48 protein-coding genes (1 of these 48 running past the window's edge) are annotated in these 56,717 nt (G+C 65.8%); 19 read left to right on the forward strand and 29 right to left on the reverse strand.

Features of this window, described 5'->3' with window-relative positions; genetic code table 11:
- Positions 1-144: 144 nt before the first annotated feature.
- The 3 genes from AVMA1855_RS08890 to AVMA1855_RS08900 form a co-directional block, all read right to left on the reverse strand.
- The gene (locus AVMA1855_RS08890) at positions 145-669 is read right to left on the reverse strand and encodes a TetR/AcrR family transcriptional regulator (RefSeq protein WP_284425434.1); all 525 of its coding nucleotides are present in this window, start codon (positions 667-669) and stop codon (positions 145-147) included.
- 154 nt (positions 670-823) lie between these two features.
- Positions 824-2,311, reverse strand: coding sequence for a ribonuclease G (gene rng / locus AVMA1855_RS08895; protein WP_284400347.1), 1,488 nt, complete (start codon positions 2,309-2,311; stop codon positions 824-826).
- 76 nt (positions 2,312-2,387) lie between these two features.
- Entirely contained in the window at positions 2,388-3,005 is a 618-nt protein-coding gene (locus AVMA1855_RS08900) for a Maf family protein (protein ID WP_284425569.1), read from the reverse strand.
- Between the two features lie 116 nt (positions 3,006-3,121).
- Between AVMA1855_RS08900 and AVMA1855_RS08905 the strand changes: the two genes are divergently transcribed.
- Positions 3,122-3,742 carry a GNAT family N-acetyltransferase gene (locus tag AVMA1855_RS08905; protein ID WP_284425435.1) on the forward strand — a complete coding sequence of 207 codons (621 nt, stop codon included), beginning with the start codon at positions 3,122-3,124 and terminating at the stop codon, positions 3,740-3,742.
- A 20-nt stretch (positions 3,743-3,762) separates the two neighbouring features.
- Here AVMA1855_RS08905 and rlmH read toward each other — a convergent pair whose 3' ends face one another.
- The 5 genes from rlmH to AVMA1855_RS08930 all read right to left on the reverse strand — a co-directional run bounded on the left by rlmH (position 3,763) and on the right by AVMA1855_RS08930 (position 8,317).
- Complete coding sequence (gene rlmH, locus AVMA1855_RS08910; protein ID WP_054255308.1) at positions 3,763-4,230, reverse strand: 23S rRNA (pseudouridine(1915)-N(3))-methyltransferase RlmH; 468 nt, start codon at positions 4,228-4,230, stop codon at positions 3,763-3,765.
- A gap of 19 nt (positions 4,231-4,249) precedes the next feature.
- Positions 4,250-5,077, reverse strand: a complete 828-nt coding sequence (rsfS, locus tag AVMA1855_RS08915) for a ribosome silencing factor (protein WP_284425436.1) — start codon at positions 5,075-5,077, stop codon at positions 4,250-4,252.
- A 192-nt stretch (positions 5,078-5,269) separates the two neighbouring features.
- Complete coding sequence (hemF, locus tag AVMA1855_RS08920; RefSeq protein ID WP_284412352.1) at positions 5,270-6,235, reverse strand: oxygen-dependent coproporphyrinogen oxidase; 966 nt, start codon at positions 6,233-6,235, stop codon at positions 5,270-5,272.
- Positions 6,235-7,515 carry a phosphoribosylamine--glycine ligase gene (gene purD / locus AVMA1855_RS08925; RefSeq protein WP_284400358.1) on the reverse strand — a complete coding sequence of 427 codons (1,281 nt, stop codon included), beginning with the start codon at positions 7,513-7,515 and terminating at the stop codon, positions 6,235-6,237. Before purD ends, hemF begins: the two co-directional genes overlap by 1 nt.
- Before the next feature lie 82 nt (positions 7,516-7,597).
- Positions 7,598-8,317: a YebC/PmpR family DNA-binding transcriptional regulator gene (locus AVMA1855_RS08930; protein WP_272563766.1), complete on the reverse strand. Its 720-nt coding sequence runs from the start codon at positions 8,315-8,317 to the stop codon at positions 7,598-7,600.
- A gap of 82 nt (positions 8,318-8,399) precedes the next feature.
- On the opposite strand from AVMA1855_RS08930, the gene AVMA1855_RS08935 reads away from it, so the two are divergent.
- Positions 8,400-9,908 carry a helicase HerA-like domain-containing protein gene (locus tag AVMA1855_RS08935; RefSeq protein ID WP_284425437.1) on the forward strand — a complete coding sequence of 503 codons (1,509 nt, stop codon included), beginning with the start codon at positions 8,400-8,402 and terminating at the stop codon, positions 9,906-9,908.
- A gap of 38 nt (positions 9,909-9,946) precedes the next feature.
- Positions 9,947-10,648 (forward strand): glutathione binding-like protein, encoded by a 702-nt coding sequence (locus tag AVMA1855_RS08940; protein WP_284425438.1) that lies wholly within the window; start codon positions 9,947-9,949, stop codon positions 10,646-10,648.
- 26 nt (positions 10,649-10,674) lie between these two features.
- Here AVMA1855_RS08940 and AVMA1855_RS08945 read toward each other — a convergent pair whose 3' ends face one another.
- Both AVMA1855_RS08945 and AVMA1855_RS08950 read right to left on the reverse strand, forming a co-directional pair.
- Entirely contained in the window at positions 10,675-11,442 is a 768-nt protein-coding gene (locus tag AVMA1855_RS08945; protein ID WP_284425439.1) for an amino acid ABC transporter permease, read from the reverse strand.
- Between the two features lie 102 nt (positions 11,443-11,544).
- Positions 11,545-12,312, reverse strand: coding sequence for a basic amino acid ABC transporter substrate-binding protein (locus AVMA1855_RS08950; RefSeq protein ID WP_284425440.1), 768 nt, complete (start codon positions 12,310-12,312; stop codon positions 11,545-11,547).
- 141 nt (positions 12,313-12,453) lie between these two features.
- On the opposite strand from AVMA1855_RS08950, the gene AVMA1855_RS08955 reads away from it, so the two are divergent.
- The 3 genes from AVMA1855_RS08955 to upp all read left to right on the forward strand — a co-directional run bounded on the left by AVMA1855_RS08955 (position 12,454) and on the right by upp (position 15,196).
- The gene (locus AVMA1855_RS08955) at positions 12,454-13,314 is read left to right on the forward strand and encodes an enoyl-CoA hydratase-related protein (protein ID WP_284425441.1); all 861 of its coding nucleotides are present in this window, start codon (positions 12,454-12,456) and stop codon (positions 13,312-13,314) included.
- A 169-nt stretch (positions 13,315-13,483) separates the two neighbouring features.
- On the forward strand, positions 13,484-14,458 hold the full coding sequence (locus tag AVMA1855_RS08960) for a threo-3-hydroxy-L-aspartate ammonia-lyase (RefSeq protein WP_284425442.1): 975 nt from the start codon (positions 13,484-13,486) through the stop codon (positions 14,456-14,458).
- Positions 14,459-14,566: 108 nt separating this feature from the next.
- Positions 14,567-15,196, forward strand: a complete 630-nt coding sequence (gene upp, locus AVMA1855_RS08965) for a uracil phosphoribosyltransferase (RefSeq protein ID WP_272552393.1) — start codon at positions 14,567-14,569, stop codon at positions 15,194-15,196.
- Between the two features lie 66 nt (positions 15,197-15,262).
- On the opposite strand, the gene AVMA1855_RS08970 is transcribed toward upp, so the two are convergent.
- The 4 genes from AVMA1855_RS08970 to AVMA1855_RS08985 form a co-directional block, all read right to left on the reverse strand.
- Positions 15,263-20,149, reverse strand: coding sequence for a calcium-binding protein (locus tag AVMA1855_RS08970; RefSeq protein WP_502870302.1), 4,887 nt, complete (start codon positions 20,147-20,149; stop codon positions 15,263-15,265).
- Positions 20,150-20,196: 47 nt separating this feature from the next.
- The gene (locus AVMA1855_RS08975; protein WP_284425444.1) at positions 20,197-20,595 is read right to left on the reverse strand and encodes a hypothetical protein; all 399 of its coding nucleotides are present in this window, start codon (positions 20,593-20,595) and stop codon (positions 20,197-20,199) included.
- A 9-nt stretch (positions 20,596-20,604) separates the two neighbouring features.
- Positions 20,605-20,937: a hypothetical protein gene (locus tag AVMA1855_RS08980; RefSeq protein ID WP_284425445.1), complete on the reverse strand. Its 333-nt coding sequence runs from the start codon at positions 20,935-20,937 to the stop codon at positions 20,605-20,607.
- A 495-nt stretch (positions 20,938-21,432) separates the two neighbouring features.
- Positions 21,433-27,234 (reverse strand): putative Ig domain-containing protein, encoded by a 5,802-nt coding sequence (locus AVMA1855_RS08985; protein WP_284425446.1) that lies wholly within the window; start codon positions 27,232-27,234, stop codon positions 21,433-21,435.
- 123 nt (positions 27,235-27,357) lie between these two features.
- On the opposite strand from AVMA1855_RS08985, the gene AVMA1855_RS08990 reads away from it, so the two are divergent.
- Positions 27,358-27,564: a hypothetical protein gene (locus tag AVMA1855_RS08990; protein ID WP_284425447.1), complete on the forward strand. Its 207-nt coding sequence runs from the start codon at positions 27,358-27,360 to the stop codon at positions 27,562-27,564.
- 311 nt (positions 27,565-27,875) lie between these two features.
- Here AVMA1855_RS08990 and AVMA1855_RS08995 read toward each other — a convergent pair whose 3' ends face one another.
- The 7 genes from AVMA1855_RS08995 to AVMA1855_RS09025 all read right to left on the reverse strand — a co-directional run bounded on the left by AVMA1855_RS08995 (position 27,876) and on the right by AVMA1855_RS09025 (position 34,266).
- Positions 27,876-28,382, reverse strand: a complete 507-nt coding sequence (locus tag AVMA1855_RS08995) for a hypothetical protein (RefSeq protein WP_284425448.1) — start codon at positions 28,380-28,382, stop codon at positions 27,876-27,878.
- 15 nt (positions 28,383-28,397) lie between these two features.
- A complete protein-coding gene (locus tag AVMA1855_RS09000; protein ID WP_284425449.1) occupies positions 28,398-28,742 on the reverse strand; it encodes a hypothetical protein in 345 nt (114 codons plus the stop codon).
- 28 nt (positions 28,743-28,770) lie between these two features.
- Positions 28,771-29,277 (reverse strand): hypothetical protein, encoded by a 507-nt coding sequence (locus tag AVMA1855_RS09005; protein WP_284425450.1) that lies wholly within the window; start codon positions 29,275-29,277, stop codon positions 28,771-28,773.
- Positions 29,274-29,501 (reverse strand): hypothetical protein, encoded by a 228-nt coding sequence (locus AVMA1855_RS09010; RefSeq protein ID WP_284425451.1) that lies wholly within the window; start codon positions 29,499-29,501, stop codon positions 29,274-29,276. Before AVMA1855_RS09010 ends, AVMA1855_RS09005 begins: the two co-directional genes overlap by 4 nt.
- Before the next feature lie 101 nt (positions 29,502-29,602).
- Positions 29,603-30,340, reverse strand: a complete 738-nt coding sequence (locus AVMA1855_RS09015) for a hypothetical protein (protein WP_284425452.1) — start codon at positions 30,338-30,340, stop codon at positions 29,603-29,605.
- A 168-nt stretch (positions 30,341-30,508) separates the two neighbouring features.
- Entirely contained in the window at positions 30,509-32,047 is a 1,539-nt protein-coding gene (locus AVMA1855_RS09020) for an HlyD family type I secretion periplasmic adaptor subunit (RefSeq protein ID WP_284425453.1), read from the reverse strand.
- The gene (locus AVMA1855_RS09025) at positions 32,044-34,266 is read right to left on the reverse strand and encodes a type I secretion system permease/ATPase (protein ID WP_284425570.1); all 2,223 of its coding nucleotides are present in this window, start codon (positions 34,264-34,266) and stop codon (positions 32,044-32,046) included. The genes AVMA1855_RS09020 and AVMA1855_RS09025 overlap by 4 nt, the downstream gene beginning before the upstream one ends.
- A gap of 257 nt (positions 34,267-34,523) precedes the next feature.
- Between AVMA1855_RS09025 and AVMA1855_RS09030 the strand changes: the two genes are divergently transcribed.
- From AVMA1855_RS09030 to AVMA1855_RS09055, 6 genes are all read left to right on the forward strand, one after another.
- A complete protein-coding gene (locus AVMA1855_RS09030) occupies positions 34,524-35,534 on the forward strand; it encodes a BMP family protein (protein ID WP_284425454.1) in 1,011 nt (336 codons plus the stop codon).
- 33 nt (positions 35,535-35,567) lie between these two features.
- Positions 35,568-37,220 carry an ABC transporter ATP-binding protein gene (locus tag AVMA1855_RS09035; RefSeq protein WP_284425455.1) on the forward strand — a complete coding sequence of 551 codons (1,653 nt, stop codon included), beginning with the start codon at positions 35,568-35,570 and terminating at the stop codon, positions 37,218-37,220.
- A complete protein-coding gene (locus AVMA1855_RS09040) occupies positions 37,217-38,278 on the forward strand; it encodes an ABC transporter permease (protein ID WP_284425456.1) in 1,062 nt (353 codons plus the stop codon). Before AVMA1855_RS09035 ends, AVMA1855_RS09040 begins: the two co-directional genes overlap by 4 nt.
- A gap of 109 nt (positions 38,279-38,387) precedes the next feature.
- Positions 38,388-39,311 carry an ABC transporter permease gene (locus AVMA1855_RS09045; RefSeq protein ID WP_284425457.1) on the forward strand — a complete coding sequence of 308 codons (924 nt, stop codon included), beginning with the start codon at positions 38,388-38,390 and terminating at the stop codon, positions 39,309-39,311.
- A gap of 47 nt (positions 39,312-39,358) precedes the next feature.
- Positions 39,359-39,973, forward strand: coding sequence for a GNAT family N-acetyltransferase (locus AVMA1855_RS09050; protein ID WP_284425458.1), 615 nt, complete (start codon positions 39,359-39,361; stop codon positions 39,971-39,973).
- A gap of 16 nt (positions 39,974-39,989) precedes the next feature.
- Entirely contained in the window at positions 39,990-40,694 is a 705-nt protein-coding gene (locus AVMA1855_RS09055; RefSeq protein WP_284425459.1) for an AraC family transcriptional regulator, read from the forward strand.
- Between the two features lie 75 nt (positions 40,695-40,769).
- Here AVMA1855_RS09055 and AVMA1855_RS09060 read toward each other — a convergent pair whose 3' ends face one another.
- Positions 40,770-41,159: a VOC family protein gene (locus tag AVMA1855_RS09060; RefSeq protein ID WP_284425460.1), complete on the reverse strand. Its 390-nt coding sequence runs from the start codon at positions 41,157-41,159 to the stop codon at positions 40,770-40,772.
- Between the two features lie 256 nt (positions 41,160-41,415).
- Here AVMA1855_RS09060 and AVMA1855_RS09065 point away from each other — a divergent pair, with 256 nt between their 5' ends.
- Positions 41,416-42,690 (forward strand): amidohydrolase family protein, encoded by a 1,275-nt coding sequence (locus AVMA1855_RS09065; protein WP_284425461.1) that lies wholly within the window; start codon positions 41,416-41,418, stop codon positions 42,688-42,690.
- Positions 42,691-42,750: 60 nt separating this feature from the next.
- On the opposite strand, the gene AVMA1855_RS09070 is transcribed toward AVMA1855_RS09065, so the two are convergent.
- Together AVMA1855_RS09070 and AVMA1855_RS09075 are read right to left on the reverse strand one after the other, a co-directional pair.
- Positions 42,751-44,883, reverse strand: a complete 2,133-nt coding sequence (locus tag AVMA1855_RS09070; protein WP_284425462.1) for an NAD(P)-binding protein — start codon at positions 44,881-44,883, stop codon at positions 42,751-42,753.
- Positions 44,884-44,952: 69 nt separating this feature from the next.
- Positions 44,953-46,491: a winged helix-turn-helix domain-containing protein gene (locus AVMA1855_RS09075; RefSeq protein ID WP_284412316.1), complete on the reverse strand. Its 1,539-nt coding sequence runs from the start codon at positions 46,489-46,491 to the stop codon at positions 44,953-44,955.
- Between the two features lie 145 nt (positions 46,492-46,636).
- Between AVMA1855_RS09075 and AVMA1855_RS09080 the strand changes: the two genes are divergently transcribed.
- Together AVMA1855_RS09080 and AVMA1855_RS09085 are read left to right on the forward strand one after the other, a co-directional pair.
- Positions 46,637-47,170, forward strand: a complete 534-nt coding sequence (locus tag AVMA1855_RS09080; protein ID WP_284425463.1) for a hypothetical protein — start codon at positions 46,637-46,639, stop codon at positions 47,168-47,170.
- Positions 47,171-47,243: 73 nt separating this feature from the next.
- Positions 47,244-47,537 (forward strand): hypothetical protein, encoded by a 294-nt coding sequence (locus AVMA1855_RS09085; RefSeq protein WP_272563793.1) that lies wholly within the window; start codon positions 47,244-47,246, stop codon positions 47,535-47,537.
- A gap of 88 nt (positions 47,538-47,625) precedes the next feature.
- Here the strand turns inward: AVMA1855_RS09085 and AVMA1855_RS09090 are convergent, their stop codons facing one another.
- Together AVMA1855_RS09090 and AVMA1855_RS09095 are read right to left on the reverse strand one after the other, a co-directional pair.
- Positions 47,626-48,339, reverse strand: coding sequence for a YebC/PmpR family DNA-binding transcriptional regulator (locus tag AVMA1855_RS09090; RefSeq protein ID WP_272563794.1), 714 nt, complete (start codon positions 48,337-48,339; stop codon positions 47,626-47,628).
- A 265-nt stretch (positions 48,340-48,604) separates the two neighbouring features.
- On the reverse strand, positions 48,605-48,985 hold the full coding sequence (locus AVMA1855_RS09095; RefSeq protein WP_284425464.1) for a TfoX/Sxy family protein: 381 nt from the start codon (positions 48,983-48,985) through the stop codon (positions 48,605-48,607).
- 312 nt (positions 48,986-49,297) lie between these two features.
- On the opposite strand from AVMA1855_RS09095, the gene adh reads away from it, so the two are divergent.
- The 3 genes from adh to AVMA1855_RS09110 all read left to right on the forward strand — a co-directional run bounded on the left by adh (position 49,298) and on the right by AVMA1855_RS09110 (position 52,405).
- On the forward strand, positions 49,298-50,818 hold the full coding sequence (gene adh / locus AVMA1855_RS09100; RefSeq protein WP_284425465.1) for an aldehyde dehydrogenase: 1,521 nt from the start codon (positions 49,298-49,300) through the stop codon (positions 50,816-50,818).
- 109 nt (positions 50,819-50,927) lie between these two features.
- The gene (gene adhP, locus AVMA1855_RS09105) at positions 50,928-51,962 is read left to right on the forward strand and encodes an alcohol dehydrogenase AdhP (protein ID WP_284425466.1); all 1,035 of its coding nucleotides are present in this window, start codon (positions 50,928-50,930) and stop codon (positions 51,960-51,962) included.
- A 5-nt stretch (positions 51,963-51,967) separates the two neighbouring features.
- The gene (locus AVMA1855_RS09110) at positions 51,968-52,405 is read left to right on the forward strand and encodes a DUF779 domain-containing protein (RefSeq protein WP_272563798.1); all 438 of its coding nucleotides are present in this window, start codon (positions 51,968-51,970) and stop codon (positions 52,403-52,405) included.
- On the opposite strand, the gene AVMA1855_RS09115 is transcribed toward AVMA1855_RS09110, so the two are convergent.
- The 3 genes from AVMA1855_RS09115 to sbcB all read right to left on the reverse strand — a co-directional run.
- Positions 52,365-54,476, reverse strand: coding sequence for a sigma-54-dependent Fis family transcriptional regulator (locus tag AVMA1855_RS09115; protein WP_284425467.1), 2,112 nt, complete (start codon positions 54,474-54,476; stop codon positions 52,365-52,367). The genes AVMA1855_RS09110 and AVMA1855_RS09115 overlap by 41 nt on opposite strands.
- A gap of 174 nt (positions 54,477-54,650) precedes the next feature.
- Positions 54,651-55,511: an NAD-dependent protein deacetylase gene (locus AVMA1855_RS09120; RefSeq protein WP_284425571.1), complete on the reverse strand. Its 861-nt coding sequence runs from the start codon at positions 55,509-55,511 to the stop codon at positions 54,651-54,653.
- 69 nt (positions 55,512-55,580) lie between these two features.
- A protein-coding gene (gene sbcB, locus AVMA1855_RS09125) for an exodeoxyribonuclease I (protein ID WP_284425468.1) crosses the window boundary here: on the reverse strand, positions 55,581-56,717 show its 3' portion. The gene runs 300 nt beyond the window's last position; the window shows 1,137 of its 1,437 coding nt (coding positions 301-1,437); its start codon lies beyond the right edge, outside the window; it ends in the stop codon at positions 55,581-55,583.

Raw genomic sequence — 56,717 nt, forward strand, 5'->3', positions numbered from 1 at the left:
TGGCAAGGCACAAGTGCGCCTGCAAACGGTGAAAGCCTGAGCCACCGGGCCTGCAAGGCCCCTCATGCACCCAGGCGCAGACCGCTGCTGGGCCTCATCACGCTCAAACGGCTACTGGCGCCCACTCATTCCTGTTCGGATTCGTCAAACATGGGGTTGTGAGAGGCTCCCATCCAGCAACTGGTCGAACCAGAAGCCGTCGGCCGCCAGGCGGCACAGGAACAAGCGGTCCGCGGCGGCGGGGTCGGCACGGTCCTCGGCCAGCAGGGCGCGCATCTTGGCGCTCCAGCGCTCGCGGCAGGCCGGCAACGCCAAAGCCAGCAAGGCAATGGCACGCTGCGTGAGGCGCTCTTCGGCAGTCTGGCCGCCTTGGAAACAGGTCTTCAGGTAGGCCCGCGCATGCCGCCCTGGAGCTTCGGGCTCGGATTCGAGTGCCGCGGCGTAGAACACGTCGAATGCATCGAACAACTGATCGCACAGCGCATCCAGCAGCGATTGCTTGGTGCGAAAGTGGTGCTGCAAGCCGCCTTTGGTCACGCCGGCACGGTGCGCGACGGAGTCCAAGGTGACCGCATCCGGGCCATCCTGCACCAGCAGATCGGCTGCCACGGCAAGCAACTGGGTTCGCACCCACTCGGGTTGTTTCAGGCGTTTATGGGCTTCAGACATACATACAAACCATCCAGATGGATTGTTTATTATGGCGTTGGGCTCCACCATGGCGCTACCGATCCCTTGTGTTTTCCGGGGCTGATGCAGGGGCCGCTTGACCGCGCCCCGATAAGGATTGCAAGTTGGCTGGTTGGGGCGGCAAGCCCGTGTCTCAGAGCAGCACGATGTCGTACTGCTCCTGCCCCACCGCCGTTTCCGCCTGCAACGAGATGGGCTTGCCGATGAAGTCCGACAGCCCGGCCAGGTGCTGGCTCTCCTCGTCGAGGAACAACTCCACCACGCGCGGCGAGGCGACCACGCGAAACTCGCGCGGGTTGAACTGGCGCGCCTCGCGCAAGATTTCTCGCAGGATGTCGTAGCACACGCTGCGCGCGGTCTTCACGATGCCTTTGCCCTGGCAATGCTCGCAGGGTTCGCACAGCATGTGGGCCAGGGATTCGCGGGTGCGCTTGCGCGTCATCTCGACCAGGCCCAATTGCGAAAAGCCCCCGGCCATGGTCTTGACCCGGTCGCGAGCAAGCTGCTTCTTGAACTCCGCGAGCACGGCCTGCTGGTGGTCTTCACGCGCCATGTCGATGAAGTCCGCAATCACGATGCCGCCCAGATTGCGCAGCCGCAACTGCCGTGCGATGGCCTGCGCCGCCTCCAGGTTGGTCTTGAAAATGGTGTCGTCGAAATTGCGGGCGCCCACATAGCCGCCCGTGTTCACATCGATGGTGGTCAGTGCTTCGGTCTGGTCCACGATCAGGTAGCCGCCCGACTTCAGATCGACGCGCCGGCCCAGGGCCCGGCCGATTTCCTCGTCGATGCCATACAGGTCGAAGATGGGCCGCTCGCCCTTGTACAGCTGCAGCTTGGGCGCCGCAGCCGGCATGAACTCGTGCCCGAAGGCCTGCAGTGCGGAAAACTGTTCGCGCGAGTCGATGCGGATGGTGGCCGTTTCCTCCCCCACCAGATCGCGCAGCACGCGCTGAAGCAGGCTCAGGTCCTGGTGCAGCAGCGACATGGGTGGCAGACGCAGCGAGGCGTCCTTGATGCGCGCCCAGGTCTTGCGCAGGTAGGCGATGTCTTCGGCCAGTTCGGCGTCGGTGGAATCTTCCCCATTGGTTCGCAGGATGAACCCGCCGCCGCCTCCCGACGCCTTGTCGCCCACCAGTGCCTGCAGCCGCCCGCGCAGGGCATCGCGCTCGTCGGCAGGAATCTTCTGCGACACGCCCACGTGGTCGTCCTGGGGCAGAAACACCAGCAGCCTTCCCGCGATGCTGATCTGCGTGGACAGGCGCGCGCCCTTGGTGCCGATGGGGTCCTTGATGACCTGCACCATGAGCGACTGGCCTTCGAACACCTGTTTCTCGATGGGCACCGGCGGCTCGCCCTTGCGCGCGAACATGGGTGCCTCGCCGCCTTCCTGGCGGTGCCACACGTCCGCCACGTGCAGGAACGCCGCGCGCTCCAGCCCAATGTCGATGAACGCCGACTGCATGCCCGGCAGCACGCGCGAGACCTTGCCCAGATACACGTTGCCCACCAGGCCCCGCTCCAGGGTGCGTTCCACGTGCAGTTCCTGCACCGCGCCGTGCTCGACCACCGCCACGCGGGTTTCTTGGGGGGACCAGTTGATCAGGATGTCTTGTTGCATGGGGTCGGAAAAAAGTGGCCACCCATGATGCCTGAAACCCGCCTGAATGGAGGGCTCACCGAACCCACATCGCCATTCAGTCGCGCAGCATGCCGGCCGAGCGCAGCAGTTGCGCCGTCTCGAACAGGGGCAATCCCATGATGCCGGTATAGCTGCCGGCCAAGTGCGACACGTACTGCGCCGCGGGCCCCTGGATGCCATACGCCCCGGCCTTGCCCATGGGCTCGCCGCTGTCCACATATGCCGCGATCTGGGCGGGCGTGAGAGTAGCAAAGGTCACTTTAGAGACCGACAGCGCGAGCGACCGGGTTTCGCCGTGGTGCAAGGCCACCGCCGTGAGCACGCGGTGCGTGCGCCCCGACAACTCGCCCAGCATGCGGCGCGCATCTGCGGCATCCTCGGGCTTGCCGTAGATCGTGCGGCCGCAGGCCACCGTGGTGTCCGAGCAAAGGATGGGCGCATCCGGCAACCCGCGCCGGGCACGGCGGGCGACGGCCGCATCAAGCTTGAGCCCCGTGACACGCTGCACGTAGCGGGCGGGCGGCTCGCTGGCCAGCGGCACCTCGATGGCCTCTGCATCTTCCGCCACATCGCCATCGGCATTGGGCAGCAGCAGTTCATGGCGAACCCCCAACTGATCGAGCAGTTGGCGGCGGCGCGGGCTTTGGGATGCGAGATAGATGAAGGAAGGAATAGAGGACGGCACGGGGCGCGAGGATAGCCGATCGTTCTCGCTGCGCCGCTTCGGTTCGCCGTCGGCTGCTTCGGGAACCGGCGGCCCTGCGCTGCCAGCCTTTTCAAGAATGGCGCATGATCTTCTTTCCCACACTGGAGACACCGCGGCTCAGGCTGCGCAAGATGGTGGCGGCCGATGCGCCGGCCATGCTCGCCATGCATGCGCATGCGGAGTCAAGGCAGTGGGCCGGCTACAACGCGATCCACGATCTGGAGGGTGCGCTGGATTTCGTGAACTGGGCCGATCAGTTGACGCAGCGGCCCGTCCCGGAGTTCTGCTGGGCCATCGAGCGCAAGGACGCGCCGGGCATGATCGGGCAATGCAACTTCACGCAATGCGACGCCGCCACGCTCAGCGCCGCACTGGGCTATGAACTAGCGGCGCCGTACCAGGGCCAGGGCTTCATGAACGAAGCAATCGGCAGGGTGCTGAACTGGTGCTTCCTCCATCTCCAGCTGATGCGCATCAGCGCCACGGTGCATCCCGACAACCTGCCATCGATCCGCATGCTGCAGCGTTGGATGTTCCAGCGGGAAGGGCTGCTGCGCAGTGCAGGGTTCTGGAGCGGACGGCACCATGATCTGCTGTCCTTCAGCCTGCTGGCCACGGAGTTCGCGCCCGCCTATGCCCTGCAGGCGCCAGCCGCCAACCTCAGCGCAACGGCTGCGCCGTCCGAAGAACTGGCCGAGGCCTGACACCGCCGGGTCGTCAGCGCTCATTCGCGGTGGTAGGGGTGCCCCGCGTTCACCGACCACGCCCGGTAAAGCTGCTCGATCAGCAGCACCCGCACCATGGCGTGCGGCAAGGTCAGGTCGGACAGCCGTATGCGCTCGTGCGCAGCCTGCCGAAAGGCGGGGTCCAGGCCATCGGGTCCGCCGATGACCAGGGCCACGTCGTCGCCCCCCAATTGCCAGCCTTTGAGGCGCTCTGCGAGTGCTTTGGTGGTGAGGGACGTGCCCCGCTCGTCCAGCGCCACCACACGGGTGCCGCGGGGTATGGCGGCCTCGATGCGCTCGCGCTCGGCGGCGTAGAGCGTCTCCAGCGTCTTGGAGCCGCGCGGCTCGGTCTTCACCGCCTTGAGCTCGACCTTCAGTTCCGGAGGAAACCGCTTGGCGTAGTCGTCGTAGGCCGTCTGCGCCCAATCGGGCACCCGCTGGCCCACGGCCACGATCAGCAACTTCATCGATCGCTCAGGCGCTGGCTCAGCCCCTGCGGGTCGGCGACTTCTTGGCGGCGGGGCGCTTGGCCGCCGTCTTCACGATGGCAGCACGGGGCGCTGCCTTGGGGGCCGCAGCGGCGGTGGAGCGGCCCGGAGCCTTCTTGGCTGCGGGCTTGCCCGCCGTCTTCTTGGCGATGGGCTTGACCACCAGGGTTTTGATGGGCGCCTTGGCCACCGGCTTGGCGGTCGTCTTGGCCGCCGTCTTCGCAGTCGTCTTTGCAGGCGCGGCCTGCTTCAGGGCGCCACGGCCGGCCGGCTTTGCGGTCGCCTTGGCTGCGGTCTTGGCCGGGGCTTTCGCAGCAGGTGCCTTGGCGGCGACCTTGCTCACGCCGGGCTTGCGGGCGGGTTGTTCGGGAGCGGCGGCGGCCTTCTTGGCGGCGGGCTTTTTCTTCGCAGTGCCTGCCGCGCCTTCCACGGCCTTGGGTTTAGCAGCGCCGAGCTTCAGGCGCACGGGGGTATCGCCCCAGATCTCTTCCAGGCGGTAGTACTGGCGGATGGCCGGCTGCATGATGTGCGCCACGGCGGCGCCGCAGTCCACGATGATCCACTCGCCGTTGTCCTCACCCTCGATGCGGGGCTTGCCGAAGCCCGCTTCGCGCACCGCATCGCGCACGCTGGCCGCCAGTGCCTTGGTCTGGCGGTTGGAGGTGCCCGAAGCCACGATCACGCGCTCGAACAGCGGCGAGAGGTGCTCGGTGTTGAACACCTGGATGTCTTGCGCTTTGACGTCTTCCAGGCCATCGACGATGGCGCGCTGGAGCTTGGTGACGTCTTTTTTGGCAGCGGATTCCGATTTGGAGGAGGTGGTCATCAGGCGTTTGTCTAAAAAGGATGGGCCAATACTAGCGTGCAACCCGGGCATCGGCCAATGCGGCGGGCCCGGGTGGCGATTCGGCCATCCCGCGCACATCAAGGGTGTTTTTGGCCTTGGGCGCTCATGGGATGAGCGCGGGCAGCTATTGAAATTATAGCTTTCGGCCTTTTTGCGAACGCACGGGCTGGGTCAGAGCCAGTCCCGCCGCACTAGAAAGCGCCGCGTGAGCTCGGCCTCGGGCGAGCCCGGAGCCTCCTGGCGCTGGTACGACCAGCCCGCCATGGGCGGCATCGACAGCAAGATCGATTCGGTGCGCCCGCCCGACTGCAGGCCGAAGTGCGTGCCCCGGTCCCACACCAGGTTGAACTCCACGTAGCGACCGCGCCGGTAGCACTGGAACTCGCGCTGCCGATCACCGAACGGGATCGCCTGGCGCCGATGCACGATGGGCAGGTAGGCGCCCAGGAACGCGTCCCCCACGGACTGCACCATGCCCAGGCTGCGCTCGAAGCCCAGCTCGGAAAAGTCGTCGAAGAAGATACCGCCCACGCCACGCTGCTCGTTGCGGTGCTTGAGATAGAAGTACTCGTCGCACCAGCGCTTGAAACGCAGGTACAGGCCCTCGCCGAAGGGGTTGAGCGCATCGCGGCAGGCGCGGTGAAAGTGCACCGCGTCTTCCTCGAAACCGTAGTAGGGCGTGAGGTCCATGCCACCGCCGAACCAGCACACCGGCGCGCCTTCGGCCGGAGCCGCCACGATCATGCGCACGTTCATGTGCACCGTCGGCACATAGGGGTTGACCGGGTGGAACACCAGCGATACCCCCATGGCCTCGAACGGCGCACCGGCCAGCTCGGGCCGGTGCTGCGTGGCCGATGGCGGCAGCGTAGCGCCCCGCACGTGCGAGAAGCCGCAGCCCGCGCGCTCGAACACGCGGCCGCCCTCCAGGATGCGGGTGATGCCATCGCCCTGCAGCGGTTCGCCCGGCGCCTTGCGCCACGCATCGTTCAGGAACCGGCCACCGCCGCGCGCGGCGGGCCCTTCGATCTCTTCCAGGGCCGAGGTGATGCGCGCCTGCAGCCCTTCCAGGTAGGCCCGCACGCGGGTGGCCGTGTCGGCCGCGTTCAGGGCAGGCGCTGGTGCGGGTGCCGCCATCAGCTCTTCACCGCGCGATGGCCGATGTCTCGGCGGTACTGCGCGCCATCGAAATGGATGCCACGGGCCACGTCGTACACGCGCTGCTGCGCCTGCTTCACGCTGTCGGCCAGCACCGTCACGCACAGCACGCGTCCGCCCGTGGTGTGCGGCACGCCGTCCTTCAGCGCCGTGCCGGCATGGAACACCATGGCTTCGTCGGCGTCCGCAGGCAGGCCCGTGATCGCATCGCCCTTGCGCGGATCTTCCGGGTAGCCGTGCGCGGCCATCACCACGCCCAGCGCGGTGCGGCGGTCCCATTGCAATTCGACCTGGTCGAGCTTGCCGTCCACTGCAGCGCCCAGCACATCGACGAAATCGCTCTTGAGGCGCATGAGGATCGGCTGCGTCTCGGGATCACCCATCCGGCAGTTGAACTCCAGCGTCTTGGGGTGACCGGTCGAATCGATCATCAGGCCGGCGTACAGGAAGCCCGTGTACGGAATGCCATCCTTTTCCATGCCACGGATGGTGGGCAGGATGATCTCGCGCATGGCCCGGGCATGCACGTCGGCAGTCACTACGGGCGCGGGCGAATACGCGCCCATGCCACCGGTGTTGGGGCCCTGGTCGCCGTCCTTCAGGCGCTTGTGGTCCTGGCTGGTCGCCAGGGCGGTGACGTTCTTGCCGTCGCACAGCACGATGAAGCTGGCTTCCTCGCCCTGCAGGAACGCTTCGATCACGACGCGTGCGCCGCCTTCGTTGTGCGTCACGCCGTACTTGTTGTCCACCAGCATGAAATCCACCGCGTCGTGGGCCTCCTGCAGCGACATGGCCACCACCACGCCTTTGCCGGCCGCCAAGCCGTCGGCCTTGATAACGATCGGGGCGCCCAGCCGCTCCACGAAGGCATGGGCCGCCGCCGGGTCGGTGAACGTGTCGTAGTCCGCCGTGGGAATGCCATGGCGGCGCATGAAGGCCTTGGAGAAAGCCTTGGAGCTTTCAAGCTGCGCGGCAGCCTTCGTGGGGCCGAAGATGCGCAGCCCGTGCGCGCGGAATTCGTCCACCACGCCGGCGGCCAGAGGCGCCTCGGGGCCGACCACGGTCAGCGCGATCTTCTGGTCGTGCGCCCAGGCGCGCAGTTCGCGCACATCGGTGATGGCCACGTTCTCGAGCTTGGGGTTCAGGGCCGTGCCGCCGTTGCCCGGCGCCACATAGACCTTCGTGACCTTGGGAGACTGCGAAAGCTTCCAGGCCATGGCGTGTTCACGGCCGCCGCCGCCAATCACAAGGACTTTCATACCGGACTCCGATGGGCCGCTGGCGGCAGGCAGGTGGGCCCTTCGGCGGGCAGGGATCGATTGCAGAGGTTCAGGCTCATGTTCATAAGGCAGCGTTGTGATAGACCTCTTGCACGTCGTCTAGGTCTTCCAGCACGTCGAGGAGTTTTTGCATGCGCGCGGCGTCTTCGCCTTCGAGCTCGATGGTGTTTTCGGCGCGCATGGTGACCTCGGCCACCTCGGGCACCAGGCCGGCGGCCTCCAGCGCGTTCTTCACCGCTTCGAAATCGGCGTAGGCGGTGAGCACTTCGATGGCGCCGTCCTCGCCCGTGACCACATCCTCCGCACCGGCTTCCAGGGCCACTTCCATCACCTGGTCCTCGCTGGTGCCGGGTGCGAAGATCAATTGGCCGCAGTGCTTGAACTGGAAGGCCACGGAGCCTTCGGTGCCCATGTTGCCTCCATGCTTGCTGAAGGCGTGGCGCACTTCGGCCACGGTGCGCACGCGGTTGTCGGTCATGGTGTCCACGATGATGGCCGCACCGCCGATGCCATAGCCTTCGTAGCGGATTTCCTCGTAGCTCACGCCTTCGGCATTGCCGGTGGCCTTGTCGATGTTGTACTTGATGCGGTCGGCCGGCATGTTCGCCGCCTTGGCCTTTTCGATGGCCAGACGCAACCGGGGATTGGCGGAGACATCGCCCCCGCCCGCCCGTGCCGCCACCGTGATCTCTCGAATGATCCGGGTCCAGATCTTGCCGCGCTTTTCATCCTGCCGACCTTTGCGATGCTGGATGTTTGCCCATTTGCTGTGTCCTGCCACAGGAGTCCTTCTGGTATTGATTTAATCTACTGCCCGCGATTTTACTTTTGACGCACCCCACCCCACTCCGCACCCCGACGCCATGGCCGAACCTCTTCTCATTGCCAAGCATGGCACCACCGAATGCCATCTGCTGCCCGGCCTGGCCAACCGCCACGGCCTCATCACCGGTGCCACCGGCACGGGCAAGACGGTCACCCTTCAGACGCTGGCCGAAGGCTTCTCGCGCATCGGTGTGCCGGTGTTCATGGCCGACATCAAGGGTGACCTCACCGGCATCAGCCAACCGGGCAGTATCGGCGACAAGCTGGCGGCCACGCTCAAGGAGCGTGACCTTCCGCTGCCGGAGCCCCTGGCCTGCCCCACCACCCTATGGGACGTGTTCGGCCAGCAAGGCCACCCGGTGCGCGCCACGGTGTCCGACATGGGCCCGCTGCTGCTGGGCCGCATGCTCAACCTGAACGAGATCCAGCTGGGCGTGCTCAACCTGGTTTTCAAGATCGCCGACGACAACGGCCTGCTGCTGCTCGACCTCAAAGACCTGCGGGCCATGCTCCAGTACGTCGGTGACAACGCCAAGGAATTCACGACAGGGTACGGCAATATCAGCGCCGCCAGCGTAGGCGCGATCCAACGGGGCCTGTTGCAGATCGAGCAACAAGGCGGCACCCAGTTCTTCGGCGAGCCCATGCTCGACATCAACGACCTCATGCAGACGGTGGACGGGCGAGGCGTCGTGAATATCCTGGCCGCCGACAAGCTCATGAATTCGCCGCGCCTGTATGCCACCTTCTTGCTGTGGATGCTGTCGGAACTGTTCGAGCAGTTGCCCGAGATCGGCGATCCGGAAGTCCCCAAGCTCGTCTTCTTTTTCGACGAGGCCCACCTGCTGTTCAACGAAGCGCCCAAGGTGCTCGTCGAGCGCATCGAACTGGTGGTGCGGCTGGTGCGGTCCAAGGGCGTGGGCGTGTATTTCGTCACCCAGAACCCGCTCGACATTCCCGACAGCGTCCTGGCCCAGCTGGGCAACCGCGTGCAGCACGCGCTGCGCGCCTTCACACCGCGCGATCAGAAAGCGGTGAAGGCCACGGCCGCCACCATGCGCCAGAAACCGGGCCTGGACATCGAAACCGCCATCACCGAACTGGCGGTGGGCGAGGCGTTGGTGAGCTTCCTGGACGCCAAGGGCCGGCCCAGCGTGACCGAGCGCGTGTTCGTGCTGCCCCCCGCCAGCCAGTTGGGGCCCATCACGCCCGCCCAGCGCCAGGCGTTGCTGGCCGGTTCGCTCGTCGCCGGCGTGTACGAGAAAGCCGTGGACCGTGAATCCGCCTACGAAAAGCTCCAGGGCCGCACCGAAGCCGCCGCCACGGCGCCCGCCGGCTCCAAGGGGGGCACCACCGACGGTGCGGGCGGCGGTGTAATGGGCGGGCTGAACGACGTGCTGTTCGGCTCGACCGGCCCACGCGGCGGCAAGCACGACGGGCTGGTGCAGACCATGGCCAAATCCGCCGTGCGCACCATGGGCACCTCGCTGGGCAAGGAGATCCTGCGCGGCGTGCTGGGCAGCCTGTTCGGCGGCCGCAAGCGCTGATGAATCCGCCCTCGCCAGAAAAACCAAGGAACCCTGCCATGATCGACCTGCACTACTGGACCACGCCCAACGGCCACAAGATCACGATGTTCCTCGAAGAGGCCGCATTGCCTTATCGCGTGCGGCCCGTGAACATCGGCCGGGGCGAGCAGTTCCAGCCCGACTTCCTGCGCATCGCACCCAACAACCGCATTCCCGCCATCGTGGACCATGCGCCCAAGGGCGGCGGCGAGCCCATTTCGGTGTTCGAATCCGGCGCCATCCTGCTGTACCTGGCCGACAAGACGGGAAAGTTCGTTCCCCAGGACCTGCGCGGCCGCACCGAAGCCCTGCAATGGCTGTTCTGGCAGATGGGCGGCCTGGGGCCCATGGCGGGGCAGAACCACCACTTCACGCAATATGCGCCGGAGCCCATCGCCTACGCGATCGACCGCTACGTGAAGGAAACCGGGCGGCTGTATGGCGTGCTGGACAAGCACCTGTCCGATGGGCGCGAGTACATCGCCGGCACGTATTCCATCGCCGACATGGCCTGCTACCCCTGGATCGTGCCACACGAGCGCCAGCGGCAGAATCTCAAGGACTTCCCGCATCTGGCGCAATGGTTCGAACGCATCCGCGAGCGCCCCGCCACCGTCAGGGCGTACGACCTGGTCCAGCGCATCAACACCGCCCCCACCGTGGACGAAGACGCGAAGAAGGTGCTGTTCGGGCAGGACGCCAGCACCGTGCGGCGCTGAACCGCCAGCGCCTTCCAGCAGCGGCTTCAGACCCGGTCGCTGCGCGCCAGGTGGCTTTCCAGCCTGCGCAGCGCGCCGGTCAGCGCGAGCGTCATGATCCAGTAGGCCAGGGCAATCGCCAGATACGGCTCCCAATAGCGCGAATAGGCCCCGGCCACGGTGCGCGCGGCATAGGCCATCTCGGCCAGGCCGATGGCGGAGATCAGCGAGGTGTCTTTCAGCAGCGCAATCGCGTTGTTGCCCAGCGGCGGCAGCATGCGGCGAAAGGCCTGCGGCAGCACCACGTAGCGCATCACCTGCCCGGGCGTGAAGCCCAGCGAGCGCCCCGCATCGGACTGCCCGCGCGCGATCGACTGGATGCCCGCGCGGAACACCTCCGAGATGTACGCGGCGGAATTGAGCGTGAGCGCCACGATCCCCGAGATCAGCGCGCCATGCTCCTGCTTGAGCGTGCGCGCGAAGTCGCCCGTCACCAGCAGGCCCGACGTCGGATGGATGAACAGCGGCAGCACCGCGAAGTGCATCAGCAGGATCTGCACGAACAACGGCGTGCCGCGAAAGAAGCTCACATACACGGTGGATGGCCACCGCAGCAGATAGCGGCACACCCAGCTCAGCGGCGCATGGCGCGCCTGCGCCAGGCGGGCCAGCGCGAGCAACAGACCCCATGTGCCGCCCAGCAGCACGCACACCACCGTCACGCCGATCGTCATCCACGCGCCCTGGATGAACAGGTCCTTGTATTCCACCAGGATGTCCGGCCGGAACCAGCCACACCACTCAACAGGCTCCATGGCCTCTTCCTCTCATTGGTCGCGTCGGGCGCATAGGCGCCCGCAAAAACGGCCGCAGCGCGGCCGTGGTGTCATGCCGAAAAGCGGCGTGCCGATCAGCGATCAGCGTGGCTTGTATTCCTTGCCGAACCACTTCTTGTAGATCTCGTTGTAGCTGCCATCGGCCCGCACGGCGGCCAGGCCGGCGTTGAGCTTGTCCTGCAGCGCCTTGTCGCCCTTCTTGACGACAATGCCGAAGCCCTCGACAGGGAACGCGGGGTCTTCCACCGTCTTCAGCGCGGCGTTCTGCGCCACGCGGTAGGCGATCACGCCGTTGTCGCCGATGGCCGCATCCACGCCGCCGCCCGCCAGTTCGGAAATGATGAGCGGCGTGCTCTCGAAGCGCCGGATGTTCGGGCTGGTCTTGCCGAACTCGCGCGAGGCCACGTCGTCCGCCGTGGAGGCATTCACTACGGCGATCTTCTTGCCTGTCAGGTCCTTCAGCGAGGCCACGGAGCTCGCCTTGGGCACGGCGATCAGCTGCTGCGCGGCAAAGTACGGCTCGGTGAAGTCGTAGCTCTGGCGGCGCTTGTCGTTGATGGTCACGCCGGAGATCACCAGATCCACGTCGCCGTTGTTCAGTGCCGCGAAAATGCCGCTCCAGGGGGTGTTCACCACCTTGATCTTGAGCGACTGCTTCTTCGCGATGGCGTTGATGATGTCGATGTCGAAACCGACGATCTGCTTGTCCTTGTTCTCGAAGGCGAACGGCGCGTAGGTGGCGCTGGAGGCCACGGTCAGCTCGCGGTCCTGCGCGTGGGCAGCCAGCGGAGCGGTCATTGCGGCAGCCAGGCCAAGGCCCAGGGCGAAAAGGCGGCGGGAGATTTGCATGGGGAGATGGGGCGGGAAAGCCCGGAAACAGGACCGGGAAGTATATCGGCCGGCCCCCCGTGCCTTCCTTGCGGTGCCGCCCAACGCCGCCGTCGCACAGGTGACGGCGGCCTTGGCGCCAACCCGCCTAGAGTGCGCCGCATGACCGATACCACCGACCTCCCCGCCCTCACCTGTTTTTCGCTCGCCATCACGGACCAGGTGGCTCATCTGGTGCTGAACCGGCCGGAGGCCCTGAACACCATGCACCCGGCATTCTGGCGCGAGCTGGACACCGTGCTGGCGAGGCTGCACCGGTCGGGCGAGGCGCGCGCGCTGGTCATCAGCAGCACGGGCAAGCACTTTTCGGCCGGCATGGCGCTGGATACGTTCGGTGGCGCCATCGCCATGGACGACCAGAGCCCCGAAGGCCGCGCCGCCCTTTTCGACCTGCTGACCGACATGCAGGCCACGTTCACGCGCATCGAATCGCTGCGCATCCCCGTGATCGCCGCCATCCACGGCGGCTGCATCGGCGGCGCGGTGGACATGGTGACGGCCGCCTGCATCCGCTACGCCACGCAGGACGCATTCTTCTGCATCCAGGAGATCAACATCGGCATGGTGGCCGACGTGGGCACGCTGCAGCGCCTGCCCAAGCTGATTCCGCTGGGCATCGTCAAGGAGCTGGCCTACACCGGCCGGCGCCTGCCCGCACCGCGCGCCCTGGCCTGCGGGCTGGTCAACGAACTGTTCGACACGCAGGCGGCAATGCTGGATGCGGCCCTGGCCTGCGCCCGCGAGATCGCCGCCAAGCCGCCGGTCGCCATCTGGGGCACCAAGCAGGCCGTGCACTATGCGCGCGACCACTCGGTGGACGACAGCCTGCGCCAGATGGGCTGGCTGCAGGGTGCGATCTGGAGCAACCGGCATGTGGGCGAGGCCGTGGACGCGATGCGTGGCAGGCGCGAGGGCGCCTTTCCCGCGCTCGCGCCGCTGCAGCGATTCAGCGATGGAGAGTGAGCGATCGGTCCGCCCGGCCTGCGGGCTGCGACAGGCGGGCCTTTGCTATCAAATTCGATAGCTGCCTGCGCTTGCTGGGCTTACGCTGCAGCCCATTTCGGCGCTCCGCCGCTCGCTGGCGGGCTATGATGCGTGCTCTTTCCGATCCCGTCTACGCGAGGACACTGCCATGCCTACGCACATCCCGGCCCTGCCCACCTACACCGACGTCGCCGACGCGGCCCATCGGCTCCAGGGCGTCGCGCACCGCACGCCCGTGGCGCGCTCCAGCACGGCGGACCAGCAGTGCGGCGCCCAGCTCTTTTTCAAGTGCGAGAACCTGCAGCGCATGGGCGCCTTCAAGTTCCGCGGCGCCTACAACACCCTGGCGCAGTTCGACGCCACCCAGCGCGAAGGCGGCGTGCTGGCTTTTTCTTCCGGCAACCACGCGCAGGCCATCGCCCTCTCGGCCCGCCTGCTGGACATGCCCGCCCTGATCGTCATGCCCGAGGATGCGCCCACCGCCAAGATGGCCGCCACACGCGAGTACGGCGCCCAGGTCGTCACCTACAACCGGTTCACCGAAGACCGCGAAGCCATCAGCCACCGGCTCGCGCAGGAGCGCGGCATGACCCTGGTGCCGCCGTTCGACCATCCGCATGTCATCGCCGGCCAGGGCACCGCCGCCAAGGAGCTGCTCGAAGAAGTGCCCGACCTCGACTACCTGTTCGTGTGCCTGGGCGGCGGCGGATTGCTGTCCGGCAGCCTCCTGGCCGCGAAGACGCTGGCCCCCGACTGCCAGGTGATCGGCGTGGAGCCGGCCGCCGGCAACGACGCCCAGCAATCGCTGCGCGCCGGCCGCATCGTGCGCATCGACACGCCCCATACCATCGCCGACGGCGCGCAGACCCAGGCGCTGGGCAGCATCACCTTTCCCATCATCCAGCGCGACGTGGCCGACATCGTCACCGCCACCGACGAGCAGTTGGTCCAGGCCCTGCGCTTTTTCGCCGAACGCATGAAGATCGTCGTGGAGCCCACCGGCGCCCTCGCCTTCGCGGGCGCCCTGCACGGCGGCGTGGACCTGCACGGCAAGCGCGTGGGCATCGTCGTGAGCGGCGGCAACGTCAACCTGGCGCGGTACGCACGCTTTCTGGCAGACTGATCCGCGCCCCGCGCCGCCCCTGCGCGGCGACGCACGCACCTTTTCTTTCCCCTGCCCCTGCAGACCGGTTTTCCAGCTTTTCACTTTCCCAACAAGAGGCCCCAGCCCATGAGCAATGTCCACGTCATCACCCATCCCCTGGTCCAGCACAAGCTGACCCTGATGCGCAAGAAGGACGCCAGCACCAACAGCTTTCGCCGCCTGCTCGGTGAACTCAGCACCCTGATGGCCTACGAGGTCACGCGCGACATGCCGCTGCAGGACGTGCAGATCGAAACCCCGCTGGAAACCATGACGGGCCAGGTGATCGACGGCAAGAAGCAGGTGCTCGTGTCCATCCTGCGCGCCGGCAACGGATTTCTGGACGGCATGCTCAACGTGATCCCGGGCGCCCGCGTGGGCCACATCGGCCTGTACCGCGACCCGCAAACCCTCCAGCCGGTCGAGTACTACTTCAAGATGCCTTCCGAGATGGAAGAGCGCGACATCATCGTCGTGGACCCCATGCTCGCCACCGGCAACTCCGCCGCGGCCGCGGTGGACCGCCTGAAGAAACTCAACCCCCGCTCGATCAAGTTCGTCTGCCTGCTGGCCGCACCGGAAGGCGTAGCCACCTTGCAAAAGGCCCACCCCGACGTGCCGATCTATACCGCCGCGATCGACCGCGAACTGAACGACCACGGCTACATCCTGCCCGGGCTGGGCGATGCGGGCGACCGGATCTTCGGGACGAAGTAACCCACGCCACCGTCACAAAAACCCTGGGACGTCGCCCCAGGGTTTTTGTTTATGCGCGATTCAGGTTTACTGCCAATGCGCGGCAATGACCTTCCATTGGCCGTCCTGGGCTGCTGCCCAGCCCTTGGCATCGATGCCTGCAGGCGGTGCAAACTGTGCCATCGCGTTCGCCAGCAATCGGGCCTGGCTGTCCAGTGAAGCGGAGGCGCCATCCGCCTCGATCGATTGAAACAACGGCTTCCACTGAACGCCTGCGGATAGCTCCAACGGCGCAATGCCCCAGTCGAGCGGCGTCACCGTGCTGACCGATGCTTCTTTTTCCAGCGGCTTCAGCGCCACGAAGTCGGCATCGTCCAAATCCGTGAACAGATAGGGCTTGTTGGTGCCGGACATGCCGGCAACGCCATCGTCGAACACGTAAGGCCTTTCGCTGTTCAATTCCGTCGAATCGTTGGCAATCATTGCGTCCTTGCCTGCTTGTGATGTGGACGCAGCCGCCAGCTGGTTTTGAATCACTGCCAGATCCCAGGCTGTGCCATCAGCGAACTGGAACCGCTGCACAGAACTCTCAATCGCCACCGGGTCGCCGTTCTGGAAGAACCCGTTGATGACCACCTTATCGGCTGTGCCAGCAATCGATACCTCCAGCGCGCCATTGGATTCATAGCGCTCCTGGTCATAAACCCGGCTCAGCGTCACATCCGAGGCCAGCACGCCATCCTTGAATTGCAGCACACCGATGTTGCCGTCGTTGGCCTTGCGCTCGATCACGTCCTGGCCATCGCCCTTGCCGAACCGGTACGTGTTCGCACCTGCCCCGCCATTGAGCCGGTCGTTACCTGCCCCGCCGTCCAGCGTGTCGTTGCCGCCCGCGCCGTAGAGGGCATCGTCGCCTCCATTGCCCTGGATCGTGTCGTTGCCGGACGTGCCAACGATGGTGTCGGCGGCATTGGTGCCCGTGAGCATCCGTTGCGTCATCGCCGCCAAGTCCCATACCGTGCCGTCGGCGAACTGGATCTGCTGCACCGAGCTGTCCGTCGCCACTGGATCACCGTTCTGCACGTTACCGAAAAACCCGTTGACGACCACCTTGTCTTTCGTGCCGGCGATCGACACCTCCAGCGCGCTGTTGTACAAGGAACGATCGGTGTCATACACGCGACGCAGGATCAGTTCCGAGGCCTGCACCCCTTCCTTGAACTGCAGCACGCCGGTCTTGCCGTCATTGGCCTTGGTTTCGATCACGTCCTGCCCGTCACCCTTGCCGAAGCGGTAGGTGTTGGCACCCGCTCCACCATTGAGCCGGTCGTTGCCTGCCCCGCCGTCCAGCGTGTCGTCGCCCGCCGCGCCGTAGAGGGCATCGTCGCCCCCGTTGCCACGGATCGTGTCGTTGCCGGACGTACCGACGATGAGGTCGGCTCCATCGGTGCCCGTGAGCATCCGTTGCGTCATCGCGGCCAGGTCCCATACCGTGCCGTCGGCGAACTGAATCTGCTGCACCGAACTGTCCGTCGCCACCGGATCACCGTTCTGCACGTTACTGAAAAAACCATTGACGACCACCTTGTCGCTCGTGCCGGCGATGGACACCTCCAGCGCGCTGTTGTACAAGGCCCGTTCCGTGTCATACACACGGCGCAGGATCACCTCCGAGGCCTGCACCCCGTCCTTGAGCTGCAGCACGCCGGTCTTGCCGTCATTGGCCTTGGTTTCGATCACGTCCTGCCCGTCACCCTTGCCGAAGCGGTAGGTGTTGGCCCCCGCTCCACCATTGAGCCGGTCGTTGCCTGCCCCGCCGTCCAGCGTGTCATCGCCCGCCGCGCCATACAGGGCGTCATCGCCTCCATTGCCGTGGATCGTGTCGTTGCCGGACGTGCCAACGATGGTGTCGGCAGCATTGGTGCCTGTGAGCATCCGTTGCGTCATCGCCGCCAGGTCCCATACCGTGCCGTCGGCGAACTGAATCTGCTGCACCGAACTGTCCGTCGCCACTGGATCGCCGTTCTGCACGTTACCGAAAAACCCGTTGATGACCACCTTGTCGTTCGTGCCAGCGATCGATACTTCCAGCGCACTGTTGTACAAAGAACGATCGGTGTCATACACGCGACGCAGGATCAGCTCCGAGGCCTGCAACCCTTCCTTGAACTGCAGCACGCCGGTCTTGCCATCGCTGCCGTCGCGCTTGAACGCGATGGTGTCCTGGCCATCGCCCTTGCCGAAGCGGTAGGTGTTGGCCCCAGCCCCGCCATCGAGCCGGTCATTGCCCGTACCGCCGTCGAGCACATCGTCGCCTGTCGCACCGTCCAGCAGGTCGTCACCCGCACCGCCGTACAGCACGTCATCGCCAGCCGCGCCGTATAAGACGTCGTTGCCTCCATTGCCGTGGAGCGTGTCGTTGCCGGACGTGCCGACGATGGTGTCGGCGGCATCCGTGCCGTTGAGCATCCGCTGCGTCATTGCGGCCAGGTCCCATACCGTGCCGTCGGCGAACTGGATCTGCTGCACTGCGCTATCCGTCGCCACCGGATCACCGTTCGCCACGTTCTGAAAGAACCCGTTGATGACCACCTTGTCGTTCGTGCCGGCGATCGACACCTCCAGCGCGCCGTTGTAGACGGACCGCTCATAGTCATAGACCCGACGCAGAACCAGCTCCGAGGCCTGCACGCCGTCCTTGAACTGCAGCACGCCGATGCTGCCGTCGCTGGCCTTGCGTTCGATCACGTCCTGGCCATCGCCCTTACCGAACCGGTAAGTATCTGCGCCTACTCCGCCGTTCAGCCGATCGTTGCCCGCCCCGCCGTCCAGCGTGTCGTCGCCCGCCGCGCCGTAGAGAACATCGTCGCCCCCGTTGCCACGGATCGTGTCGTTGCCGGACGTACCGACGATGAGGTCGGCTCCATCGGTGCCCATGAGCATCCGCTGCGTCATCGCGGCCAAGTCCCACACCGTGCCGTCGGCGAACTGGAAGCGCTGCACTGAACTGTCGGTCGCCACCGGGTCGCCATTGCCGTTCTGCACGTTATCGAAAAACCCGTTGATGACCACCTTGTCGTTCGTACCAGCGATCGACACCTCCAGCGCGCCGTTGTGCACGGACCGCTCATAGTCATGGACCCGGCGCAGAACCAAGTCCGAAGCCTGCACGCCCTCCTTGAACCGCAGCACACCGATCTTGCCGTAGTTGACCTTGCGCTCGATCAGATCCTGCCCATCCCCCCTGCCAAAGCGATAGGTGTTGGCGCCGGCCCCGCCGTTGAGTCGGTCGTTGCCTGCCCCGCCTTCCAGCATGTCATCGCCCGCACCACCGTACAGCTGGTCATCGCCTGCACCGCCCTTCATCTGATCGTACGCATCCCCGGCCAGGAAGGTGTCATTGCCCGCGCCGCCCAGGTAGAGGTCGTTGTGGGCCGTTCCCGGAGCAGCACCGGACAGGACCATGCCCGCCAATTCGCCGCGCAACGCATCGCCCGCCGGCAGGGCATCGATCCACTGCGCCAGCGTGCCCAGCCCGTCAAAGCCCACGGCGGTGAGCAGGTTTCCCTGGTAACGGGTCAGTTCCACCAGATCGATCAGCCCCTCACGCTCGCTGCCCGCCTTGCGGGCATCCAGCATGGCAGACAGCCCGCTGGTGTCGAAGCCGACGCCTTGGTCGTCAATGGTGATCGCCACACTGTCCAGGTAGGGCTTGAGGCGCGTTTGCACGACCAGCGCGCCATAGACGCTTTCGCGCAGTTCGTCATAGCTTTGGTTGAGCAAGACGGCCTGCGGGGCGGACAGAGTGGCTGCATAGCGACTGACGGGGTCTGCCGCAGCGCCCACGCCACCGCCACTGCCTGGGGCCCCCAAGCCGCCGCCGCCACCGCCACCACCGGAGCTGTTCGTGCTTGAAATCTGAATGAACTTGGTGCCGTTGAAGACCTCCAGCACGTTCAGTTTCCTGAGCACGGCCTGACTCTCTGCCGCCGAAAGCTGTTTGTCATCCGTCGAGATGCTCAACGTAGCCTGCGACGCCCCAAACATCGGGTCCCGAGGTCCCGTCACCAAGCCGCCTTCGCTATACACCAGGTAGTAAAAACCAATGTCGGTCACCCGCTTGCCCGAGGTATCGGCCCATTGCGTCAGCAGATCGTCCACGAGCGCCAACTGGGCATCTCGGGTGGCGCCTGCTGCAAAGGCAGCCACCTGGGTTTGCAGGCTCTGCGCCGCCTCGCCGGGCAAGCTCATGGCCTCGCGCAGATCGCGCACCCAGCCGCTGCCGCCCATCTGGGGCAAGGCACCAGCCGCAGCCGTGACAGCTGGGTCGTCGGAAAACTCGCGGTAGAAATTATTGGAGGCCAGCAACAGGCTGCCGGTGACCTCGGCCACGCCACTGAGGCCGGTGGTGCCGTTGGTGCGGGTGAAACTGCCGCTGAAGGGCTGGGTATTGCCGTTGCCCAGATTCACATTGCTGGCGGTGCCCGCCACGCCGATGCTGGCGATGCCCAAATCGGCCAGGGTGTGCATCTCGCCTGCTTGGGAAATCCCATCCTGGTTGATGTCCTTCCAGATGCGCAGCTGCGAATACACCGCATCGTTGGCGTCGATCACCTTGTCGCCGTTGCCGTCCTCTGCGGCCAGGGCTTCGTAGCCATTGGCGTAGGCGAGCGTTTGGCCGTAGCTGTCCACGGGTTTCAAGGTCTGGTCGCCGAACAGTTCGCGCCCGGAGTCGATGACCCCGTTGCCGTTGCGGTCCAGCACGACGAGGCCGTCGTCGCCCTTGATCCAGCCGGTGGCGTTGCGCGTGCCGTCGCCGTCGTGGTCGAAGAGGATGGGGCGGGCGGGGTCGATGCCGACGGCTTCGATGCCGTCTCCGTCCAGGTCCAGGACCAGCGGGTCTCGGGGAGTCGTCCAGCTTCGGGCTTCGTTGAAGCAGGTATTGACCGCAATGCCGACGTCATAAGGATCAATAAATCTAGGGAACCTCTCAAAACCCCTGTCTCAGCCACTTGGCGCGCTTACAAATCACGAGTTACGGCGTTCAAGCCTTGCAAATTCGGAAGTTTTGAGAGGTTCCCTCTAGTATCTGGCATCTCGGGGAATCTTCTCCTCATTTCCGCATCGAGGGCCTTCCAATCGGCATCGAGCATCATGCCTCGAGCAGTATTGAATTCCAGAACATAAGGATCGTCTAAAAAGCCGTCCGCTCTGCTGATATATCCATTTTTATCGTAGTGATAAACCAAACCAGGCTGGATATCCTTTTTGTAGGAAATGAGATTAAATGCAATATTGGAGCCTTTGAAAAGAAAAGCTCCTTGACTCCAATCCAAGCCCATCCCAGAGTTTCCTACCGCCTCTGCCGCTTGATCAGCGACGAAGCCAAGAGTCTCTCTTATCACCTCAAGATAGTTCATTTCAATCTTTCAGTTAAATCCATCTGGACAATTCTCCCGAACCATAGTCAATTTCGATGAAGTTTTATTTGCTAGAATTTGCTGCAATGGAATAATCATTGAAGGGGTTGATGATGGGCATGCGACCAGTATCATTTTGGCAGGAGGATCATTGATTATTTTTTCAGCAACAAGTAATGGCGATTCAAAAATCATCTCTTTGTACTTGTACCCTGACGATGCGATCCAAACTTTAGACTCATCATTTGATAAATTACATGACACCAGCAAACCGCCTAATCCTATAAAGATTACAGAGCGCAGGAAATTATGCCCATGTTTGCTACAAAGGTTTGAGCTCATTAATATTTTCTAATCCATGATTAAATGATTGAAAGAACTTTCATCGTCTTATCGAAACTGCATTCAGTACTCGAACTCTTTCATGTTGTAAACACCCTGGAAAGATTATTCAAGATCCACCTTCCTTTCCACGTTCTCGAAACCCGATTCAAAACCATGGCTGGTCAACCCGCAAGGCTTTGAAATCGGTTCCCGCTCGCAAGGCGCCTGGATTTTCTACGCTCCGAGAGGCATTTTTGGGGTCTTTTGCATGAAATCCCTCTCATGCCGGTGTATTGATTGCCTGTTTTGCTCTTCTTTTGATAGCAATTTCAGCATGTGCGCTAGCGACGCCGACAGCCCACATCGCCCCAATTTGATGCGCAAGGCATCACCCGGATGCGTCGCATGACGCTGTTCTCCAGCGGCTGCACGAGCTTGGTCCGGTCGCTCACGATGACCCGACCGGGCGCCAGGCGTGAAGGACCGACTAACCCGGGTCGTGTCATTTTTCACTCACTTCCAGTTCGCCGCCAGCACCGACTCCAGCCCACTCTGATAGTTGGCCGGCAGCGTCGTCTGCCCCGCCGCGGGCGGCGAGAACGACGCCATGGCCTGCACCAGGTTTTGCACCTGGCTGTTGGTGAGGCTCTTGCCGTCCCCCGCGTCGAACCGCTCCACCTGGTTCTTGGTACCGGAATACCAGTCGGTCACCATGAATTTGTCGTTCGTGCCGATGACGCTCACCTCCAGGTTGTTTCCTGACTTGCGGAACCACAGTTGGCGCGACGAGATGTCATTGGCGAACTTCGCGATGTCCTGGTTGCCGCTGGTGCTGTCGTTCTCCTGGATCGTGTCGAGGCCGTAGCCTCTGCCGAGCCAGTAGGTGTCGTTGCCCAATCCGCCGACCAGCGTGTCGGCCCCGGCCGCGCCGTCCAGGTAGTCCGCGCCCGCGCCGCCGGTCAGCGTGTTGGCGCCCGCGTTGCCCAGCAGCCGGTTGTTCAGCGCGTTGCCGGTGCCGTTGAGCGCGGACGATCCCGTCAGCGTCAGGTTCTCCACGTCGCTGCCCAGCGTGTAGGCGATGGAGGACTCCACGGTGTCCGTGCCGCCGTTGGCGCCTTCCGTCACGGTGTCGCTGGCGTTGTCCACCACGTAGACGTCGTCGCCTGCGCCGCCGCCCATCGCATCTGCACCTGCGCCACCGTCCAGCCGGTTGGCCCCGCTGTTGCCCGTCAGGGTGTTGGCCAGGGCGTTGCCGGTGCCGTTGATGGCGGCCGTGCCGGTCAGCGTGAGGTTCTCCACGTTCGCCGCGAGGGTGTGGGTGATGGAAGACTCCACGGCATCGGTCCCGCCGTTGGCGGCCTCGATCACCGTGTCGCCCGCGTTGTCCACCACGTACACGTCGTTGCCGGCGCCACCGCTCATCGCGTCCGCACCCGCGCCGCCGTCCAGCCGGTTGGCCCCGCTGTTGCCCGTGAGGGTGTTGGCCAAGGCGTTGCCGGTGCCGTTGATGGCAGCCGTGCCGGTCAGCGTCAGGTTCTCCACGTTCGCCGCGAGGGTGTGGGTGATGGAAGACTCCACGGCATCCGTCCCGCCGTTGGCGGCCTCAATTACCGTATCGCCCGCGTTGTCCACCACGTACACGTCGTTGCCGGCGCCACCGGTCATCGCGTCCGCACCCGTGCCGCCGTCCAGACGGTTCGCACCGGCATTGCCCACGAGTGCGTTGGCAAGCGCATTGCCCGTGCCGTTGATGGCGGCCGTACCGGTGAGGGTCAGGTTCTCCACGTTCGCTGCGAGGGTGTAGGTGACGCTGGACAGCACCGTGTCGATGCCCGCGTTGGCAGCCTCCACCACCTTGTCGGAGGCGTTGTCGACCACGTAGGTGTCGTCACCGCCCAGGCCCGTCATCGTGTCGGCGCCCGCGCCGCCGTCGAGGGTGTCGTTGCCGCTGGTGCCGGTGAGGGTGTCATTGCTTGCGGTGCCCGTGATCGTGCTGGACTGCACGGTCACTGCAAAACGGTGGGTGGCTTTGGCGCCTGCCTTGTCGGTCGCGGTGAGGGCGATATTCACGGTGCCTGCCGGCGTGCTCGTGCCCGTGGTACGAAAGACTTCCTGGACAGGGTCGAAACTCAACCAAGACGGCAAGGCACTGCCATCCGTGAGCGTTGCGGAGTAGGTCAGCACATCGTCATAGTCCTCGTCATAGAACATCGATGGAGGCAACCAGAACTCCCAGGCCGCGCCTTGTTTGAATGTCTGCGCCGCCAGAGTGCCCGTGGCGACCGGAGCATCGTTCACGGCTGCCACCCTCAGCTCGAAATTGATCTGGGCAGAAGCGCCCGCAGGATCTTTGACAACCACCTGCAAGCCGCGCACGCCACTATCGTCGCCGGTCGGCGTGCCGCTGAAAGTGCGGGTGGCCGCATCAAAGCGCATCCACGAAGGCAATGGCCCACCATCCGCAGCCCTGGCGCTCCAGACCATCGCAGCGCCCTCCGGGTCGGCAAAAGTATCCAGGGGCACCGTGAACGACCAGGCAGCATCCTCCGTGGCGTTCTGGGTCGCGATCGCATGCGATATCACTGGTGCCTGATTGGACGCGGCAATCGCCTGTGCGAAGTCGGCCATGGCATATGTCTGGCCATTCCACTCCACGCGGAAATCGCCCGACAGTTGGACCGTATCGGTACGTGAGTAACGCAGCGTCCACCGTCCCTCTTCATCGCTCCAGTTCAACCGCATGTCTGCCAACGCTCCACCCGTCAACCGCACCGTGTTGGTGCCGTTGCGGTCGTCCACCCGGCTGATGACGCCCGCGTCGTCACCCGGTGCAAAGACGTAGACATCGTTTCCAGCGCCACCGGACATCTCGTCCTGGCCCGCGCCGCCGACGATCTGGTCGTCGCCATTTCCACCGTCCAGGCGGTCGTCGCCAGCGTCCCCCATCAAGGTGTCATTGCCATCGTTGCCATAGATCGTGTCATCGCCATCTCCGCCGTGGACCGCATCGTCTCCGGCAAAGGCCCACATCGCATCGGCCCCCGCCGTCGGCAACAGCGCCCGGGCCATGATCTGCTCCTGATTCCATACAGTGCCATCCGCGAAACGGATGAACTCGATGGCATCGCCTTGCCGCAAATTCCCATCGGCATTGAACATGTTGGCCACTTCCAGGGTTTCACCGCTGGATAAGGCCATCGTCAATCGCCGGTTGCCATTCCGGATGGTCACATCGGCAGGCGCAATGCCTGTCCCCAACTCGATCGTGTCGATTCCGCCGCTGTCCTCGATGTAGTCCTGGCCGCTGCCCACGCCAAAGCGGTACGTGGTGTCGCTTTCATAGCCGTAGAGGAAGTCGCGCCCCGCCCCGCCGATCAGCACAGCGGCACCGGTGGCGCCGGCATACAACAGGTCATCTCCGGCCCCGCCATCCAGCAAATCGTCGCCGCCACCGCCACGCAACACGTCGTTGCCAGCCCCTCCCAGCAGAACATCCGCCCACTCGTCGCCGGACAACTTGTCGTTGCCGGCACCGCCGTCCACCCTGGAGCCGGCCACGACCGTCTGCAGTTCATCGTCGCCGGCCGTGGTCTTCACGGCAGCGGCCAGAAGGTCGGCAGAGGTCATCACCGTCCCGTCGGCAAACGCCAGGGATTCGATGGCGCCGCCCTGCAGGCCCACTCCGCCCTGACCGGCGAACGTCACCGCCAGCAAGTCACCAGAACGGCGTACCGTCAGATCGCTGGCCGACAGGCCGGACATGAACTCGATGCGGTCCACGCCCCCCGCATCCACGATGGTTTCGTTGGCCCCCTCGAAATCGCCCGCCGCAAAACGGTACACGTCGTTGCCCAGGCCACCATCCAGCACGTCGAAGCCGGTGCCGCCGACCAGGATGTCGTTGCCATCTCCACCGCTCAGCCGGTCGTTGCCTGCTCCACCCTCCACCGTGTCGTCGCCCCCGTCGGCGAAGATCGTGTCTTCGCCATCGCCCCCGTCGATCAGGTCATTGCCGTGGTACTGCGCGTCGATGGCATACCGGGCCGCATTGCGGTCCCCGCTGTACTGGTCGCCATAGATGGTGTCGTTGCCCCGGCCGCCCAGCAACACGTCCGCACCACCGCCGCCCAGCAGAAAATCATTGCCCTCGCCCCCGTCCAGAAAGTCCGCGGCATGGAACTGTCCGGGAATCCACAGCAGGTTTTCCCCGCTGGATGAGGCATAGCTGTTGGTGTCACCGAACAGTTGGTCGTCCCCATCACCGCCGAACAACTGGTCTTCGCCCACGCCACCCGTGAGGATGTCCTTGCCCGCCTCGCCCATGAGGGTGTCGTTGCCCCGGAACGTGTAGCCCTGGATCATTTCACCCACCACGGTGTCGCCCTGCGTGTACACGCCATCGCCGTACAGGATGTCAGCGCCCTCGCCCCCCATCAGCAGATCGTCCCCCTCCATGCCGCTGATGGTGTCGTTGCCACTGCCCCCAAACAGCACGTCGCCGCCCATGCCCGCACGGATCGTGTCGTTGCCCGCTCCGCCGTCCACGAAGTCGGAACTGCCAGCGTCCGCCGCATCGTGGTTCTGCGAAACCATGCCGTACACGGAATCGAAGGAGCCGCCGCCCAGCACTGCCGAGTACTCGCCCACCTCGGCGGAGAACAGATAGTCATTGCCGTCGCCGCCCTCGATCACGTCGCTGCCGTAGCCGGTAAGCACCACATCGTCGCCCGCGCCCGCGAACACGTGGTCTTCGTCCTCGCCCGCCTTCGGTCCCCAGTTCTGCAGGCCCGGCACCGTGAGCGACTCGTACGGCCGGCCGACGAAGATGCGGTCGTTGCCCGCGCCGGTCGCCACTGTCTGCCCGCCGTTGGAGTCGTCGGCATACACCCACTGGTCGGCACCGCTGGTGGTGGAATATTCCAGCGTGCCGTTGGACTGAGACAGGGGCGGTGTGCTGCGGTCGGCCGCGCGTGTGGGGTCGCCCGGCTGCGCGGCCAGCACCACCAGCGAGGTGTCGGTGCCGCCGGCGGCCTGGGGCTTGTCGGCCGCTTCCGCCAGGGTGAGGCCGAAGGCCCCCGCCCGGTAGTTGCGCACGGTGACCGTGCCCTGCACGGTCTTGTCGGTGGCCGAGGTGTACTTGGTGATGCGCAGGTCGGCGCCGCCCTGCCCGTTCGCCACCCGCGTGAACAGGAACTGCCCGCTGGCGTCCTCCCAGGCATCGTCCGAGCCGTAGCGCTTGACGGTGGCCAGGGGCATGGCCACGCCGTCGAATTCCAGCGTGCCGGAACCGTCCGCGTCCCACACGGTGTCGTTGCCGAACTGGCCGTTGAAGCGGTACACGTCCTTGCCCGCCCCGCCTTCCAGGTAGTCCGCGCCGCCCTTGCCGTCCAGCGTGTCAGCCCCGGCCCCGCCGTACAGGTGGTCGGCAAAGCCTTTGCCCTCCAGCATATCCGGATTGTTTCCGCCAAACAGGTACTGCACACGCTGCTCGTTGCTGGCGCCTGCGCCGACCAGGATGTCTGTACCGCTCTGCACATCGATGTAATGCAGGTTGCGCGATCCGGGCAGGATACCCGCCGCATCGGTCTGATTGCGTTGCATGACCACCATGAGCAACGCCGTGCGGTCAGCGAGCCAGTTATCGGAAAAAGTGGCGGGGTTGCTTGCCGTCCGGTCTGCTTGCCAACCCGCATAGTCGGCAGCGCGGCCGCTCTGCCAGAGGGCAGCCAATTCGTCATTTGCGCTTGCCGTGGTGCCACCAATGTAGAGAGGCGACAGGTCCTGCAAAGCGACCAGCGCCCCAAAATCGGTACGCGCCAAAGAGGCCAGGCTCTGGCTGACGGGCTTGATGCGAAGTTGGCCAGCCAGGTCTTTGAAAATGGGGTTGTCCTGCAAGTCGGCCAGCGTAGCGTGGTAGGTCGTCCGCGAAGCGGCGCTGCTGCTCACGTCGCCGATGGGCAGTCGCTCCACATTGGGGCCGGCCAGGGCACGACGGAGGCCGTCGAATACGCCCTCTATGGAACCCTGCATCTTGTTGTCGCCCGCTTTGAGCAGGGCATTGAGATCGGCAATGGTGAACGCCGGGTCCAGCTTTTCCAACGCGGCGCCCAGGGCCAGCACGTCGGTCTGCTTGTACATGTAGTGGTTGGCGATTCCAACACCTCCCTCTTGGTACAGGTCTATGCGCTGGCCCTGCTGATTGAAGTAGAAACTGTTGGTCGTGACGTTCAGGCCGTTGGCGGCAAAGTAGTTGCTTTGTTCTGTACCATTGGGAAAACGCCCCAGGCCATAGCTCGGGCCGATAAGGCTTTGCAAGTTGTTGAAGGCCCTTTCACTGCCAAGAGCAAAACCCGCACTGTTAAAGGTGCTGGTGTGTCCAACATGGGCCTCGCTCCCAAACAATCGGGTAAATGCAGTGGCCAAATAGCCACCCAAGCTGTGACCATTGACCTCCGTGCCCTGCGCAAGATCTGCGGCCGAGACAAGACCGGCGCCCGGTACGTCACTTGCGGCACTAACGAAGCCGCTGACAGCATCCACGGTGTGGCCAATCTGGCGGGCCATTTGTCCCACCGGCGTGGTGATCTTCAGCCACCAGTTGGCCATGTCGATGACTTGCTGCCCGGCATTACCGGTGAGCGCTAACACCACGTCGGTCAAGAAATCTTGCAATCCAGTGGTGCCCTGCATAGACACATAGATTTTTCCGCTTGCGTTTTCTCGCCATACCGTGGCGTCGAAGCCCGAGGTAACAGCGTCATCATTTTCGATATGAGTCACTACCGTGAAGTTATCGCCTAAGTATTTGGCGAGGGTAGGAGTCATTCGATCTTTAAATCCAACAAGATTTTCAAGACTACTCCCAGTTAATCCATTAATGTTATTTGAATTCAGCGCATACGTTGCATCAGCCAGCAATGCATCAGTAAAAATATTTGATATTTTTGACATGTTTTTCAGTTAACCAAAGTAATATTGTTTTTTGAAAAAATGGAATCTCGATCCAAGTAATCAACGGGACAACCACCTGGGAAAAAAATGGGATGGCGTGAACCCATGTTCAGCGGCGAATACCGCATCAGCCATCCACCAAAAGCGAAATAAGCTTTATGTTGAATCACAATTTCATTGCTATCAACGTCTCTATAAAACCAGTCTTCCACGGTGCCCGGCATAATCATTCCATACAACGGCCGTTTTATTCCGACGTCAAGTCTCACTCGTTTACCTTGCGCTTTTGATACATTTGCGCTCTCAATGCCATTCGCCCTGCACAGCGCTTCAAATTGGTACTTTCCAATGACCTCATCCACTAACGGAGAAGCTAGTAGAAGAAATAATATTACAATCCTTACTGCGCTTCGCAAAGACGGGTTAGGCACTAGGTTGCCTAGATGCTTTGCTAGCCATATACAGCCGCAAAGAAACATCCCAAAAATCACTAAAAATATCAAACCGCTCATGCCATGTTACTCCAGTTAATTATTTGCATTGACCTGCCCCCGGGCTTTGCCGGTCAGGGCCAAGTCGCCATCAATCAGAAAGTCCGTGACTTGTTGGGTGCCCCGCATGGAAACATAAATCTTGCCGCTGGGGTTCGGAGTGCCCTCTTCATTGTTCGCTCGCCAGACGGTCGCATCAAAACTGCTCAGGCCGGATTCGATTTGGGTGACTACGCTGAAGTTTTTGCTGATGCTCTCGGCAAGAGCCGGGGTCATTCGATCTCTGAGCGCGCCATTTAAGTTGATATTCGGATTTAGCCCACCCACATATGAAGCATCAGCCAATACCGCATTCATATATGCATTATTAATTTTTTGCATATTAGATCTCTCTTTTATTTTTGGTAATTTACTGATTAGGTTTTTTTACTTCAATAAAACCAATGGATTCAATAAAATTCTTATCAAAAACTCCATTAGGATGGCATTCCCCTTTGAAAGTAAGGGGTTCATGACCTGAGTCAAATCCGGGAAACAGTCGTCCGCCTTCAGCGTGAAACTGATCGAAACTGACGACAACTTTTCCTGTAGCTACATCTAGAAAACGAAATTCCAATTTCCTGACGCTAACAAATGTCCCTCCTACCTGCATTGAAGGTGTGACTACTTCATAAACTTGCTGTCCTCGTGGAAATCCGCTATTTACATGCACCACATTCGCTTTGCACAATCGCGCAAATTGCCATCCACCCACGATCTCATCGATCAAAGGCAACGGCATCAAAAAAGCAAAAATTAACCATTTGACCCACACACGCCATGGGCGGTCTGGCAACCATCTGGCGATTTTTTCAACAATCCATTTGAGAATAAATAACCACAGCACCACCAACGTAATAAATATCAAAGCACTCATACCACGACCCTCCAGTTAGTATTATTTTCCGCCAGCACAACATGCTGGAACATCTCGCACGCAATGCGCTGGCGTTCCTTCACGGGCTGGTTCGCGGCGGCGCTGCCGGGCGCGGCTTCGAGCGCGTATTCGTTCGCGCATCCGCCCGGGGCCAGCAGCAGGCACAGCAGGCTAGTGCGCAGCGGATTCATTGGTTGTCGAGAGCTCTGGTTCTTCTTGTCCATGGTTTTTTCCTTCCTTGGTTCTTGAATCGAATCGTTCTTACGCTCTAGTACTTATTGCCTTGAATGCTAATTTTCATATCACTAAGATGCCTATCGGCATTTCACGATTGCGTTCCCACCGAGATGGCCTGATCCCACAACACCGCCTGGGTCGCCGAAGCCGTTGCCGCAGTCCCCATCGCCGATGGCGCAAAGCCCGCCATGGCCTGCAGCAATTGCTGTGCGCTGCCTTCCAGTGCCAGCGCGAGGGGCTGCTCCAATGCGCTGCTCATGGAGGGTGACCACTCCAGCGGCTTGGTCGTTCCTGCACCATCCGTCACATCCGCCAGCAGCGCCGGCTTGGTGGACTCGAAGATCGCCAGCGCTTCGCTGTCGGTCGTATAGGGACGGGTGCTTTCCATGCTTGCTTCGCCCGCCGACCACTCCAGCGGCTTGGTGCGCTCTGAGAGCATTGCGTCCTGTGCTGCGTCTACCCCCAACTCGTAGGCGTAGGGGCGCATGCTCTCCACGCTGACGATGGTCTGCGAAGCCACCTCGGAGGCAACCCGTTCGCCCAGCACGCCGTTCTGGCCACGCGAGTGCAACGCCTCCAGGTTCCATTGCACGGTGTCTGCCGCAGTGGCCGTCGCCTGTGCAATGGAGGCATGCGTCAGCCGCGCTTCCTGCACGGCGGCCGAGAGCGCGGGTGCGGCAGCGGTGCCGCCAGCAGGAAGCACCACCGCGCTGGCGAGCTCAGCCGCAAGGGTGGACTCGACATAGTTTTCCTTCCAGGGCGTTGCTCCCTGGGTGCCCTGGAAGCGCCACGAGACGGCGGGGGCGTTCTGGTTGTTGTTGGTCATCAGGATTCCTTTCGTTTTTCAATGGATCTGTCAAACCCACGCCCATCGCCTCACAGCCGCGGCTGTGCGATGGCTCGCAGGAGGTGTTTCGTGGTACGGATACGCTGTGCTGCCTGTGCCACGTTGGAAGATGGCAACCGATGGCAGTCCCGTGCGTCCGTTGTGCCGTCAGCGTTCCCTCAAGCTCTCGCTGCCCGCCCGCTGGATGGGGCTGAGCAGGTATTCGATGACCCGCCGCTGCCCGGTCTTGATCTCCGCCGTCAGGTTCATCCCCGGCGCCAGCCGGATGGGCTTGCCGTCAACGTCGATATGGCTCTGGTTCAAGGTAATGAGCGCCGGGAAGATCGCGCCACGCTTTTCATCGGTGACGGCGTCCTGTGTCACCTTGTCCACCGTGGCCTTCACGGTGCCGTAGCGGGTGAACGGGAAAGTCTCCAGCTTGATGGCGACCTCCTGCCCAGGCGCCACGAAACCGATGTCCTTGTTCTCCAACGTCACCTCGGCGCTCACGCCGGCGCTGTCGGGCACGATCACCATCAGCGCCTGGGCCTGGGTCACCACACCGCCCTCGGTGTGGGCGGCGAGTTGCTGCACGGTGCCGGCAACGGGGGCCGTGAGCGTGGCAAGCCGCTCGCGCTGGGTGGCCTTGGCCAGCTCCTGGCCCGATTGCTGGCGCTTCAAGTCCGCCTGCGCCTGGCGATCGCTCAAAGCGCGGCGGGTTTCGGCCAGGTAAGCGCTGCGGGTTTGCTCGGCCTCGCGCAGCGCGGCCTGGGCCTCTTCCAGCCGGGCCTGCTGGGTGGCCAGGTCCCGCTCCAGTTCGATGCGCTCGCGCGTGCGGTCCTGGTTGGCGTGGCCCGACATGAAGCCCTGGTCCGCCAGGGCCTTGAAGTCCTGCTCGCGCTGGCGCGCGATGGGCACGGTGGCCTCCAGCTTGCCGATCATGGCCCGCACGGTGGCCATCTCCGCCTGGCGGCGCTGGCGCTCGGCGGCCAGCTTGGCCAGCCGCGCGGTGATGTCGCTCCACTCGGCCGCCAGGTAGGCATTGGCCTCAGCGGTTTCTTCCCGGCTCCATTCGGCTGGAAGGTCCTTTGCGGTCAAACGGGCCACCACCGCACTACCAGCAAGGTTTTTTTGCTCCTGATTCGATAGCATCTGCTGCAGTGCCCGGCTGCGCACCCATTCCGAATCTGCGGACCGCCGCGCTTCGTGGAAGCTGGCCTTGTCGGCCCGCGCGGCGGTGGGGTCCAACTCCAGCAAGGGCTGGCCGGCCTGCACGTGGTCGCCGTCCTTGACCAGGATGCGGCGGATGACGCTGTTCTCCAGCGGCTGCACGAGCTTGGTCCGGTCGCTCACGATGACCCGCCCGGGCGCCACGGCCACGATGTCGATCTTGCCGAAGATGGCCCACAGCAACGCGATCACGAACAGTGCCATCAGCACGAAGGCGATGCGCCGGGGCGCCGGGTGGACCGGCGTTTCCTGCAGGCTCAACGCGGCAGGCAAAAAGGCCTGCTCGTCCGCCAGGCGCGAAGGGCCTGCCAGTTCGGCCCGGTGCGCCCAGGCCGCACGAAAGACGGCGCGGTAGCGGCCCAGCAGTTCGATGACGGGGTGTCGCTGCGTTTGGGGTTTGGCGACGTGGGCACTTGCGGGGGCATTCGCAGGGGTATCCGAAGGCACGGCGGCGCTGGCGATCACGGTGTCCGTCATGCGATCGCCCCTTCGGCAGCGGGAGCGGCCTTGCTGCCATCCTGCATGCGCCACAGGTGGGCATACAGGCCTTGCTGGCGCTGGATGAGCGCATCGTGCGGCCCGGCCTCGACGATCTTGCCCTTGTCCATGACGATGATGCGGTTCGCGTGCCGCACGGCGCTCAAGCGGTGGGCGATGATGAGCACGGTGCGCCCTTGGCAGATGTGCGCCATGTTGCGCTGGATGATGGCCTCGCTCTCGTAGTCGAGCGCGCTGGTGGCTTCGTCCAGGATGAGGATGCGGGGGTTGGTGAACAGGGCCCGCGCGATGGCGATGCGCTGGCGCTGGCCGCCCGACAGGCTGCCGCCCTGCTCTCCCACCAGGGTGTCGTAGCCTTCGGGCAGCTCGCTGATGAAGTCGTGCGCGCCGGCCAGGCGGGCGGCGTGCACCACGGCTTCGATGGGCGCAGCGGGGTCGGCGATGGCTATGTTCTCGCGCACGCTGCGGTTGAACAGCAGGTTCTCTTGCAGCACCACGCCCACCTGGCGGCGCAGTTGGGCGGCATCGATGAGGCTGATGTCGATGCCATCGACCAGGATGCGGCCCTGCTCCGGCACGTACAGTCGCTGCACTAATTTTGTGAGGGTGCTCTTGCCGGAGCCCGAACGGCCCACGATGCCGATGACCTCCCCAGGCCGCACGTCCAGGCTCACACCGCCCAGCACGGGCGAGGCTTCGGGCCGGTAGCGAAAGTGCACGCCGTCCAGGGTGATGCGGCCCTGGATGGGGGGCAGCTGCGCGGCGCTGGAGGGCGGTACTTCGGTGCGGGTGTTGAGGATGTCGCCCAGGCGCGCCATGGAGATGCCGGTCTGCTGGAAGTCGGTCCACAGCTGGGCCATGCGCATGATGGGCTGGGCCACGCGCTGCGCGAACATGTTGAAGGCGACGAACTGGCCCACGGTGAGCTGGTTGTCCATGACGAGGTGGGCCCCGTACCAGAGGGTGGCGGCGTTCACCAATTTGCCGATCAGGTTGACGGCCTCGTGCGCCCAGGCGGCGACGTTCTGCGTCTTGAAGCTGGCGCTGACGTAGGCGGCCAGCTGGTTGTCCCAGCGGCGGGCGAACGAAGGCTCCAGCGCGCTGGCCTTGACGGTCTGGATGCCGGTGACGGTTTCCACCAGCATGGCCTGGTTCTCCGCGCCGCGCGCGAACTTGTGGTCCAGCCGGCGACGCAGCACGGGCACGATGGCCAGGCTCAGGCCGAAATACAGCGGCAGGCTGACCAGCACGATCAACGTGAGGGGCACGCTGTAGAACAGCATCACGGCGATGAAGATGACGGAAAACAGCACGTCCAGCACCACGGTGAGGGCGTTGCCGGTCAGGAAGCTGCGGATGTTCTCCAGCTCCCGCACGCGGGCCACCGAATCACCCACGCGGCGCGCCTGGAAGTACGACAGCGGCAGTTGCATGAGGTGGCGAAACAGCCGCGCGCCCAGTTCCACGTCGATGCGGTTGGTGGTGTGGCTGAAGACGTAGCCGCGCAGGCCGTTCAGCAGGCTCTCGAACACCACCACCACGACCAGGCCGATGACCAGCACGTCCAGTGTGGTCACGCCATGGTGGACGAGCACCTTGTCCATCACCACCTGGAAGAACAAGGGGCTGATCAGCGCGAAGAGCTGCAGCATGAAAGAAATCAGCAGCACCTCGCCCAGCAGCTTGCGGTGCTTGACGAGGCTGGGAATGAACCACGAGAAGTCGAACTTGGCCAGCTCGCCCGCCAGGCTGGCGCGGCTGGTGATGAGCAGCAACTCGCCGGTCCACCGCGCGGCGAAGTCTTCCAGGGATTCGATGGTGGGGCGGTTGCCGCCGGGGCCGGCGGAAGGGTCTTGCAGCAGCACACGCTGGCCGTTGCATTGCGCCAGGACGATGGCCCGCACCTCGCCGGCCGCGTTGCGCACCATGGCCAGGGCCGGCAAGGGGCTGAGGGCCAGCCGGTCAGTGGTGGTGACACTGATCTTGGCTTTCAGGCCGATGTGCTTGGCCGCGCGGACCAGATCCTGCAGCGTGGGTACCTCGCTGGGTTGCAAGCCCATTTGATGTGCGAGGGTGCCCGGATCGGCTGCCACATGGTGCATTCGGGCAACGAGGCAAAGGGCGGCGATGCCGCCATGTCCTCCCCTGTCGGTGATGGGATCCGCCGATCGGCGCTCCTCGGTTGATCCACCGGCCATTACCGACACATTAATCGCCACCATCACACACTTCCTGCCTATCGAAAGGCGAGGATGCTATACGACAAAATCTTGCAATGTTTATGTAGGACTAGCACCTATTCTCTTATTTTCCAAAAATAGTCACGCAAACAACAAATTACGCAATCGCATTGACTTTCCATCAATTTCGTTGCACCGCATCCACTTTCAAAAGCCCTGTTGGGCACGTATATTGCGTTACCCCGGCATCGATTCCTCGCATAGAAAGACGCTCCATGACCTCTCGCCGCCTCTTCACCGGCCGCCTGTTCTGCACCTCCCTGGCCATCTCCGCCACCCTGGGCCTGGCGCCCACGCTGGCCTTCGCGCAGGCCAAGCTGAAGGTGGCGGCGATCTACACGGTGCCCTATGAACAGCAATGGGTGAGCCGCATCCACAAGGCGCTCAAAGCGGCGGAAACGCGCGGCGAGATCGAATACAAGAGCAGCGAGAACGTGGCCAATGCCGATTACGAGCGCGTGATGCGCGAGTACGCCACGGGGGGCAACCAGCTGATCTTCGGCGAAGTGTTCGGCGTGGAGGCGGCCGCGCGCAAGGTGGCCAAGGACTTTCCCAAGACGGCCTTCGTGATGGGCTCCTCGGGCAAGCCGCAGGCGCCCAATTTCAGCGTGTTCGACAACTACATCCAGGAGCCGGCCTACCTGTCCGGCATGGTGGCGGGCGGCATGACCCGCACGAACAAGATCGGCATGGTGGGCGGCTTTCCGATTCCGGAGGTCAACCGCCTGATGCACGCCTTCATGGCCGGTGCGAAGGAGGTGAACCCGAAGGCCGAGTTCACCATCACCTTCATCAACAGCTGGTTCGACCCGCCGAAGGCCAAGGAGGCGACCTTCGCCATGATCGACAAGGGCGCCGACGTGCTCTATGCCGAGCGCTTCGGCGTGTCCGATGCCGCCAAGGAAAAGGGCAAGCTGGCCATCGGCAACGTGATCAACACGCAGGCCCAGTACCCGGACACGGTGGTGGCCTCGGCGCTGTGGCACATGGAGCCCAGCGTGGACCGCGCGATTGCGCTGGTCAAGGAAGGCAAGTTCGCCGCCGAGGACTACGGCCCCTATTCGATGATGAAGCACAAGGGCTCCGAACTCGCGCCGCTGGGCACGTTCGAAAAGAAGGTGCCGGCCGAGGTCGTGGCCAAGGTGAAGGCCAGGGAGGCCGACATTCTCGGGGGCAAGTTCACCGTGAAGGTGGACGACAGCCAGCCCAAGTCCACGGCAAAGTGATGCGCGCGCGCTGCGCCGGGCGGAGCACACCGCGTGGGTGAGCCCGCCGCCCGCCCGCCGTCCGCCGAGGCCGCGCCGCCCGTGCTGCGCCTTCGCGGCATCACGAAGCGGTTCGGCCCGCTGGTCGCCAACGACGGCATCGACCTGACCCTCGCCCGGGGCGAGGTGCTGGCGCTGCTGGGCGAGAACGGCGCGGGCAAGTCCACGCTGATGTCGATTCTGTTCGGGCACTACCGGGCCGATGCGGGGCACATCGAGGTCTTCGGCCAGCCGCTGCCGCCGGGCCAGCCCCGGGCGTCGCTCGCGGCCGGCATCGGCATGGTGCACCAGCACTTCACGCTGGCCGACAACCTGAGCGTGCTGGACAACGTGATGCTGGGCAGCGAGCCGCTGTGGCAGCCGTTCTCGCGCCGGGCCGCGGCCCGCGCGCGGCTGCTGGACGTCTCGGCCCGGTTCGGCCTGCCGGTGGCGCCCGATGCCCGCGTGGGCAGCCTTTCGGTGGGCGAGCGGCAGCGCGTGGAAATCCTGAAAGCGCTGTACCGCGGCGCCCGCATCCTGATCCTGGACGAGCCCACCGCGGTGCTCACGCCGCAGGAGAGCGAGGCGCTGTTCCACACCCTGGCCCAGATGGTGGCGCAGGGCCTGTCGATCGTGTTCATCAGCCACAAGCTGGGCGAGGTGCTGCGCGTGTCGCACCGCATCGCCGTGCTGCGGCAGGGCCGACTCGTGGCCGAGGCACCCGCGCGGGGCACCACGCAGGGCCAGCTCGCGCAGTGGATGGTGGGCCACGCGGTGGAGGTGGCGGCGCGCAGCCCGGCCCACGCGGTGGGTGCGCCGGTGTGCACCCTGGACGACGTGCGGACGCAGGCGTCGGCGCGGTCGGCGCACGACGCTCTGCGGGGCGTGAGCCTCACGCTGCATGCGGGCGAGATCGTGGCCATCGCGGGCGTGTCGGGCAATGGCCAGGTGGCGCTGGCCGATGTGCTGTGCGGCGTGCGCGCCCCCACGGGCGGCACCGCCACGCTGCTGGGCGCCCCGCTAGCCGCCCGGCCCACCCGTCTGGTGGCGCAAGGCGTGGCCCGCATTCCTGAAGACCGCCATGCCGTGGGCGTGGTGGGCGATCTGCCGGTGTGGGAGAACGCGGTGTCCGAGCGCCTGTCCAGCCGCTGGTTCTCGCGCAGCGCGTTCGCCGGCTTCTGGATACGGCGCGGCGTGGCGCGCCAGCATGCCCGGCGCGTGGTCGAGACGTTCGACGTGCGCGGCGGCGGGCTGGACGCGCCGGCGCGGTCGCTGTCGGGCGGCAACATGCAAAAACTCATCCTGGGCCGGGCCCTGCTGCCGCCGGGCGACGGAACGCAGCCGGCCCCCCGCCTGATCGTGGCGCACCAGCCCACCTGGGGCCTGGACATCGGCGCGGTCACGTTCGTGCAGCGGCAGCTGGTGGCGGCGCGCGATGCCGGCGCGGCCGTGCTGCTGATCTCCGACGACCTGGACGAGGTGCTGGCGCTGGGCGACCGCGTGGCGGTGATGCACGCCGGGCACCTGAGCGAGGCGCGCCCCGCCGAGGGCTGGACGCGCGAGGCCATCGGCCTGGCCATGGCCGGGGCAGACCCCGGCGGAGCCCGCGGCAGCGCCGACGCCGCACCGGCCACCGTGGCGCCCGCGCCTGAAAGCGACACCCCATGAGACTGGAAAAACGCGAGCGCACTTCGGCGCTGGCCTATGTGGCGGCCCCGATCGGCGCGGTGGCCTTCACCCTGCTGGTGAGCGCCCTGCTGGTGCTGTGGGCCGGCGCCCCCGTGGGGCGCACCTACGCGCTGCTGGCGCAGGGTGCGTTCGGCTCGGTGTTCGCGCTGACCGAGTCCTTGACGCGCGCCACGCCGCTCATCCTGACGGGGCTGTCCGCGGCCGTGGCGTTCCGCGCGCGGCTCTTCAACATCGGCGCGGAGGGCCAGCTGTATGCCGGCGCGATCGTGGCGGTGGCGGTGGGCGGCATGCACGGCGGCACCGGCCTGCAGTGGCCGGTGCCGGTGCTGTTCCCGCTCATGATGCTGGCCGCCGCGCTGGCCGGGGCCGCCCTGCTGCTGGGGCCGGCGCTGATGAAGGCGCGGCTCGGGGTCGACGAGGTGGTGACCACGCTGCTGCTGAACTTCGTGATGCTGCTGCTGGTGTCCGCCCTGCTCGACGGTCCCATGAAAGACCCCCTCGCCCTCGGCTGGCCGCAAAGCGTGGCGCTGCAAGGCGAGCTGGAACTGTCGCGCCTGGTGCCGCAGACGCGGCTGCACACCGGCCTGCTGTGGGCCGTGGGGCTGGCCGTGCTGCTGTGGGCGCTGCTCACGCGCACGGTGCCGGGTTTCGAGATCCGCGCGGCGGGGGCCAATGCCCGCGCGGCGGCGTTCGCCGGCGTGCCCATCACGCGCACGGTGGTGCTGGTGGCCCTGCTCTCGGGCGGCCTGGCAGGGCTGGCAGGCGCCATCGAGGTGGCGGGCCGCACCAGCTACGTGACGCTGGACATGTCGCCAGGCTATGGCTACAGCGGCATCGTGATCGCCATGCTGGCGGGCCTGCACCCGCTGGGCGTGGTGGCCGCGGGCGTCTTCGTGGCGGGGGTGCTGGTGGGGGCGGACAGCATGAGCCGCGCGGTGGGTGTTCCCACCTACATCGCCGACGTGATCGTGGCGGCCTCGCTGATCGCGGTGCTGGTGGCGGGGCTGCTCGCGCAGTACCGGGTGCGCTGGAAGTGATGCGGGAGCATGCCATGACCGGTTTCAAGCCGAATCGCCCCCATGCCCTATTCATAATTGCCCTTGATGCTACCAAATCAATAGCAAATGCATGGAAGGGCTGGGCAGTATGACCGAGCTGATGGACATCCTGGCCAACCCGGCGTTCTGGATCGCCACGCTGCGGGTGGCCACGCCGCTCGTCCTGGGCACGCTGGGCGTGCTGCTGTGCGAGCGCGCAGGCGTTTTGAACCTGGGCATCGAGGGGATCATGGTCGCGGGCGCCTTCACAGGCTGGCTCACGGTGCATGCCGGCCATGGCCTTTGGACCGGCGTGCTGGTGGCCGCGCTCACCGGGGCGGCCTTCGGGCTGCTGCATGCCTGGCTGACCGTGGGGCTCGCGCTGTCGCAGCACGTGTCGGGGCTGGGCATCACGCTGCTGGCCACCTCGCTCAGCTACTACGGCTACCGCGTGGGCTTTCCGAAGGTGACCACGCCGCCCACGGTCGAGCCGTTCGCGCCCATGGCCTGGTTGGGCATTCCCATCCTGTCGGCCCAGACGCCGCTCACGCTGCTGGCCCTGCTGCTGGTGCCGCTGCTGGCCTGGGTGCTGCTGCGCACCCCGCTCGGGCTGGCGGTGCGCATGGTGGGCGAGAACCCCCAGGCGGCCGAGGGCCAGGGCATTCCGGTGGCGGCCACGCGCACCGCTTCGGTGGTGGCGGGCTCGGCCCTGATGGGCGTGGCGGGGGCGTTTCTCACGCTGTCGGCGTTCAATGCGTTCTTCTTCAACATGGTGAACGGGCGCGGATGGATCTGCGTGGCGCTGGTGGTGTTCGCTTCGTGGCGGCCCGGCAAGGCGCTGCTGGGCGCGCTGCTGTTCGCCTTTTTCGATGCGCTGCAGCTGCGGCTGCAACAGGCGGGCGAAGCGTGGCTGCCGTACCAGGTGTACCTGATGCTGCCCTACCTGCTGTCGATCCTGGCGCTGGTGCTGGTGGCCCGCAAGGCGGCGTATCCGCAGGCGCTGATGAAGCCCTACCGCAAGGGCGAGCGGTAGCGAACCTCGGGCGACCGGACCCCTCTCCTCTCCCATAACATCGGCGCATGCCGACACCCCAGCCCCCGGACACCTTCGTCCCCATCGCCCCGGAGTCCCTGGCCACGCCGCGGCTGCGCCTTCGGCCATGGACCGCCGCCGACCGCGCGCCCTTCGCCGCGATGAATGCCGACCCGGCGGTGATGGCGCACTTTTCCGCGCCGCTGGCCCGCGACGCCAGCGATGCCATGGCCGACCGGATCGAGGCGCTGATCGCGCAGCGCGGCTGGGGTTTCTGGGCCGCGGATTGCCTGCAGGGCGACAGCGGCCCGCGCTTCATGGGCTTCGTAGGCCTGCACACGCCCTCGGCCGAACTGCCGTTCGCGCCGTGCGTGGAGATAGGCTGGCGGCTCGCCCGGCCCTTCTGGGGCCAGGGCCTGGCCAGCGAGGCGGCGCGCCTGGCGCTGCGGGCAGGCTTCGAAGACTTGGGCCTGTCGGAGATCGTGTCATTCACCACCCTGGGCAACCAGCGCTCGCGCGCGGTGATGCAGCGCCTGGGCATGCGCGAAAGCCCCACCGAAGCGTTCGACCACCCGGCCGTGCCGGTGGGCCAGCCGGTGCGGCCGCATTGCCTGTACCGGCTCGCCCGCACCGACTGGCACGCCGGCACGCATGGCGGCTGAAGGGCCCCGGTCTCCCATGGAACGCCCCCTGCTGCCCGCCTGCCCCACCGCGGTGTGGCTGCCGCCCACGGTGCTGGAACGCTGGCAGCACCAGGGCACCGAAGCCGGCGTGACCTGCGTGCTGCCCGACGGGTGCCGCGACCTCATCGTGCAGATCGACGCCCACGGTGCCGTGCACTGGATGGTGTCGCATTTGCCGCAGCAGGCCTACGGCGTGCCCGCCCGCGCCGGCGAGGACTGGCTGGGCTTTCGGCTGCATCCCGGCGTGGGGGTGGATGCCGACGCGCTGCTGCAGTCGGTGCAGGCCATCGACCTGACCCGCGATCCGGCCGAGACCGCCGCCCGCGTGCACGCGGCACTGGCCGACTTCACGCGGTGCGACGCGCGCGTGCAGGAGGCACTGGCCGCCCTGGCGCAGGCCCCGACCGTGGGGGACGCCGCGCGGGCGCTGGGCGTGTCGGAACGCACGCTGGAGCGGCTGATGCGCACCGCGACCGGCGAGCCCCCACGCTACTGGCGCGCCCTCGCGCGGGTGCGTCGAGCGGCCCAGGCCCTGGCGGGCGATGGTGGCCCGCCCCTGGCCGCCATCGCGGCGGACCATGGCTACGCCGACCAGGCGCACTTCGGCCGCGAATGCCGGCACTGGCTGGGACAGACGCCCGCCCGGCTGCGGGCATCGAAGGACCTGCTGGCCTCCGTGCAGTCCAGCGGCTACGGCTGAACGCTGCCTTGCCATCGGCCACATCGAACCAGCCGCGTTGAACGGCGCGGCGCCGCCCAAGCGCCGCTCACCCCGTCAGTTGCCCGCGCCCATCGGCGCGCACAGCTCCACCAGAAAGCCGTTGCAGTCGTGCACATAGGCCACCGTCTGGCCCCAGGGCATGGACTCGGCAGCCTGCACCAGGGTGGCGCCGGCCTGGATCGCGCGGTCCACGGCCGCGGTGACCTCGGTGGTGGTGAAGGCGATCTCGCATTGCGGCGCACCGGCCACCGCCCGCTGCGGGTTCTTGCCCAGCTGGGCCATCAGCTGGAGCGACGAGAACGCCAGCGCGGTGGCGCCGGTCTCCATCTCGCCGAAATCGCCCGCCTCGTGCACGAAGCGGCGCGAAAGACCGAACGCGGCCTCGTAGAAAGCGACGGTGCCGGGCACGTCTTCGACATAAAGAATGGTGTAGCCGAACTGCATGGGGTCTCCTTCAGCAAAAGACAGGGTGGATCGAACGTGCCCGCAGCATAGGCGGCCTTTTCCGTGCGGTCTGGAAGAAATCCGACATGGGCCGTCATACCGGCTGGCGCACCCGGCCCGGCCATCAGGCTGCGCAACGACATCCCCCGCGGCCTACACTGGCAGGCCCGGTGGCGCCGCGGGCAAGCCTTTTGCATGCCGGCCTGCACCGCGCTCCCGCCAGCCCCCCTCTCACCCTTGTCCGGCCCCACAAACCATGCTCGACCTGCTCATCCACAACGCCACCCTGCCCGATGGCCGCACGAACGTTTCCGTGGCCGTGCAGGACGGGCGCATTGCCGAAGTGACCGAGGGCCTGCAGGCCCCGGCGCACGAGACCGTTGATGCGGGCGGCCTGCTGCTGAGCCCGCCGTTCGTCGATGCGCACTTCCACATGGATTCGACCTTGAGCTACGGCCAGCCCCGCGTGAACGAGAGCGGCACGCTGCTGGAGGGCATCGCGCTGTGGGGCGAACTGAAGCCCCAGCTCACGCACGAGGCCATCGTGGAGCGGGCGATGCACTACTGCGACTGGGCCGTGGCGCGCGGCCTGCTGGCCATCCGCTCGCACGTGGACACCAGCGACCCACGGCTGCTGCCCGTGCACGCGCTGCTGGACGTGAAGCGCCGCGTGGCGCCCTACCTGGACCTGCAGCTGGTCGCCTTCCCGCAGGACGGCGTGCTGCGCGCCGCGGGCGGCCTGGACAACCTCCAGCGCGCGCTGGACCTGGGCGTGGACGTGGTGGGCGGCATTCCCCATTTCGAACGCACCATGGCGCAGGGAGCGGAAAGCGTGCGCATCCTGTGCGAGCTGGCCGCCGATCGGGGCAAGCGGGTGGACATGCACTGCGACGAGACCGACGACCCGCTCTCGCGCCACGTCGAAACGCTGGCTTTCGAAACCCAGCGCCTGGGCCTGCACGGCCGGGTGACGGGCTCGCACCTCACCTCCATGCACAGCATGGACAACTACTACGTGAGCAAGCTCATCCCCCTGATGGCCGAGGCGCAGCTGGGGGTGGTGGCCAACCCGCTCATCAACATCACCCTCCAGGGCCGCCACGACACCTACCCCAAGCGCCGCGGCATGACCCGTGTGGCCGAGTTGATGGCCGCGGGCCTGACGGTGGCCTTCGGCCACGATTGCGTGATGGACCCGTGGTACGGGGGCGGCAGCGGCGACATGCTGGAGGCCGCCCACATGGGCCTGCACGTGGGGCAGATGACCGGCCAGCAAGCCATGCGCCAGTGCTTCGAGGCAGTGACCACGAACCCGGCCCGGCTGCTGGGCCTGGAGGGCTATGGCCTGCAGCCCGGCTGCCATGCCGACTTCGTGCTGCTGCATGCGCGCGATCCGGCCGAGGCGATCCGGCTGCGCGCCACGCGCCTGGGGGTGTGGCGGCGAGGCCGGCGGGTGGCGGGCAGCCCGGCGCCCGTGGCGGCACTGCATCTGCCCGGCCGGCCCGGCCACGCGGACTTCCTGCGCGGCTGACCGGCCCACGGGCTGCGCCGCCGCAGCCCGGTTTCCCGCTGGCCCTGTCGCCTTATTGCATTATTCAGCGGCGGCGGGCGCCGCAGGCGGTGCGCACGGGGCGTCGGCCGAGACCGGATAGCCCACGATGTCCGTCAGCGCTGGATACCCGCTGATGGCGTGCGACGCGAGCCGGCCGCCCATGGTCGCGCCCTCGGCGCTGCCCACGTTCAGCCCGGTGTAGATCCAGTCGCCCGCCAGCACGAGGTTGCTGAAGCCCGACTCCCACGCCTTGAGCCGCGCGGCGGTACTGCCCGGCGGGCTGATCACGTAGCGCTCGGACGGGTCGATGTTGGCGCGCCAGAACTGCTGGTCGAAGCGCTGCACGCCCAGCCCGGTGTTGGCCGGGTCGTGGTCCTGCAGCAGGCTGAAATCCATGCCCGTCGGGTCGCCCGGCGGCGAGACCACGTTGGTCGTGGATTTCGGCAGCAGCGGCCCCATGCACACCTGCAGGTACTGAATGCACTGGGCCTTCACCCGGGCGTGGGCCCGTGCGGGGTAGCCGGTGTCGGTCAGGGGCGGCGGCGGCTCGTAGTCGGCCATGGCGCCCGAGAAGTACCACAGCGATTTGGGCATCTGGCTGGCCGGCCACGACTCCCACTGCAGCAGGTGGGTGAAATCCACCTGCCCATCCAGCGGGTTCATGTAGGTGGCGCCGATCACCGTATCGGTGGGGTTCTTGAGGGGAATGTCCCAGCCCAGATCGGTGGTGCTGCGGTTCAGCCAGACCTGCATGGTCTGCGTCTGCACGGTGGGCACCTTCTCGACCATCGCGCGCCATTCGGGACGCGCGGCCAGCAGCTCCTTGCACAGGTAGGGCACGGCGCCCACCGCGATGGCCAGCACCACCTGATCGAAGTCTTCGCCGGCCTTCAGGGTCTTCTGGCCCACATTCTTCCAGGGCGTCCAGTACGACTCCAGGTCGATGTCCTGCTCGCGCAGCGCATCGCCTTCCACCAACTGGTCGTAGCAGGGCCCGGACGGCCACGCTGGCAGGCCTTCGATCGGCACGAGCGGTTCGTAGGGCGCATCCGGCTTCACCAGGGTGGCCTGCACGCCCATCTGCACGGCAGCCACCGACTGGCCGTCGGCCGACAGCGCGAGGTTTTCGACCTTGTGGAAGAACTCGAACTGCACGCCGCGCTGGCGCAGCACCAGGTACAGCGGCGCGATCACCGTCTCGCCCGTGCCCGCCGCGAACAGCCAGGCGAATGCACCCATGTACGCATAGCTGCGCAGCGACCAATGCAGGTAGGCGCCTGCCGCCATGGTGGCGGTGCGCGCCGTATCGCCCTGCGGGTACTGGTAGGACAGGTTGACCGTGTTGAGCGCGAGCGGGGACGACACCGTCATCACCGAAGCGCCGTGGCGCGCCAGCCAGTCGCTGAAATTCTCGTTGTCGATCACATCGAAGCCGCGCTCGATGATGCGGTCGGCCAGCACGCCGCGCACGATGGCCATCAGGTATTCGAGCAGGATGTACAGGCGCCGCAGGTCGTCGTTCTCGTCGATCAGGCCTTTGAGCCGCGCGTGCAGCCAGTCCCACACCTCATCGAGCGCGGGGTGGCTGGTGCCCAGCTCGGCGTTCTCGTCGAGGATCGCGGTCTGCAGACGCTCCAGGATGTCCTGGCCGGCGCGCAGCTCCAGCTTGTGGATCTCGCTCAGGCCGGGCGTGGCCTCGGGGTCGATCAGGCCCTGCGTGGTCTCGATCAGCCCGCCGATCCACTGGCGGATGGTCTGCAGCGACGAGGCATCGTCCGGGGTCAGCGAATTGGTCGGCACGGTCATGGGCCAGCGCTTGAAGCCGCCGTTCTCGAACTCCCACATCAGCACGAAGCTCTCGGGAATGAAGGCCTGCTCGAACGTGGCCAGCTTGGCGTCCGCCGGGCGGCCCAGGGCCTTGTAGCAGTCGGCCATGATCGGCAGCGCGTTGTAGTAGCTGCCCAGGAACCCGTGGATGCCGTGCTCCTCGATGCGGTTGTTGGGCCCCCGCTTGGTGGCGCACTTGCCGCCGAGCCGCCAGCCCATCTGGTACACCGTGATGGCGTATTTCTCCTGCCAGCCGGGTTGGCTGGTCAGTTCGTAGGCCGCCGTCAGGGCGGCCAGGCCGCCCCCCAGGATGGCGATTTTCTGGGGTGCATTCGCTTCAGACATACCGTTTCCCTCTCTCTTTTGGATTGCCGATGGTTGGGTTTCTCGTGGACGACCGGATGGATGCGCGCCTCACTCGCTCCAGCCCGCCTGGCGCAGGCAGTCTGTGTAATGGTTGAGATGCTCGTCATGCACGAAGGGATGGCCGGCCTTCAACGCCTGCAGGGAGTACGGGCCGAACTTCTGGGCTTGCCGCAGGGTCTGCTGCCCGTCCTCCGGGCGGCCGGACGCGACCTGGCACGCGGCCAGCAGGTAGTGGTTGAAGAACCAGTCCGGGCGCTTGGACAGCGCCTGCAGGGCGAAGCCCAGCGCGGCCTGGTAATCGCCCTCGATGAAGCTCGCCAGCGCCCGCGTGCGGATCCACAGGCTCAGGTGCGGATCGAGCGGACTGGCCTCGCAGGCCTGCAATGCGTAGCTCGCGGCCTCCTGCGTGCGCCCGCAAAACGCCAGCAGGCGCCCCAGTTCGCCCGCCGCCGCGGCGAACTGCGGATAGATCGACAGGGCGTGCTCCTGCTCGGAAATCGCCTGCGGGAAATTGCGCGAGAACGAAAGCACCGTGCCCAGCGTGAAATGGGCGAAGGCGTCGGTGTCGTCGTGACTCACCGCCTGCAGGGCATGGCGGTTGGCTTCGGCGATGTCCATGCGGGCGGATTCGGACCAGCCGGCCCACACCCGTGACATTAGGATGAATGCCAGCAGGGCCAGGGTCGGGGGATCGTCGGGCTTGGTGTCCAGCGCCTTTTGCGCGAAGTACTCCGCCTTCTCCATGTGGTCGCGCGTGGAGCGCCAGAAATGCCAGCGCGCGCGCATCAGCAGCTCCCAATGCTCGCGGTCGCGGGGCGTGGTCTGGCTGCTGACCCATTCCTCGCGCCGCAGGTACACCGGCTCGATGGCGCTCACGATGGCGGCCGATATCTCGTCCTGCACCTGAAAGAGGTCGTCCACCGGCCGGTCGAAGCTTTGCGCCCAGATGGTTTCATTGCGCGGCCCGTCGATCAGCTCCGCGGTCACGCGCAGCCGGTTGCCGTTGAACCGGATCAGGCCTGACACGAGGTAGCGCACCCCCAGCTCCTGGCTGATGGTGCCGTTGGGCGGCAGCGGATGCCGGTAGCTCACCGAGGAGCTGCGGGCGATCACGTACAGCCACCGCGAGCGGGACAGGCGGTTGATGATGTCCTCGGCCATGCCGTCGGCCAGGTAGCCGTCTTCGGCCAGACCACCCGCCACACCGAACGGCAGCACCGCCACCGAGCGGGAGGCGCTGGACACAACGGCGGCCGGCAGCGGCTCGGGCACCTGGGTGCCAATGGCCACCGGCGCGACGCGCGCGACGAACCGGTAGCCCTGCCCCGGGATGGTCATGATCAAGTCGGAGCCCAGCAGCTTGCGCAGCGAGGAGACATGCACCTGCAGGTTGTTTTCCTCCACCACCATGCCCGGCCAGACGAGGTTGAACAGCTCCGATTTGGTCACCAGCGCGCCGGCTTTGTGGACCAGGGCGCACAGCACGTCGAAAGCGCGGGCTCCCAGCAGGACAGGCTTACCGTGGGCCAGCAACTGGCGCTCGTGGACCCTCAGCGTGAAGTGGGAAAACGTGAATTCAGTGGTCATGGCCCGCAAGTTCTTGTCGCCTCTAACAACCCAGCCTCCCCGGCGGGTCTCTCACTCTACACCAAGATTGTTTCAGAACGCTTCAGGTTTTCCAAGGCCGCTTTAAGGGCAATAAAAGGGGGCGAAGAACAAAATCCGCCCACTCATGAATCGCAACCGAGGGGGATTTTTAAGCGGCGTCAAAAACGCCATTAAAAAAATAATCGAGGGGCGTCATGAGAAAGCAACCGGCCACGCAATCTTGCTGAAGCCGGTATTTTGTTCAGAGAAAACAAACCCTCTAGGAAACATAATGTCCGACTGTAATTGCAACCAAAACGGCGCCCAAGACGACTCGACCCATGTGCCGAACTTCACGGCCGTGGGTTTCGCCGAGGGCAGCAGCCACGCACCTGCACTGCTCAGCAACGCTGCCGCCGGTCCCAACCTGGAAGGCGTGGAAGCCCTGAAGCTGTCCGTCTGCGTGGGCGCCAGCTACAACCCGGCCACCAACCAGATCTGCTTCTCGGTGCCAATCTACGGCAACCTGTGCATTACCTCTCCGATCCGCATTCCCGTCGGTGGCCAACTGAAGGCCTGCGCCCAGACTTGCGGTTCTTTCATCCCCACGGGTCTGAAGGTCACCATTTACCTCAACGGCAATCCCATTTTCAGCGGCACGGTGGTGGGCCGCTGCTGATTTGCCACCAAGGGAGGGGCCGAATCAAAAATCAAACCAATTCGGCCATTTTTCATTGCGCAGGAGAAAAACCATGGCTTCATGCAGCCCTTTCAATGTGAGCTTCACGGGCAGCGCCCAGGACCTGTTCGTCAAGATCGCCGCCCTCATTCACCAGAATGGCGGCGTCATCTCGGGCGGTCCCGCGGGTGGCAGCTTTTCGGTGGGCACGCCATTGGGTACGGTGGCTGGCACGTTTTCGGTGAACGGCCAGACCTGCACCGTGACGATCACCCAGCGGCCGTTCTTCCTGCCCTGCAGCACCATCCAGTCGTTCGTGCAATCGCACATTCCGACCGTGGTGCAGTCCAACATCCTGGACTTCTGAAGCGTCTCCTGGCGCATTGAAAAAGCCGCCCCGGCCTCTCACGGCCGGGGCGGCTTTCTTTTTCGGAAGGCAGGTGTGCCGGAGGCGCTCAGCCCGCCAGCGCCACGAACACGTTCTGCACGTCGTCGTTGCCGTCAATGGCGGCCAGGAACGATTCAACCTCTTCCAGTTGCTCCGCGCTGAGATTGGCCGGGTTCACCGGGTTCTTGGGCCGGTAGCCCAGCTTGGCCGACAGCACCGTGAACCCCTGCGCCGGCAGCGCGCGGCACACCAGGTCCAGGTCGGTGGGATCGGTCCAGAAGGTGGTGTTGCCCTCTTCCTCGCCGGGCTCGAAATCCTGGGCGCCCGCCTCGATGGCGGCCATTTCGGGGTCCGCATCGGCAGACGCCGGCTCGGCCTCGATGATGCCCACATGGTGGAAGTCCCAGGCCACGGAGCCGGACGTGCCCAGTTGGCCCTTGCGAAAGAGCACCCGCATTTCCGGCGCCGTGCGGTTCACGTTGTCGGTGAGGCACTCCACCATCACCGCCACCTGGTGCGGGGCGAAGCCTTCATAGATCACGCGCTCGTAATTGACCGCATCGCCGGACAGGCCCGCACCCTTCTTGATGGCGCGCTCCAGGGTGTCCTTGGGCATCGACACCTTGCGGGCCTGCTCCACCACCAGGCGCAGCCGCGCATTGCCCGCCGGATCGGCGCCGCCGCGCGCCGCGACCATGATTTCCTTGACCAGCTTGCCGAACAGCTTGCCTTTGGCATCCGCGACCTGTGCCTTGCCCTTTGCTTTCCACTGCGCGCCCATCGTGACGATTCCTTGGTTTGCGGCGCTCCAGGCGTCCCGCGTCGTTGATTGATCGATTGGTTGGATGGGCCGGGCGACGGCATGGGGCGAATGCCCCCCGCGCCCGCAAGCGCTGCACGGGCGCCCGACCCGGAGGGCATCGGTTATACACCCGCGACCCGGTGCCGCCACGGTTGCCGCCGCCCTTGAGGCGAAAAAGAGCCCACGCCGGGGTTTTGATTGCCCTGGTAGCTCTCAAATCAATAGCACCGAACGGCGCGGTGGCTCACCGCCCCTTTTTGTCCACCGAACCACCCGGCCTGGAAGCCGACCGCAGGGCGGCCTCCCACGCCCGGCCGGCCCACTCCACCGCTTCGGCCGGGCCTTCGTACATCTCCGCCGGCGCCTGCCGGTACGACAGCGCCACCGGGCGGCCATGGCGCTCGTAGACGAAAGGCTGCAGGCCACGGGCGTCGAACACCGGCGCGGTGAGCGCGTCGGCCTTGAGGTACAGCGCATCGCTCACCACCAGCGCCAGCATGCGGCCTTCGTGAAAAACGCCCCAGCCGCCGAACATGCGCCGCAACAGGACGGAGCCCCAAGGCGCGAAGACACCGGGGAGTTCCTGGGCGAAGGCACTCACGGGAGCGGAAGGCGGCTTTTTCATCGGAGAGGCGTGCAGCGGTCAGGGACGAGGAAATACGCCCATTGTGCGGGGCTCGGCGGTGTTCCACATCGACCCGCAAACTGTTCCGCAACGGAACACCCGTTGCGTCACGGCGCGCAACCACGTTCCATACAGCTTTGAACGAATCGAAGAAAAATCGGCCACCGCCGCTTTCCCCGTTTGGCTTTCTTGCTATCCATTTTGATGAATTACCTGCCCTGACCCGGCTGGCACGTGCATTGCGCCAACAAAGAGGCCCGCGCCGCCCCCGGTGGCGTGGAACACCCCAACCGACCACAGGAGACATGCACCATGAACATGGCAGAAATCGCCAGCCTCGGCATCGCCAACCCTTACAAGAAGCAGTACGGCAACTACATCGGCGGGCAATGGGTGCCGCCCGTCGACGGACAGTATTTCGAAAACACTTCGCCGATCAACGGCCAGGTGTTCACCTCCATCCCCCGCTCCAACGACAAGGACATCAACGCCGCGCTGGATGCTGCCCACAAGGCCAAGACCGCCTGGGGCAAGACCTCCACCACCGACCGGGCGAACGCCCTGCTGAAGATCGCCGACCGCATGGAAGCCAACCTGCTCACCATCGCGGTGGCCGAGACGCTGGACAACGGCAAGCCGCTGCGCGAGACCATGGCCGCCGACATTCCCCTGGCCATCGACCACTTCCGCTACTTCGCGGGCTGCATCCGCGCGCAGGAAGGCGGCATCAGCGAGATCGACCATGAAACCATGGCCTACCACTTCCACGAGCCGCTGGGCGTGGTGGGGCAGATCATTCCGTGGAACTTCCCGATCCTCATGGCGGTATGGAAGCTCGCACCGGCCCTGGCCGCCGGCAACTGCGTGGTGCTCAAGCCCGCCGAGCAGACGCCCGCCTCCATCCTCGTGCTGCTGGAACTGGTGGGCGACCTGCTGCCGCCCGGCGTGGTCAACGTGGTGAATGGGTTTGGCCTCGAAGCCGGCAAACCGCTGGCCAGCAGCCCGCGCATCGCAAAAATAGCCTTCACGGGCGAGACCACCACGGGCCGGCTCATCATGCAGTACGCCAGCCAGAACATCATCCCCGTGACGCTGGAGCTGGGCGGCAAGAGCCCCAACGTGTTCTTCGAAGACGTGATGGCGGCCGACGACGGCTTCTTCGACAAGGCGCTGGAAGGCTTTGCGATGTTCGCGCTCAACCAGGGCGAGGTCTGCACCTGTCCCAGCCGTGCGCTGGTGCAGGAATCGATCTACGACAGGTTCATGGAACGCGCCTTGAAGCGCGTGGCGGCCATCAAGCAGGGACACCCGCTGGACAAGGCCACCATGATCGGCGCGCAGGCCTCGCAGGAGCAGCTCGAAAAGATCCTCTCGTACCTGGACCTGGGCAAGCAGGAAGGCGCGCAGTGCCTGATCGGCGGCGAGCGCAACCACCTGGACGGCGACCTGGCCGGCGGCTACTACGTCAAGCCCACGGTGTTCAAGGGCCACAACAAGATGCGCATCTTCCAGGAGGAGATCTTTGGCCCCGTGCTGTCGGTGACCACCTTCAAGACCGAGGAAGAGGCGCTGGAGATCGCTAACGACACGCTCTACGGCCTGGGCGCCGGCGTGTGGAGCCGCGACGGCGCACGTGCCTTCCGCATGGGCAAGGGCATCCAGGCCGGCCGCGTGTGGACCAACTGCTACCACCAGTACCCCGCGCACGCCGCCTTCGGCGGCTACAAGCAGTCGGGCATAGGCCGCGAGAACCACAAGATGATGCTGGACCACTACCAGCAGACCAAGAACCTGCTGGTGAGCTACTCGCAGGCGCCGCTGGGCTTCTTCTGATCGCTTGATCTGCATCAGCCCAGCCACCGGGTGTCGGGCCTACCGTGAAGGCCCGACACCCCGTTGAACCCGCTGCACATCCGCTGCAGACGAAAGGATTTCCCCACCCATGACCGCCAAGACCATGAAGGCCGCTGTCGTTCGCACATTCGGCCAGCCGCTCACCATCGAGGAAGTGCCCGTGCCCACGCCTTCGGACGACCAGATCCTCGTGAAGATCGAGGCCTCCGGCGTGTGCCACACCGACCTGCACGCCGCGGAAGGCGACTGGCCCGTCAAGCCGAACCCGCCGTTCATCCCGGGCCATGAAGGCGTGGGCTTCGTGGCCGGCGTCGGCAAGAACGTCAAGCACGTGAAGGAAGGCGACCGCGTGGGCGTGCCCTGGCTGCACTCGGCGTGCGGCTACTGCACGCATTGCATGGGCGGCTGGGAGACGCTGTGCGAATCGCAGAGCAACACCGGCTATTCGGTCAACGGGGGCTTTGCCGACTACGCCCTGGCCGACCCGAACTTCGTGGGCCACCTGCCCAAGGACATCGGCTTCGTGGACATCGCGCCGGTGCTGTGCGCCGGCGTCACGGTGTACAAAGGCCTCAAGGTGACCGACACCAAGCCCGGCGACTGGGTCGTCATCTCGGGCATCGGCGGCCTGGGCCACATGGCCGTGCAGTACGCCAAGGCCATGGGCCTGAACGTAGCCGCCGTGGACGTGGAAGACGACAAGCTCGACCTCGCCAGGCAGCTGGGGGCGAGCGTGACGGTGAACGCCAAGACCACCGACCCCGCCGCCTACCTGCAAAAGGAGATCGGCGGCGCCCACGGTGCGCTGGTGACCGCCGTGTCGCCCAAGGCCTTCGAGCAGGCCCTGGGCATGGTGCGGCGCGGCGGCACGGTGGCGCTCAACGGCCTGCCGCCCGGCAACTTCCCCCTGCCGATCTTCGACATGGTGCTGCGCGGCGTGACGGTGCGCGGCTCCATCGTGGGCACGCGGCTCGACCTGCAGGAGTCGCTCGACTTCGCCGCCCGCGGCCAGGTGAAGGCCACCGTGGCCACGGAAAAGCTCGAGAACATCAACGACGTGTTCGAACGCATGCGCCAGGGGCAGATCCAGGGGCGCATCGTGCTGGACATGGCAACGGCCTGATCTCCATGAACACGCCGGCCGCCCCCTCCACCCCGGTACCCGCCCCGGAGACCGGGCCCGTGGGCCGCGTCTCGGCCACGCCGGCGGCGGTGGCGCTCATCGAGCGCCTGGTCGCCCAGCACGGCCCGCTCATGTTCCACCAGTCGGGGGGGTGCTGCGACGGCAGCGCGCCGATGTGCTTCGCGCTGGGGGAGTTTCTGCTGGGCGATTCGGACGTGCTGCTGGGCGAGATCGCGGGCACGCCGTTCTACATGAGCCGCTCGCAGTTCGCCTACTGGGAGCACACGCACCTCATCATCGATGCGGTGCCCGGCAACGGCGGCATGTTCTCGCTGGAACGGCCCACGGGCCTGCGCTTTCTCACACGGTCGCGGCTGTACAGCGACGCGGAATGGGAGGCCGTCAGCGCGCTCGGGCCGCCGACGCAGGGGCCTCGGGCCTGATCGCGGCCTGCGCCGCTCTGAGGTGCCGGTACACGGTGTTGCGCGACACGCCCAACGCACGCGCCGCGGCCGATACGTTGCCGCCATGGGCCGCGAGTGCCTGTTCCAGGGCCGCGGCGGTGGTATCGCCCAGGCGCGGCACGGCGACGGGGCTGCGCGCCACCGGGGGACTGCCCGGCATTGTTGTAGCCGCCGGGACGGTAGCTCCCTTGGCCGCGTTGCCAGTGCCGTTGGCATGGGCCAGCAGCAGGTCGCAATCCTCCAGGAAGTCCTCGGGCAGATGGGCCCGCTGGATCACCCCGGCCTCGCCCCGCGCCATCAGCGCCGCGGTGCGCAGCACGCTGCTCAACTGGCGCAGGTTGCCCGGCCAGGCGTGCGCGGCGAACAGCGCCATCGCCTCGGGCGCGACGCGCGGCACCGCGCTGGCGGGGGCTTCGGCCTGCGCACGCAGGATGCGCTCGACGATCACGGCCAGGTCGGTGCGCTCGCGCAGCGCAGGCAGCCGCACCACGAGCCCGTTCAGCCGGTAATACAGGTCATCGCGGAAAGTGCCCTGCGCCATCATCTCGCGCAGGTTTCGGTGCGTGGCGCAGACCACGGCCACATCCACCGGCACCTGCCGCGCGGCGCCCAGCGGCGAAACGCTGCGCTCCTGCAGCACGCGCAGCAGGCGCGCCTGCATCGACAGCGGCATGTCGCCGATCTCGTCGAGGAACAGCGTGCCGCCATGGGCCTGCACGATCTTGCCGGGATGGCCCTTGCGCCGTGCGCCGGTGAAGGCGCCTTCGTCGTAGCCGAACAGCTCGGACTCGATCAGCGTCTCGGGAATCGACGCGCAATTGACCGCCACGAAAGGGCCGCCCTGCCGCGGCCCGTCCTGGTGGATGGCGCGGGCCAGCAGCTCTTTGCCCGTGCCGGTCTCGCCCAGGATCAGCGTGGACACGTCGCTGCCCAGCAGCCGCGTGACCCGGTCGATCACCTGGGCGAGCTGGGCATCGCCCGTGTCCAGGTAGCGCAGGCTGGACAGCCGGGCCGGCTTGGCCGGGCGCGGCCGGGCGGGCGGCGCGCCCGGTGCATCGCCCTCCCCTGGCCAGGTCGCCGCTGGCGCCCCGGCCTTATCGGGCCGATGTGGCCCGTCGCCCGGATCGACCCAGGGCAGCAGCGTGCCCGCACGCGGCCGACACTCCACCAGTGCCTGCACCGCCACGCCGCCGGGCAGCTGCAGGCGCAGCGGCTCCGGAACGGCCTGGCGGGCATGCGCCAGCAGCGCCGCCATGGGCATGCCGAACAGCGAAGAGAACGTGTGCGCCTGCAACGCGTTGGCCGACATGCCCAGCTGGAACTGCCCGCTGCGATTGGCAGCGAGGAAGCGCCCGTCCGGCGTGAACGCGGCCAGCCCCTCCACCAGCGTGCCGAGGAATTCCGGCCGCGCATGGAAGCGCAGCCGCACGGCGTCTTCGAACACCTTGCCGAACAGGTGGTTCTCCACCATCTTGGCCGACATGCGCACCAGCGCCATGGTGTGCGCGCTCTGGCTGCGGTGGTCGCCGCTCACGTCGAGCGCGCCGATCACATGCCCGTGCGGGTCGAGGATGGGCGCGCAGGAACAGGTCAGGAAATGGTTGGCCTGCAGAAAGTGCTCATTGCCGTTCACCTGCAGCGCCTCGCCCAGCGCCAGGGCCGTGCCGATGGCATTGGTGCCCTTGCTGCGCTCAGACCACGCCGCACCGGGGCGCAGGGCGACCCGGCTCGCCCGGTCCAGGAACTCGTCGTCGCCCAGGGCGTGCAGCACCACGCCCTGGGCATCGGTCAGCAGCACCATGCTCTGGGTGCCGGCGATCTGGGCCGACAGCGTTTCCATCACGGGGCGGGCGTGGGCGAATAGCGCTTCGTTGCGGGCCACCATCCAGGCCAGGGCTTCGGCATCCAGGGGCCGCAGGTCCGCCGATTCGTGCCGCCGCAGGCCGAAGGCGGTGGAGCGCTCGTGCGCCTGCGTGATCCGCTGCGCCGCCGAAGCGGCCACCTCGCCCGGCGTCGGGCCGGGCGCACCGAGGAATGCGTTCGTCTGCATGCTGTCTCCTTGGGGCTCTGTCATCGCCCGGCGCTGCGTGGCGCCAGGGTGTTGCTTGGACGACTGGCACCTTACACCAATGGCAGGGCCAGGATGTTTCCAAAGCCCTGGCGGCGCCCTCGGATCATCCTGACGCCCCAACCCGCGCGCCCCCATGCCGCGCGCAGCCCTTGTTTAAAGCAGACCGGCAGCCCCTCCAGCCAGCGCACGGGCCACCGCGCCCAGCGCCGTTCCGACGTCCTGCTCGACCTTGAGCGACAGCAGCGGATCGGCCCGCGTGCGGCCCCAGTTGACAACCGCCACGGGCTTGCCCGCGTCCACCGCCATCTGCACGAAGCGAAAGCCCGAATACACCATGAGCGACGAACCGGCCACCAGCATGGCGTCGGCGCGCAGCAGCGCATCGCGGGCGGCCTGCACGCGATCGCGCGGCACGCTTTCGCCGAAGAACACCACATCGGGCTTGAGCGGGCCGGCGCCGCAGCGCGGGCACGGCGGCACATCGAACGCGCTGAAATCCTGGCCTTCCAGGTCCGCATCGCCATCGGGCGCCGCATGCGCATGCAGCGCGGCCCAATCGGGATTGCGGCGCAGCAACTCGTCCTGCAGCTCGGCCCGTGGCAAACGGGCTTCGCAGGCCATGCAGCGCACGGTGTCGATGCGCCCGTGCAGATCGATGGTGCGAAGGCTCCCCGCAGCCGTGTGCAGGCCGTCCACGTTCTGCGTGAGCAGCAGTTCCACCCGGCCGGCCGCTTCCAGCGCGGTGAGTGCATGGTGCGCTGGTGCAGGGCGCGCCCGCCCCATCACGCGCCAGCCGATGAAGCTGCGCGCCCAGTAGCGCCGGCGCGTGGCCTCGTCGCCCATGAAGGCCTGGAAAGTGAGGGGCGGCGGCCGCTTCCAGTCGCCATTGCCATCGCGGTAATCGGGAATGCCCGCCGCCGTGCTGCAGCCCGCCCCGGTGAGCACGAACACCCGAGGGTGCGCCGCCATGAACTCCGCCAGCGCCTGCACGCCGGCCTCGGCGGTGGCGGCCATGGCCTCGGCCGGGTTTGGCGTGGTGGTGCGACTCAAAGGGGACGGAGTCGTGGACATCGAAGCCTCCCGCTACATCGCGGGCGCGATGCTTTCCGCGTAGTCGTACAGCGCGCCCAGGATTTCCTCGCCCCGCTCATCCGCCTCGGCGCCCAGCTCGTCCAGCTTGGCGAACAATTCGTCGAAGGTGAGCGCGCCGCCCGCCCCTTCCATCAGGCAGGCCACGCGGTGGCCCTCCCAGCGCTCCTGGCCGGCCTCGTCCAACGTATGCGGGAAATTGCGCGCACGGTAGCGCCACACCAGCTCTTCGAGCCGCTCGTCGTCGAAGCCCGTCTTGGCCAAGGCGAGTTCCTGGGGCGGCAGCGCACGCAGGCGGTTCAGCCGGCGACGGTCCTCGTTGCCGACGAAGCCGCCGTACAGGTCCTGGTCCACGTCCGGTGCGGCTTCCTGCGGCCGCGCGAACACGCTGGCCCAGATGGCGCTCATGTCGGGCAAGGTGCGCGCCACCTCAGCATGGCCGGCGGCCCGCTCCAGATCGACGGACCAGCGCTGGGCCATCTGGGGCGTCAACGTGTTGACGTTGCCCACCACCATCGGCGACTTGTTCAGGTGCACGGTCTTGATGGGCAGGCGCGTCACGCCTTCGGGCAACGCATCCGCCCGGCTGAACAGCCGCTCGCGGATCGCATCGGCGCCCAGCAGGGCCAGTTCGGACGGATCGTGGGCCAGGTCCCAGGCGATCAGTTCGTTCTTGTTGGTGGGGTGGCTGGCGAGCGGCCACATCACCGCGACGCAGCCGCGCTCGGCCGGGAACATGCCCGAGATGTGCAAAAAAGGCCGTGCGGTATCGGCCGTGGCGGGCAGGCGCAATTCGGTGGCCACGCGCTCTTTTTTATGCAGACCCAGGGCGAACTCGAACAGCTTGGGCTGCCGGTCGCGGATCAGCCGGGCCAGGCCGATGGTGGCGCGCACATCGGAGAGCGCATCGTGCGCGGCCTCGTGCGCCAGGCCATTGGCTTTGGACAGGTGCTCCAGCTTGAAGCTGGGGGAGCCGTCTTCCTTCTTCGGCCAGACGATGCCATCCGGGCGCAGCGCGTAGGCCATGCGCACCACGTCGAGCAGATCCCACCGGCCGCACTGGTTCTGCCATTCCCGGGCATAGGGGTCCATCAGGTTGCGCCAGAACATGAAGCGCGTGATCTCGTCGTC

The sequence above is a fragment of the Acidovorax sp. SUPP1855 genome, assembly GCF_030158955.1.
Lineage (GTDB): Bacteria > Pseudomonadota > Gammaproteobacteria > Burkholderiales > Burkholderiaceae_C > Paracidovorax.

What these genes read in the sequence shown, in the direction of transcription:
- adhP (WP_284425466.1), top strand. Translation starts at nt 50,928, where the DNA reads ATGACCGCCAAGACCATGAAGGCCGCTGTCGTTCGCACATTCGGCCAG.
- AVMA1855_RS08955 (WP_284425441.1), top strand. Translation starts at nt 12,454, where the DNA reads ATGACCGATACCACCGACCTCCCCGCCCTCACCTGTTTTTCGCTCGCC.
- AVMA1855_RS09030 (WP_284425454.1), top strand. Translation starts at nt 34,524, where the DNA reads ATGACCTCTCGCCGCCTCTTCACCGGCCGCCTGTTCTGCACCTCCCTG.
- AVMA1855_RS09015 (WP_284425452.1), bottom strand. Translation starts at nt 30,340, where the DNA reads ATGACCAACAACAACCAGAACGCCCCCGCCGTCTCGTGGCGCTTCCAG.
- AVMA1855_RS09020 (WP_284425453.1), bottom strand. Translation starts at nt 32,047, where the DNA reads ATGACGGACACCGTGATCGCCAGCGCCGCCGTGCCTTCGGATACCCCT.
- AVMA1855_RS09010 (WP_284425451.1), bottom strand. Translation starts at nt 29,501, where the DNA reads ATGGACAAGAAGAACCAGAGCTCTCGACAACCAATGAATCCGCTGCGC.
- AVMA1855_RS08975 (WP_284425444.1), bottom strand. Translation starts at nt 20,595, where the DNA reads ATGAACTATCTTGAGGTGATAAGAGAGACTCTTGGCTTCGTCGCTGAT.
- AVMA1855_RS09115 (WP_284425467.1), bottom strand. Translation starts at nt 54,476, where the DNA reads ATGCAGACGAACGCATTCCTCGGTGCGCCCGGCCCGACGCCGGGCGAG.
- AVMA1855_RS09000 (WP_284425449.1), bottom strand. Translation starts at nt 28,742, where the DNA reads ATGCAAAAAATTAATAATGCATATATGAATGCGGTATTGGCTGATGCT.
- AVMA1855_RS09065 (WP_284425461.1), top strand. Translation starts at nt 41,416, where the DNA reads ATGCTCGACCTGCTCATCCACAACGCCACCCTGCCCGATGGCCGCACG.
- AVMA1855_RS08995 (WP_284425448.1), bottom strand. Translation starts at nt 28,382, where the DNA reads ATGAGCGGTTTGATATTTTTAGTGATTTTTGGGATGTTTCTTTGCGGC.
- AVMA1855_RS09055 (WP_284425459.1), top strand. Translation starts at nt 39,990, where the DNA reads ATGGAACGCCCCCTGCTGCCCGCCTGCCCCACCGCGGTGTGGCTGCCG.
- rsfS (WP_284425436.1), bottom strand. Translation starts at nt 5,077, where the DNA reads ATGACCACCTCCTCCAAATCGGAATCCGCTGCCAAAAAAGACGTCACC.
- AVMA1855_RS09025 (WP_284425570.1), bottom strand. Translation starts at nt 34,266, where the DNA reads ATGGCCGGTGGATCAACCGAGGAGCGCCGATCGGCGGATCCCATCACC.
- AVMA1855_RS08950 (WP_284425440.1), bottom strand. Translation starts at nt 12,312, where the DNA reads ATGCAAATCTCCCGCCGCCTTTTCGCCCTGGGCCTTGGCCTGGCTGCC.
- AVMA1855_RS08905 (WP_284425435.1), top strand. Translation starts at nt 3,122, where the DNA reads ATGATCTTCTTTCCCACACTGGAGACACCGCGGCTCAGGCTGCGCAAG.
- AVMA1855_RS09075 (WP_284412316.1), bottom strand. Translation starts at nt 46,491, where the DNA reads ATGACCACTGAATTCACGTTTTCCCACTTCACGCTGAGGGTCCACGAG.
- AVMA1855_RS09090 (WP_272563794.1), bottom strand. Translation starts at nt 48,339, where the DNA reads ATGGGCGCGCAGTGGAAAGCAAAGGGCAAGGCACAGGTCGCGGATGCC.
- AVMA1855_RS08945 (WP_284425439.1), bottom strand. Translation starts at nt 11,442, where the DNA reads ATGGAGCCTGTTGAGTGGTGTGGCTGGTTCCGGCCGGACATCCTGGTG.
- AVMA1855_RS08935 (WP_284425437.1), top strand. Translation starts at nt 8,400, where the DNA reads ATGGCCGAACCTCTTCTCATTGCCAAGCATGGCACCACCGAATGCCAT.
- upp (WP_272552393.1), top strand. Translation starts at nt 14,567, where the DNA reads ATGAGCAATGTCCACGTCATCACCCATCCCCTGGTCCAGCACAAGCTG.
- AVMA1855_RS09050 (WP_284425458.1), top strand. Translation starts at nt 39,359, where the DNA reads ATGCCGACACCCCAGCCCCCGGACACCTTCGTCCCCATCGCCCCGGAG.
- AVMA1855_RS09040 (WP_284425456.1), top strand. Translation starts at nt 37,217, where the DNA reads ATGAGACTGGAAAAACGCGAGCGCACTTCGGCGCTGGCCTATGTGGCG.
- AVMA1855_RS09060 (WP_284425460.1), bottom strand. Translation starts at nt 41,159, where the DNA reads ATGCAGTTCGGCTACACCATTCTTTATGTCGAAGACGTGCCCGGCACC.
- AVMA1855_RS08980 (WP_284425445.1), bottom strand. Translation starts at nt 20,937, where the DNA reads ATGAGCTCAAACCTTTGTAGCAAACATGGGCATAATTTCCTGCGCTCT.
- rlmH (WP_054255308.1), bottom strand. Translation starts at nt 4,230, where the DNA reads ATGAAGTTGCTGATCGTGGCCGTGGGCCAGCGGGTGCCCGATTGGGCG.
- AVMA1855_RS08960 (WP_284425442.1), top strand. Translation starts at nt 13,484, where the DNA reads ATGCCTACGCACATCCCGGCCCTGCCCACCTACACCGACGTCGCCGAC.
- purD (WP_284400358.1), bottom strand. Translation starts at nt 7,515, where the DNA reads ATGAAAGTCCTTGTGATTGGCGGCGGCGGCCGTGAACACGCCATGGCC.
- AVMA1855_RS08890 (WP_284425434.1), bottom strand. Translation starts at nt 669, where the DNA reads ATGTCTGAAGCCCATAAACGCCTGAAACAACCCGAGTGGGTGCGAACC.
- rng (WP_284400347.1), bottom strand. Translation starts at nt 2,311, where the DNA reads ATGCAACAAGACATCCTGATCAACTGGTCCCCCCAAGAAACCCGCGTG.
- AVMA1855_RS09120 (WP_284425571.1), bottom strand. Translation starts at nt 55,511, where the DNA reads ATGGCCGCCACCGCCGAGGCCGGCGTGCAGGCGCTGGCGGAGTTCATG.
- AVMA1855_RS09045 (WP_284425457.1), top strand. Translation starts at nt 38,388, where the DNA reads ATGACCGAGCTGATGGACATCCTGGCCAACCCGGCGTTCTGGATCGCC.
- AVMA1855_RS09005 (WP_284425450.1), bottom strand. Translation starts at nt 29,277, where the DNA reads ATGAGTGCTTTGATATTTATTACGTTGGTGGTGCTGTGGTTATTTATT.
- AVMA1855_RS09080 (WP_284425463.1), top strand. Translation starts at nt 46,637, where the DNA reads ATGAATCGCAACCGAGGGGGATTTTTAAGCGGCGTCAAAAACGCCATT.
- AVMA1855_RS08940 (WP_284425438.1), top strand. Translation starts at nt 9,947, where the DNA reads ATGATCGACCTGCACTACTGGACCACGCCCAACGGCCACAAGATCACG.
- AVMA1855_RS09070 (WP_284425462.1), bottom strand. Translation starts at nt 44,883, where the DNA reads ATGTCTGAAGCGAATGCACCCCAGAAAATCGCCATCCTGGGGGGCGGC.
- AVMA1855_RS09085 (WP_272563793.1), top strand. Translation starts at nt 47,244, where the DNA reads ATGGCTTCATGCAGCCCTTTCAATGTGAGCTTCACGGGCAGCGCCCAG.
- AVMA1855_RS09095 (WP_284425464.1), bottom strand. Translation starts at nt 48,985, where the DNA reads ATGAAAAAGCCGCCTTCCGCTCCCGTGAGTGCCTTCGCCCAGGAACTC.
- adh (WP_284425465.1), top strand. Translation starts at nt 49,298, where the DNA reads ATGAACATGGCAGAAATCGCCAGCCTCGGCATCGCCAACCCTTACAAG.
- AVMA1855_RS09110 (WP_272563798.1), top strand. Translation starts at nt 51,968, where the DNA reads ATGAACACGCCGGCCGCCCCCTCCACCCCGGTACCCGCCCCGGAGACC.
- hemF (WP_284412352.1), bottom strand. Translation starts at nt 6,235, where the DNA reads ATGGCGGCACCCGCACCAGCGCCTGCCCTGAACGCGGCCGACACGGCC.